Genomic DNA, 57,671 nt, shown 5'->3' on the forward strand with positions numbered 1-57,671 from the left:
ACTGGGACCCCGTCCGAGCGGCGAAGGTCCTGGGCGATCTCGGCCTGACGGCGGCGGTCGCGCTGGTCATGGGTGACGGCCGCGAGCTGGTCGCGACCGGCGCGGACACCGTCGCCGCCACCCGTGACTACCTGCGCCACGTCGTCGACGTCGCCGCGACGGTGGGAGCGCCGGCCATCGCCGGGCCGGCGTACGCGTCGGTCGGGCGGACCTGGCGGATGACGCCGTCGGAGCGGGCCGATCGCTACGCCGAGCTGCGCGACGGCCTGGGCCCCGTCGTCGAGCACGCCCGCGCCGCAGGCGTCACCGTCGCCGTCGAGCCGCTGAATCGTTACGAGACGAGCCTGATCAACACCGTCGACCAGGCGCTCGAGGCGATCGAGGGGCTCCCGGCCGACGGCATCGGCTTGGCGCTGGACGTCTACCACATGAACATCGAGGAGCAGTCCGTCACCGGGGCGATCGCGCGGGCGGCCGGCCGCATCGCGCACGTGCAGGTCTGCGCCAACGACCGCGGCGCACCGGGCGCGGACCACCTCGACTGGCCGGCGATCCTCGCCGCGCTGGATGCCGCGGGCTACACCGGCCCACTCGTCATCGAGTCCTTCACCGCCGACAACGCCACGATCGCCACGGCGGCCTCCATCTGGCGGCCGCTCGCCGCGAGCCAGGACGCGATCGCCGTCGACGGCCTGTCCTTCCTGAGAGGAGTGGTACCGCAGCCTGCCTGATCAGCAGTGTCCGACCGGACATTCCGGTCTCACCTGAGAAGCGAAGTTCGACCGTCGGCGCCGGCACGCCGCGGGGTTTCGAGAAGCAACGTCGCTCATTCCCTGGAGGAACCCCTCATGCTCGTGGCTCTACGCCAGCGATGGTCCCGGCTCATGGCCGTGGCGCTCGCCGCCGTGTTAGCGATACCACTCCTCACCGCACTCCCGTCGTCGGCCCATGAGGGCGAGCACGGCGACGAGGCACACGTCCTGATCTTCACCAAGACCACCCAGTTCCGGCACACCGAGGCGATCACGCAGGGCGTGCCGGTGCTGCAGGCGGCGTTCGAGGCGGCCGGCATCACCTCGGAGCACACCGAGGACTCGTCGATCTTCAACGACGAGGACCTCGCGCACTTCGACGCGCTGGTCATGTTCCAGGCGTCCGGCGACCCGTGGACGGCGGCCGAGAAGGCCGCCATGGAGCGTTACCAGCAGGCCGGCGGCGGCATCGTCGCCATCCACAACGCCGCCGACATGCGCGGCAACTACGCCTGGTGGGACACCCTCATCGGCTCGCTGATGCCGGGCCACGCGGCCACCGGCACCAGCCCGGGCCTGCCCGGCACCGTCCGCATCGAGGACGGCACCCACCCGTCGACGACGCACCTGCCGCAGCGCTGGGAGCGCGCCGACGAGTGGTACAACTTCTCGACCAACGTCCGCGGCACCGCGCACGTGCTGGCGACGATGGACGAGACGACCTACAACCCGGGCTCGAACGCCATGGGTTACGACCACCCGATCTCGTGGTGCAAGCCGTACGACGGCGGCCGAGCCTGGGTGACGGCCATGGGCCACTTCGGCGCGCACTACACGCAGGAGCCGGACTTCGTCCAGCACATCGTCGGCGGCGTGCAGTACGCCGCGGGCGTGGCCGAGGGCGACTGCGGCGGCACCGTGTGGGACCAGTTCGAGCGGGTGCCGCTGGACCAGAACACCAGCGCGCCGTACGCGATGGACGTCGCGCCCGACGGCCGCGTCTTCTTCACCGAGCTGGTCCGCGGGCAGATCCGCGTCTACGACCCTGCCACCCAGACGACGTCCACGGCCCTCACGATCCCGGTGTACTCCGGCGGTGAGGACGGCCTGCTGGGCATCGCGCTGCACCCGGACTTCGAGACCAACGGCCACCTGTTCGTCTACCACTCCAAGGCCAGCGCGAACGACTCCGACCCGGCGAACTTCATCAGCACGCTGTCGCGGTTCACCGTCGGACCGAACTCGCAGATCGACCCGGCGTCGGAGGTCGTCGTCCTCGAGGTGCCGGCCCGCCGGCTCCCCGACGAGCCCGGCCACACCGGCGGCGGACTGGAGTTCGACGCCCAGGGCAACCTGTACCTCGGCGTCGGCGACGACGTGAACCCGCACTCCGAGCCGTCGGGCGGCTACGCGCCGCTGTCCGAGCGCGAGGGCACCTTCCACGACGCCCGTGCGACGTCGGCGAACACGAACGACCTGCGCGGCAAGGTGCTGCGCATCCACCCGGAGCCGGACGGCAGCTACACGATCCCCGAGGGCAACCTGTTCCCGCCGGGAACGGAGCAGACGCGCCCGGAGATCTACGCGATGGGCTTCCGCAACCCGTTCCGGTTCTCCATCGACCCGGAGACCGGCGCGCTGGGCGTCGCCGACTACGGCCCGGACAACAGCCAGCCCAACGCGAACCGCGGCCCGGCCGGCATGGTCGAGTGGAACCTCATCAAGGAGCCCGGCTTCTACGGCTGGCCGCTGTGCATCGGCCCCAACGAGCCGTACCGCGACGTCGACTACACGACCAACCCGGTCACGGTCGGCGACTATTTCGACTGCGACAGCCCGGTCAACGACTCCGTCCGCAACACCGGCCTGACCGAGCTGCCCCCGGCGCAGGAGCCGGCGATGTGGTACGGCTACCAGACCTCGTCGGTCCCGGCGGTCATCCCGGCCGGCGGTGGGCTGGCGCCCATGGGCGGGCCGTTCTACGACTTCGACCCGGAGCTCGAGTCCGACACGAAGTTCCCGGAGTACTACGACGGCAAGCCGTTCTTCTACGAGTGGGCCAAGAACAAGATGTACTCGATCGACCTCAACGAGGAGTCGGGTGCGCTGGAGAAGATCAACCCGTTCCTGCCCGGTGAGCAGTGGATGGCGCCGATCGACTCGAAGTTCGGGCCCGAGGGTTCGATGTACGTGCTCGACTGGGGCGGCGGCTTCGGCCGCGACAACCCGAACTCGGGTCTGTACCGCGTCGATTACGTGTCCGGCTCGCGCTCGCCGGTGGCGCACGCGACCGCGACGCCCGACTCCGGCCACGCGCCGCTGACCGTTCAGCTGGACGGCTCCGGCAGCACCGACCCGGAGAACGAGGCGCTCACCTACGCCTGGGACTTCACCGACGACGGCACCGTCGACTCCACCGATGCGCAGGCGTCGTTCACCTACACCGCGAACGGCGTCTACAACGCCCGCCTGACGGTGACCGACCCGCACGGCAAGACCGGCACGACCACCGTGCCGATCACGGTCGGGAACACCCGCCCGGAGGTGGAGTTCGACCTGCCGCCGGACGGCGCGTTCTTCGACTTCGGCGACACCGTCGAATGGAACGTCGAGGTCACCGACGTCGAGGACACCGAGATCGCCGACGAGGACGTCATCATCCAGCCGGCACTGGGCCACGACGACCACCCGCACCCCGCCGACCCGCTCAGCGGGCGGACCGGCTCGGTGCAGACGGCGCTCGGCGGCGGCCACAGCGAGGACATGAACGTCTTCTACATCCTCAACGCCCGCTACACCGACAGCGGCGGCGCCGGCGGCATCCCGGCACTGGCGGGCGAGGACACGTCGCTGCTGTTCCCGCGGCAGCGCGAGGCGGAGTTCCACGATGACGCCGAGGGCGCCACCACGGGCCCGTCGCGCGACGTCGAGGGGCACGGCACCGCGGTCGCCGGCCAGAACGGTGCGTGGGTGTCGTTCGACCCGGTCAACCTGCTGAACGTCGACGCGCTCGTGCTGCGGGCGTCGTCGGTGACCGGCGGCCCGATCGAGCTGCGCCGCGACGCACCCGACGGCCCGCTGCTCGGCACCGGCCAGGTGCCTGCGACGGGGTCGTCCGCGTACGCCGACGTCAGCGTCGACGTCGACGACCCGGGTGAGAGCTTCACGCTCTACACGGTGTTCCCGGGTGCCGGCGAGCGGCGGCTGAACTTCATCGAGGCCGACGGCAAGGGCGCGGCAACCACGACGAAGCCGAAGGTGGCCATCACCGCTCCGACGCCGGCCGACGAGCTGGAGCCGGGCGAGATCCAGGTGACGGCCGACGCCACCGACGCCGAGAACACGATCACCCGGGTCGAGTTCTTCGCCGGCGGCGAGTCCATCGGCGTCGACACGGAGGCGCCGTACGAGGCCACCTGGACGGTGACGGAGGAGCAGCGCTACCAGCTGACCGCCGTCGCCACCAACGACCTCGGCGTCAGCACGACGTCGCGGATCGTCCAGGTCGAGGTCGGCGACCTGTTCGGCGACTGGCTGACGTTCTCGCACGCCAACGCGGGCGGCACCTTCGACCGTCCGGACACGAACACCTGGGTGATCGAGACCGGCGGCGGCAACATGTGGCAGGGCGTCGACGAGTACAGCGCCGTGTACCTGCCGGGTGCGGCCGGGGCGACCGGCGACCAGTGGACGGCGACTGCCAAGGTGGTCAGCCAGACCAACTCGAACAACTCCGCCAAGGCGGGGCTGATCGTCCGCAACGACGTCACGCAGCCGGGCGTCTCGCCGGGCTACGCGGCGATGACGATGCGCGCGGGCAACAGCTTCGAGTGGCTGCGCGACAGCGACGGCAACGGACAGCTCGACGCGAGCACCGGTGCCGGCACGCACGGGTACCCGGCGTGGGTGCGGATCGTCCGCGACGGCGACCAGTACACGTCGTACTGGAGCCGCGACGGCGAGACGTTCACCCAGGTGGGCGACCCCGTGACGCTGTCGGGCGCGGCCGACGTCCAGGACATCGGCCTGGCCGTCACCGCGCACAGCGGCACCGCCCGCACGACGGCGGTGTTCACCGACTTCGTGCTCGAGGACGGGCTGCCCGGCCCGGACCCCGAGCCGGAGGAGCCGCCGGTCTGCCTCGTCACCGGGACCGACGGGTTCGACGGCTCCGCGCTGGACGAGCAGCGGTGGACGACGGTGCGCAGCGCCGACGGCCTGCCGGTCTCCGTGGCCGACGGCGGCCTCGTCCTGCCCGTCGTCAACGGCGACATCAACGAGGACGTCGAGGGCCCGATCAGCTACGTCGGCCAGCCCGCCCGCGACGGGGCGTGGACCGTCGAGACCGAGGTCTCGCTGGCCCACACCCGCGAGTGGCAGCACGCCGGCCTGCTGATCCACGGCACCGACGACGACTACGTCAAGCTCGCGTTCACCCGCACCAACTCCGGCAGCCGCATCCTCGAGTTCCAGACCGAGGCCGGTGGCACCCGCACCTGGCACGCCAACGTGACGCTGCCGGCGGACTTCCCGTCGACGGCGCACCTGCGGCTGATCAGTGACGGGGAGCAGGTGACGGCGGCGTACTCGGCCGACGGGTCGTCGTGGACGGCCCTGGCCGGCGCAGCGCAGGTGATCGAGGGCTCGACGATCGGCCTGATGGCGGCCGGCGACACCGCGGCCCACGCCGTGAACGCGGTGTTCGACCACTTCACCATCACGCCGGACGTCGAGGACGACGGCCAGCGTGAACCGAGCGACGAGTTCGACGGCGCCGCGATCGACGGCTGCCGGTGGAACGCCGTGGTCCGCTACGACTCGTCGAAGGTGACGGTGGCCGACGGCCAGCTGCGCATCCAGACCCAGCCGGGCGACATCAACGGCGCCGCCAACGAGGGTCCGCGCAACTTCATCCTCCAGGACGTGCCGGAGGGTGACTGGACGATCGAGACGCGGCTGACGCCGACGATGCTGCACCAGTGGCAGCTGGCCGGCCTGATCGTCTACGGCGGCGATGACGACTACGTGAAGTTCGACGTCGTCGCGCAGAACGCTCCGGGCGCGGCGAAGGACCTGCACGCCGAGCTCGTCTCGGAGAAGGGCGGTCAGTTCGGCAACGGCGGCAACCGCAACATCGACATCCCGGAGACCAGCGAGAGCGGCTGGTTCTACCTCCGGATGACGAAGAGCGGCGACACCTACGCGGCCGAGATCAGCGACGGCGGGGTCAACTGGACCTCGCTGGGCGACCCGGTGACCAACGATGCCGAGCTCACCTCGTTCGGTCTCATGGCCATCGGCCCGCAGCAGACCCAGCCGGTCACCGTCGGGTTCGACTACTTCCGTGTCACCACGGACCAGCCGGACGCCACGCCGCCGGTCATCACGGTCGACGGGGTCGCCGACGGCGGCAGCTACGACCTGGCGACGGCGCTGGAGCTGACCGCCACGGCCACGGACGACGTGTCCGGCGAGGTGGCGGTGTCGCTGACACTGGACGGCGAAGCGGTGGAGAACCCGGCCACCGTCACGCCGGAGCTGGGCGCCCACACGCTGGTGGCCACGGCCACCGACGATGCGGGCAACGCCGCGGAGACGACCATCGCGTTCGAGGTCGTCGCCACGTTCGACGGCGCCCGGGCCTTGGTGCAGCGCTACCGCACCGAGGGCGCCGTCGGCCGGTCGCAGGCCATCCAGATGGACACCCACCTGGCCAACGCCGGGCGGCTGGCCGGGCAGGGCACGTCGGGCGCGGCCACGTCTCTGGACCGGTACCAGGCGATCGCCGAGGGGGTGACGGACGAGACCGCGCGCGGCTGGCTGCTGGCATACGCCGACGCGCTGCGGGCTCAGCTGTGACACCTCGCTGAAGACGTGCCGGGCGGCGGTGGTCATCGTCACCGCCGCCCGGCACCCAGCACCCACACTCGCGGCCGAGGCGAGTCACGAGGGAGCAAAGGGCGCACGTTCGTCGTTCGAGGAGGCACCGTTGCCACGCCATACGAGAAGCCCACGACCCCTGCTCAGATCCGCGGCCGTCGCCGCGGCGGGAGCACTGCTCCTGCCGCTCGGCGCGACCGCGACCGCAGCGGCACCGCAAGCCGGACCCGTCGCCGCCCAGGAGTTCGAGATCCTGCACGAGGGCGCGCACGTCCTCGTGTTCAGCAAGACCGCCGGGTTCCGGCACGACTCCATCCCCACCGGCATCGCGACCATCCAGGAGCTCGGCACGGAGAACGGCTGGGAGGTCACCGCGACCGAGGACGCGACCGCGTTCACCACGGAGAACCTCGCCCAGTACGACGTCGTCGTCTGGCTGTCGACCACCGGTGACGTCCTCAACGACGAGCAGCAGGCCGCGTTCGAGGCCTACATCGCCGACGGCGGCGGCTACGCCGGCGTGCACGCGGCCGCCGACACCGAGTACGACTGGGAGTGGTACGGCGGGCTGGTCGGGGCGTACTTCCAGTCGCACCCGCAGATCCAGCCGGCCACGGTCGTCGTCGAGGACCGCGTCCACCCGTCGACGCAAGGGCTGCCGGACCGGTGGGAACGCACCGACGAGTGGTACGACTACCAGGCCAGCCCGCGCGGCGACGTGCACGTGCTGGCCTCGCTCGACGCCGACAGCTACACCGGCGACGTCATGGGCGCCGACCACCCGATCGCCTGGTGCCACGACTACGCCGGCGGCCGGTCGTGGTACACCGGCGGCGGGCACACCCAGGAGTCTTACGCCGAGCCCGAGTTCCGCGCGCATCTGGCCGGCGGCATCGAGACCGCGGCGGGCGTCGCCGACGCCGACTGCGGCGCCACCGTCGCCGAGAACTTCGACCAGATCACGCTGGCTCGCGGGCCCGAGGAGATGGGCGAGCCGATGGGCGTCGCCGTCCTGCCCGACGGCAGCGCGCTGCACACGTCGCGCGACGGCCGCGTCTTCTACACGGCGGCGGCCGGCCAGACGACGGTGGCGGCGGACGTGCCCGTGTACGACTTCCGCGAGGACGGCATGCAGGGCATCGCCGTCGACCCGGACTTCGCCACCAACGGCTGGGTGTACCTCTACTACTCGCCGCCGCTGAACACGCCCCCGGGCGAGGTCGCGCACTCCAGCCTGGACCCGTCGGTCTGGGAGGCCTACGAGGGCCACAACAACCTGTCCCGCTTCACGTTCGCCGACGGCGAGCTGGACCTGGCGTCGGAGCAGGTGATCCTGCAGGTCCCGCAGGACCGCGGCAACTGCTGCCACCACGGCGGCGAGATCGACTTCGACGCCGACGGCAATCTCTACCTGTCCACCGGCGACGACACCGACCCGTTCGAGTCGAACGGCTACGCCCCGATCGACGACCGGCCGACCCGGGCGCCGCAGTTCGACGCCCGCCGCACGTCGGGCAACACCAACGACCTGCGCGGCAAGATCCTGCGCATCAAGGTCGAGGAGGACGGGTCGTACACCATCCCGGAGGGGAACCTCTTCCCGCCCGCGACGTCGGACCCGGAGCGCACCCGGCCGGAGATCTACGCGATGGGCTTCCGCAACCCGTTCCGCATCAGCGTCGACCAGGAGACCGGCGACGTGTGGGTGGGCGACTACGGCCCGGACTCCGGCGGCCCGAACCAGTACGGCCCCGGCGGCCAGGTCGAGTTCAACCGGGTCACCGAGCCGGGCAACTTCGGCTGGCCCTACTGCACCGGCCGGAACACGCCGGCCGAGACCTACGCCGACCGCGACTTCACCTCGTACTACGGCATCGACCCGAACACCGGTCAGCCGGACCCGAACGACGGTACCGCTGACCCCGTGGGCGCCAAGTTCGACTGCGCCGGCGGACCCGCCAACGACTCGCGGCTGAACACCGGGTTGCCGACGGTGCCGCCCGCCGTGGCCGCGTGGCTGCCGTACGACGGCGGGTCGGTGCCCGAGCTCGGCAGCGGCAGCGAGTCGCCGATGGCCGGCCCGGTGTACCGGTACGACCCGGCGCTGGAGTCGGAGACGAAGTTCCCCGAGTACTACGACGGGCAGTTCTTCGCCTACGAGTTCGGCCGCCGCTGGATCAAGAACATGTCGGTCGACTCCGAGACCGGCGGGCCGCTGCACATCGGCCCGTTCTCGGACTTCATGCAGAACACGCAGCTGATGGACCTGGAGTTCGGCCCCGAGGGGTCGCTCTACGTGCTCGACTACGGCACCGGGTTCTTCAACGGCGACGAGAACTCCGCGCTCTACCGCATCGACTACGTGGCCGGCACCCGGTCGCCGTCGGCCGTCGCCACCGCCACCCCGACGTCCGGGCTGGCGCCGCTGACCGTCGCGTTCTCCTCGGAGGGCTCCGCGGACCCGGACCCGGGCGACGTCCTGACCTACGCGTGGGACTTCCAGTCCGACGGAACCGTCGACTCCACGGAGCCGGCGGCGTCGTTCACGTACACCGTCAACGGTGAGTACACCGCGACGCTCACCGTCACCGACTCCGCCGGCAACGTCGGGGTCGCGACCGCGCACGTCGTCGTCGGCAACACCGCGCCGGTCATCGAGTTCGTGTCGCCCCCGAACGGCGGGCTGTTCACGTTCGGCGAGGAGATCGCGTTCGAGGTCAGCGTCACCGACCCCGACGGCCAGCCGGTCGACTGCGAGGACGTCGAGGTGACGTTCGCGCTCGGCCACGACCAGCACACGCACGGCGGCGAGAGCGTGACCGGGTGCTCCGGCACGATCGGCACCGGCACCGACGGCTCGCACGGCACCGACGACAACATCTTCGGGCTGCTGCTGGCCGAGTACACCGACACGCCGCCGTCGCCGGACACCGTCCCGGTCACGGGGACCGCCGAGCTCGTGCTGCAGCCGCGGCACCGCCAGGCCGAGCACTTCTCCGCGCAGAACGGCGTCCAGGTGGTCAGCCATGGCGGGGCCGAGGGTGGCGCCCGGGTCGGCTACATCGACCCCGGCGACTGGATCTCGTTCTCGCCGTACGATCTCGCGGGCACGCGGTCGGTGCAGATGCGAGTCTCGGCCGGCGGTCCCGGCGGTACCGTCGAGCTGCGGATGGGCGCCCCCGACGGCCCTCTCGCAGGCGTGGTGGAGGTGCCGCACACAGGCAGCCCGGACAACTACGTCGACCTCGACCCGGTCCCGTTGACAGACCCGGGCACGGGCACCGGCGAGCTGTTCCTGGTGTTCCAGGGCAACGGCGGCGGGCTGATGGACATCGACGCGTTCACGTTCAGCGCCGACGCTGCCGCGTGCGAGGACCCGGGCGCGGAGGTCGACCCGAACGACGAGTTCGACGGCACGTCGCTGGACCGGTGCCGGTGGACGACGATCCTGCGGCCGAACCCGGCCGAGCTCGCCGTCGCCGACGGCAAGCTGCGGATCGACGCCATCGAGGGCGACATGTTCGGCGGCAACACGTCCGCGGCCAACGTCGTCCTGCAGCCGATCGCCGACCCCGCCGCCGGCTTCGAGACGTCGACCCAGCTGGCACTGCCGGCCGGCGGCGACTACGAGCAGGCGGGTCTGCTGGTGCACGCCGGCGACCAGAACTTCGCCAAGGCCGTCCTCATCAACATCCCCGGTGAGGGCTGGCGGTTCGAGTTCGGTCTCAACCAGGGCGGGCAGGCGGAGTTCGACGCTGCGCTGGACCGGTCCGGGCCGCTGCCCGCGGGCATCAACGAGAACGCGCACGTGAAGATCGTCAGCAATGGCGCCACGCTGACGGCGTTCTGGTCGGCCGACGGCGAGGAGTGGACCGCGTTCGGGCGGCCGCGCCCGGCGTCGGGGCTGCCGTCACCGAAGGTGGGGCTGGCCGCGTACAACGGCATCGGCCAGCCGGCGACGTTCGAGCACTTCACGTTCGGCGAGGCACCCACCGTCCAGTGCGACCCGACCGACCCGGGGGCGGGCTACCAGAGCCTGTTCGACGGGACGGCGGACAGCCTGGCGCCGTGGCGCATGGCCGGTCCGGGCGGGTTCCTGCACGCCGACTGCGAGCTGGTCTCGTACGGCGGGCTGGGCCTGTACTGGTACGACCAGGCGTTCGGGGACTACTCGCTGAAGCTGGACTGGATGATGCCGGGCGACGACAACTCCGGCGTGTTCGTCGGGTTCCCGAACCCCGGCACCGACCCGTGGCTCGCCGTGAACCAGGGCCACGAGATCCAGATCGACGCCACGGACGCGCCGGACCGCACGACCGGTGCGGTGTACGCGTTCCAGAGCGCCGATGTCGCGGCCCGCGACGCCGCCCTGAACCCGCCGGGTGAGTGGAACGAGTACGAGATCGTGGTGCAGGGCGACCGGATCCGGGTGTACTTGAACGGTGAGTTGATCAACGACTACACCGACACCGACCCGAACCGGATGAACCAGCCCAGCTTCGTCGGCATCCAGAACCACGGCAACGGCGACGACGTGTACTTCCGGAACATCCGCATCCAGGAGTTCACGTTCGAGTCGGCGGCGGGGCTGGTCGCGGACCACTACGCGGCCGGCGCGCTGAACCGGCAGCAGGAACGGCTGCTGCGGCAACACCTCTCCATGGCCGCGCGGCTGGCCGAGGACGGCCAGACGGCGCAGGCCGAACGGTCCCTGGACCGCTATGGTGCCGTCGCGTCCGATGTCGAGGACGCAGCGGTTCGCACCGAGTTGCTCCGCATGGGCGACGCCCTGCGCGCGCAGCTGTAACCACCAGAGAAGGAGACGTCACCGTGCAAGCTCAACGTCCTGGGAACGTGGCGAACCGACGCGACGAGTCACGGAGACCGAGTGCGCGCGGCGGACGGGGGACCGGTGCCGGCCGGTCCTCGTCCCCGGCGCCGGGGCAGCAGCACCCGCCCCGGCGCCGGGGGTTCTGGATCGCGGTCGCGGCCGTCCTCGCCGCCGTCAACATCGTGCTGGCCACTCTGGTCCTCACCGGCGGCGACGATTCCGGAGGCGATCCGGTGGCCGAGCGGGTGGCCGAGCTGGAGGCCCAGGAGGAGGATCGCCACGTCGAACTGGTCGCCGAGCTGACCCAGCAGACCACCGCCGCGCACAGCGGACTGCTCCCGGTCATCGAGGGCCTGCACGCCGTGGTGCCCTCCGGCGGGACGGCGGCGGTGTCCGCCTCGGCCACCCCGGCGGCCTGGCACAGCGCCGTCGGCGCCGCGATCGGCACCTTCGGCGAGCCGCCCTCGGGATCGACGGAGTTCAACACCGCCCGCAACGGCCTGCTGCTGGCGATCGACCTGCTGGGCTCGGCGGCGACGGCCTACGAGGCCGCCGTCGCCGCCCCGGCCGGGCCGCAACAGGAGGAACTGCTCGAGCTGGCCGGGCGGCTGCGCGACCAGGCCGTGGCCGCCTGGTCCGTGGCCGCCACCCAACTCGACGTCCTCAACATCGACGCCGGCTACGGCCACGTCCACATCACCCTGCCGTCCCGCCCCGGCGAAGAGGTCGATCCCCACGGCGGCGTCGGCTTCGAACCGCAACCGGAGGACCACACAGACCACGACTGAGCGTGGGTCGTGGGGTGGGGTGGTGTTCCCCCGTCCCCCTGCTGCCCATCCTCTTAGCCCCGGACGGTCGCCTCAAGCGGACCCTGGTGGCGCTTCGCGCCGTGGGGTCCGCTTGACCCGCCCGTCCGGGGCCTAAAAACGGGCAGCTATCAGGGGGACGGGGGAGTCTGGCGACGGGTGCGGGGTCCTGGCGGCCTGTTGGTGTCCACGTGGTGGGATTTGGCGGTGTTCGCGGGGCCATCACGAGGTTCTCTGCCGCTTCACGAGGCCTGCATGCCTGGTGAAGCGGCAGAACGCCTGGTGATGTAGCGGATCGCCGATGATCACCGCGGTGCTCATCCCGGCGAACCGGGACGAAACGGGCACGCGGACCGGCGAGGCGTGCCCAGGGTCTCCCCGTCCCCCTGATAACTGCCCGTTCTTAGGCCGCGGGTGCACGGGTCAAGCGGACCTCAAGGGCGCGCAGCGCCCGCCGGTCCGCTTGAGGCGTGTGCGCGCGGCTAAGAGAATGGGCAGCAGGGGGACGGGGAGCCCACCTCAACACCCCGGCGAAACCCCATCACCCCGACAACCAGCCGAACGGCGAGACGACCGCGTTCGACATGGGAGACACTTTCGCGGTAGGGCGGCGAAAGTGTGGCACGATTGCGCCATGGCGCACACGCTCGCCGGCAGGCCGGAAACGGCGACGCAGGCGAAAGTCCTGAAGCTGCTGCGCGACGAGGGCCCGTTGTCGCGGGTCGAGCTCGCCGACCGGCTCGGAGTCTCGCGTACCACCATGGCCAGCGAGGTCAGCCGGCTCACGGAGCTCGGGCTGGCCGAGGGCGCCGGCCCCGCGGCTAGCAGAGGTGGACGCCGATCGACCCTCGTCGACCTCTCCTCTGACGTGCGCTTCGTCGGGGTGGCCATCGGGGCGACGACGGTGTCGGTGGCGCTGACCGACGGGCGGCTGACGGTGCTCGGGCAGCGGTCGGTCGACATGGACGTGCGCCTGGGCCCGGAGCCGGTGCTGGCCCGCGCCCTCGAGCTGACCCACAAGGTGCTCGCCGAGCACGGCGTCACCCGCCCGGCCGGCGTCGGCGTGGGGGTGCCCGGGCCGGTCGACTTCCACGGCGGCATGCCGGTCTCGCCGCCCATCATGCCGGGCTGGGACGGCTACCCGGTCCGCGATGCCCTGGCGCGCGAGCTGGGCTGCCCGGTGCTGCTCGACAACGACGTCAACGTCATGGCGCTGGGCGAACAGCACTCCGGCGTCGCGAAGGCGGCCCGCGACTTCCTGTTCGTCAAGATCGGGACGGGCATCGGCTGCGGCATCGTCGTCGACGGGCAGCTGTACCGGGGCGTCGACGGGTGCGCGGGCGACATCGGGCACATCCGGGTCGAGGAGTTCGGCCCCACGTGCGCGTGCGGCAACACCGGCTGCCTCGAGGCGTTCTTCGGCGGCGCCGCGCTGGCCCGCGACGCCCTGGCGGCGGCCCGCGGGGGCCGGTCGCCCGCGCTGGCGTCGCTGCTGGCCGAGAAGGGCGAGCTCACCGGCGCCGACGTCGCCGCGGCGGTCACCATGGGCGACCCCTACACCGTCCAGATGATCCGCGACGGCGGCCACCGCGTCGGCTGGGTGCTGGCTAGCCTGGTGTCGTTCTTCAACCCCGGCCTCATCGTCATCGGCGGGCGCGTCGCCCGGCTCGGGCACCCGCTGCTGGCCGAGATCCGTGGCGTGGTCTACCGCCGCTCGCTGCCGCTCGCCACCGGCAACCTCCCCGTCGTCCTCAGCGAGATGGGCGACGACGCCGGCGTGGTCGGCGCGGCGGCGCTCATCAGCGACGCGATTTTCGCCGCGCCCTGATCGGGCCGCTGTCGATTCCGTCGCGGCAGGTCACGCCGCATTCGATGAGAACCGTGTTACTTCGCTCGTGAACTTGCGAAAGTACATCGGAACCTCTTGACCGCGGTTTCCCGTGACGTCTAGTTTGCCTGATCAACGGCGGTTCGCGCCGTTGTCTGCGCGTTCGTCAGGGCCGGCGTCGGGGAGGAGGGGGGCATGCCGCGCCTGCGCGCCCATCCCGTCACAGATCCCCGCCCATCCGCGGGTCGATCGGCTCAACGAGGAGTACGAGATGGCACGTCCCGAACTCAACCGCCGCCAGTTCCTGGGCGCCGTCGCCGGCACCACGATGGCGGTCACCGCGGCCCAACTGGCCGCTCCGTCCGCCGCCGGTGCCGCCAAAGGCATGCTGGTGCCGCCCGGCAAGATCGGCATCCAGCTGTTCACGATCCGCAACCTGGTCTCCTCGCTCGGCTTCCGAGTGGTCTTCGAGGAGCTCGCCCGCATCGGCTACAAGAACGTCGAGTTCGCCGGCTACAGCTCCCCGGCCGAGCCGGGCATCACCGTCCAGCAGATCCGGCAGCTGCTCGACGACAACGGGCTCGTCGGCATCGGCAGCCACGTCAGCCTGAACAACTTCCGGAACAATCTCCAGCTCGAGCTGGACCGGGCCGAGATCCTGGGCCTGCCGTTCATCGGCACCGCGAACGAGCCGGTCACGGCGGCCAACCGCACGGTCGCCGGCTACCAGGCCGCCGCCGCGGAGTTCAACGCGTTCGGCGAGGCGGCAATGGCCCGCGGTCTGCGCTGGTACCAGCACAACCACCAGAACGAGTTCCGCATGGCCGCGGACGACCCGTCCGTGCGCCTCTACGACGTGCTGCTGGCCGAGACCGACCCGAAGCTCGTCTACCTCGAGATGGACATCTACTGGGCCTACGTCGGGCAGCACATCGCGCCCGGGTTCGACCCCATCGACTACGTCGTCGGCAACCGGCTGCGCTACCCGCTGTTCCACGCCAAGGACGGCCGCCGGTCCACGTCGGCGAACGGCTACGACATCGTCGAGTTCGGCGCCGGCGACATCGACTTCCAGCGGTTCTACAGCTCCATCGGCTCTCGCGGCCGGCACTGGTCCCTGTGGGAGCAGGACAACGCGCCGAACACGCCACCGGCCGCCGGCGGCGCGATCGGCGCGGCCGAACGCAGCTACGACGCCATCTACGAGCTGCGCGGCTGACCGCCGCCGTCGCCGTCGACGAGAGGACACCACGAGACCATGCGCCGCATCCGCAGCACGCTGATGTCACTGCTCGCCGCCGCCCTGCTGCCCGTCGCCGTCCTCGCGGCCACGGGCAGCAGCGCCGTCGCGCACGAGGGCCACGACCACGAGGCCGACGATCCCGCGCTCCACTGGGACAACTACGAGAAGATCCTGCTCAGCAAGGAGACCGGCGAGCCGATCGACCTCGCCGTCCTGCCGGACTCGCGGATCCTGCACACCGCCCGCAACGGCGCCGTGCGGCTGACCGACCCGGCCACCGGCATCACCCGCATCGTCAACACCATCGACGTCTACACGAACTCCGAGGACGGTCTGCAGACCATCGCGATCGACCCGGACTTCGAGACGAACCAGTGGGTGTACCTGCTCTACGCGCCGCGCGTCATGGAGGCGCCGTACCCGGAGACGACGCCGTCGGGCAGCGCCCCGACCTCGCTGCCGGCCGGCGAGACCGAGAGCTACTGGGACCGCTGGAAGGGCTACAACGTGCTGTCCCGGTTCAAGTGGGACGAGGCCACCGACTCCCTCGATCTGTCCACCGAGCAGCAGATCATCAAGGTCGAGGCGCAGCGCGGCCAGTGCTGCCACGTCGCCGGTGACATGACCTGGGACGCCGACGGCAACCTCTACCTGTCCACGGGCGACAACACCCCGGCGAACACACCGGGCGCCAACGGGATGGCGCCGAACAACGACGCACCCGGCATGAACCCTGGCCTCGACGCCCGTCGCGGGGCCGGCAACACCAACGACCTTCGCGGCAAGATCCTGCGTATCACCGTCCAGGAGGACGGCTCGTACACGATCCCGGAGGGCAACCTCTTCGCGCCCGACACCGAGGGCACGCGGCCGGAGATCTACGTCATGGGCGTGCGCAACCCGTTCCGCATCGACTACGACCTCGAGACCGGCGCGCTGGTCTGGGGCGACTACGGTCCCGACGCCGGCGCCCCGAACCCCGACCGTGGCCCCATGGGCTACGTCGAGTGGCAGACCACGCGCCAGCCGATCAACGGCGGCTGGCCCTACTGCCACGGCCCGAACGCCAACTACAACGAGTGGAACTTCGCCACCGCCACGCCTGGACCGTGGTTCGACTGCGAGGCGGGGGCCGAGAACAACTCGCGCTGGAACACCGGCCTCGACGTCGTCCCGCCGGCCACCGCGCCGCACCTGTACTACGGCGACAACGCAAGTCACCAGCCGTGGCCGGAGCTGACCGACCTCGGTGGCGGCGGCCAGGGCCCCATGGGCGGGCCGGTGTACCGCTTCGACCCGGACAACCCGTCGCCGGCGAAGTTCCCGCAGTTCTGGGACGGCCACCCGTTCTTCGCCGAGTTCTCCCAGGACTACGTCGCGGTGTTCGACCTCGACCTGGCCACCAGCGGCCCGGTCACGGACATCATCGACTTCCTGCCGAACGCGCACCTGAGCCACGTCGGTCAGCCGATCTGGGACAACGTCATGGACATGGAGTTCGGTCCGGACGGCTCGCTGTACGTGCTCGAGTACGGTGACGGCTTCTTCCGGCAGAACCCCGACGCCGGGCTGTACCGCGTCGACTACGCGGAGGGCAACAAGTCGCCGCAGGCGCGGTTCACCGCCGACCCGATCTCCAGCAGCGAGGCGCCGCTGACGGTGTCGTTCGACGCCTCGGCCTCGGCCGACCCCGAGGGCGCCGCGCTGACCTACGAGTGGGACTTCGACGGCGACGGCACCTTCGACGCCACCGGCGTCACCGCGTCGCACACCTACACCGAGCTCGGGCAGTACTACGCCGCGCTGCGCGTCACCGATCCGTCGGGCAAGTTCGGCGCGCGGGCCACTCAGGTCACCGTCGGCAACGTGGCGCCGACCGTGTCGCTGGACACGCCGGACGGCGGGTTCTTCGACTGGGGCCAGGCGGTCGCCGTCGCGGTCTCCGTCGACGACCCCGAGGACGGCACCACGCCGACCTGCTCGCGGGTGACCTGGGCGTTCGGGCTGGGGCACGACCTGCACGCCCACCCGCTCAGCCAGGGCACCGGCTGCACGTTCGGCGTCCCGACGCCGGCCGACGCACAGGAGCACGGCGAGACCGAGAACATCTACGGCGCGCTGGTGGTCGGCTACACCGACAACGGCCACCTGGGCGTCCCGCCGGCCCGCGGCGAGGCGTCGCTGCTGCTGAACCCGAAGACGCAGCAGGGCGAGTGGTTCGACGCCAGCCAGGGTGTCGAGATCACCGACGACGCGGCGGCGCGCGGCCTGCGCAAGGTGACGTCGTTCGACGCCGGCGACTGGATCGCCTTCGACCCGGTGAACCTGGCGAACATCGACAGCATCGTCGCGCGCGCCTGGGGACGGGGCACGCTGCACCTGCGCTGGAACGACCCGAAGGCGCCGCCGTTCGCGCAACTGTCGTTCCGCAACCGCACCGGCTGGTTCGAGGTCGAGCAGGCCCTGTCGAACGCGCCGGCGGGGTCGGGGCGGCTCTACCTCACCTCGACCAGCGGCTTCGACCTCGACGAGGTCCGCTTCGTCGGCGACGGCGTCGCCGACGTCACACCGCCGACGGTGTCGCACTCGCTCAACCCGGCAACGCCGACGGGCAGCAACGGCTGGTACACCGGCGACGTCGCGCTGACCGTGAACGCGACGGACAACGGCACCGTCGCCAGCCGGCAGCGCTCGCTGGACGGCGGGGTCACCTGGTCGAACGCGAACAACCCCTTGACGATCACCGCCGAGGGTGCCACCACCGTGCTCTACCGGGCGACCGACAGCGGCGGCAACGTGTCCGCCGTCGGCTCGGTGACCGTGCGGATCGACAAGACCCCACCGGTCGCGTCGATCGGCGGGGTGGCCGACGGGTCCAGCCACGCGGCCGGCGGCACCCTCACGCCGTCGTTCAGCGGGTCGGACGCGGTCTCCGGTCTGGCCTCGGTGACGGGGACGCTCGACGGGGTCGCGCTGGCGTCCGGTTCCGTGGTGCACCTGTGGACGCTGCCGGTCGGGTCGCGCACACTGGTGGCGACGGCGACCGACGTGGCCGGGCGGCAGGCGACGGCGACGGTGTCGTTCACGGTCACGACCTCGCTGGCCGATCTCGCGGCGATCGTCGACCACTACGACGGCGCGGGCGTCCTGACGACCGCGGGGGAGAGCCGGCTGCGGCTGCACCTCGACGCCGCCATCCGCCACGCCGACGCCGGCCGCGACGACAGTGCGGTTCGGTCGCTGGACCAGTTCCTGGCGGCCGCCCGCAGTTCGATCTTCGTCACCGACGCCGGCGCACGAGCCGTCCTCACCCACCACGGGGAGGTCTTGGTCGCCCAGCTGAACAGCTGAGCAGGGAGAAGGGCAGCCGGTGGGCCGGCGCGGACCGGCCCACCGGCGCTTCTCCATGATCATCGACGATCGACCCCGCCATGGTGTGGTCGATCACCGATGATCATGGTGCGTTGACCGGTGCCGGAGCGGTTGTTCCGTGGCGACGGCGTCAGGACGGTCGAGAGGTGGGCCGGCCCTCAGCCCTGGCGTGTCTCGGCTCGGTGTGGCCGCTGTCCACGACGCCCGTGATCGTCGGCGATTGCTGGCGTCAGGACACCGGGCGATCGCCGATGATCAAGGGGAGGGCGCGGCGCTCCCGTCACTTTCGTCGGCTTGACGCGGAGATTGCACGCTTTGTGACGAAACACTTTCAAACGTCTTGACATGGTGGAAACATGACGTTTATCTGAGGCCTTCCGAACCGTGATCGGAGGGCAGCATGCGCAAAGCCGTAGTGATGGCGGCGGGGACGCTCGTCGCGTCCACGCTCGTCGCGGCACCGGGGTTGGCGGCGAACGGAGCACCCGCCGTCCCAGAGGCGGCACCGCCGGATTCGGCGTTCGACAAGGTCACTCTGAACGACACGCCCGGTGAGCCGATGGACCTGGTGGTCCTGCCGGACGGCCGGGTACTGCACACCACCCGCGCCGGCGAGGTGTGGCTGCACGACCCCGAGACGCGGCTGAACACGCTGGCCGCTGACATCCCGGTCTATGAGCACGACGAGGAGGGGCTGCAGAGCATCGCGATCGACCCGGGGTTCGGGAAGACCAACGACTGGATCTATCTCTACTACTCCCCGGTGCTGGACACTCCGCTCGACGACCCGGACACGCCGACCGTCAACGAGGGTGACGCGCCGTTCGACGGCACGCCGGCGGACTGGGAGCCGTTCGAGGGGCACATCACGCTGGCGCGGTTCGAGCTGGTCGGCGATCAGATCGACCTGTCGACCGAGCAGCACATCATGGACGTGCCGGTCGACCGCGGCATCTGCTGCCACGTCGGCGGCGACATCGCGTTCGACGCCGCCGGCCACCTCTACCTCGGCACCGGCGACGACACCAACCCGTTCGAGTCCGACGGGTTCGCGCCCATCGACGAGCGGCCGACCCGCAACCCGGCCTTCGACGCGCAGCGCACGTCGGCCAACACCAACGACCTGCGCGGCAAGGTGCTGCGGATCGTCGTCGGCGAGGACGGCGGCTACTCGATCCCCGAGGGCAACCTGTTCGAGCCCGGCACCGAGGGCACCCGGCCCGAGATCTACGCGATGGGCCTGCGCAACCCGTTCCGCCTCGACGTGCAGCCCGAGACCGGCGCCGTCTACGTCGGCGACTACTCGCCCGACGCGGGTGAGCCCGACCCGGCGCGCGGCCCGGCCGGCCAGGGCAAGTGGACGGTCATCAGCGAGCCGGCCAACTACGGCTGGCCGTACTGCGCGACGGCGGAGCTGCCCTACGTCGACTACGACTTCGCCACCGGCACGTCCGGCGAGCCGTTCGACTGCGCGGCCCCGGTCAACGAGTCGCCGCACAACACCGGCCTCAGGGAGCTGCCCCCGGTCACGCAGCCGGACATCTGGTACGGCTACGACGAGTCCGCCGAGTTCCCCGAGCTCGGCACCGGCGGCATCGGTCCCATGGGCGGCCCGGCGTACGACTTCGACCCGCGCGACACCCGCGGCCGCACGCCGATCGCCTGGCCGGAGTACTACGACGGCGTCCCGCTGGCATACGAGTGGACCCGCGACTGGATCAAGGGCATCCACCTGGACGAGAACGGCGACGTCGTCTCCATCGAGGACTTCATCCCGTCGATCGTCACCGACAACCCCATGGACCTCGAGTGGGGCCCCGACGGCGCCCTCTACGTCCTCGAGTACGGCGACGGCTACTTCGCCGAGAACCCCGACGCGCAGTTGTCGCGCATCGACTACATCGGCGTCGGCGGCAACCACTCGCCGGTGCCGAAGGTGGCGGCCGACGTCACCGAGGGGCACGCGCCCATGGCGGTGCAGTTCTCCAGCGCCGGCACGGCCGACCCCGACGGCGACCGGCTGCGGTACGAATGGGACTTCGACGGCGACGGTAGCGTCGACTCGCGGCTGCGGAACCCGTCGTTCACCTACGAGGAGAACGGCCTGTACCACGCGACGCTGAAGGTCACCGACCTCGGCGGCAAGCACCGTGGCAAGACGGCGTCGGCCGAAATCGACATCATCGTCGGCAACCTCACGCCGCAGGTCGAGTTCGTCACGCCTCAGACCGGCGACACGTTCGCCTTCGGCGACCAGGTTCCGTTCGAGGTGCAGGTCACCGATGACGCGCCGGTCGACTGCTCGCGCGTACGCGTGACCTACATCCTCGGTCACGACGAGCACGGCCACCCGCAGACGACAGCCGTCGGCTGCAGCGGCACGCTCCTGACGACGCTGCCGGGGGGCCACGACCCGGGCGACGGCCTGACCGGCGTCTTCAACGTGACGTACACCGACGATCCGGGTGAGGGCGTTCCCGCCCTGAGCGACAGCGCGGAGGTGGTGCTCACCCCGGAGGGCTGACGTCCTGATCGTCCGGACGCGCACGCCGGCCGGGTTCCCGTCCACGGGGCGGGAACCCGGCCGGTCCGTTTCCACCCGGCCGTGCTGTTGAAACGGTCAACTTTGTCCAATGAAAGTCGGAAGTCCAACGCGAGGATGCGCCAAACATCGGTTTGCTGCTGACCCTTCTGTCGTCCGGTCGCCGGATGTTGCCGAACCGTGACCTCACGGATGTGAGCGCTCACGGACGCGCCGGAGTTTGTTGGCCGACCTGGTCAAACTGCAGCTCAGGGATTATTTGGCCTGGTATGGACCGGATCGCCGAACCGCTCTGCACCGCCCACGGCTCGGGGCCGGCGCCGTCATGTCATCGGCTGGTCACCCGAAGAAACTCGTTCGTAACCCTTGACCTTGAGTGGCCGCGCTTCCTAGTTTGTTGTCCCATCCGACGAACACTCGTGACGCAGGTCACGCAGCGAGAGGGGGCGCGCATGAGTGACAGCTCCGCGCCCGCCGATCAGGTGTTCCTGCGCCGCCACAACCTCGCGATGGTCCTGCGCGACCTGCGCGACGCGGGCCCGCGCTCTCGGGCGCGCATCGCGGCCGACACCGGGCTCAACAAGGCCACCGTCTCCAGCCTGATCGCCGAGCTGGCCGAGCTGGGCCTCGTGCGCGACGGCGTCGTCGAGCGCGGCGGCGGGGTCGGCCGGCCCGGGCAGACCGTCGAGATCGACGGGCGCATCTGCGGCCTGGGCGCCGAGGTCAACGTCGACTACGTCGCGGTCCTCGTGCTCGACCTGCGCGGCGAGGAGGTCAGCTACGTCCGCACCCCGCTCGACGTCCCGCGCCTGGGCGTGGACAGCACGCTGGACGAGCTCGCGGCCGTCATCGCGGCCGCCGTCGACGACGCCGCGGCCCGGGGGCACGACGTCGCCGGCATCACGGTCGGCATCCCGGGCATGGTCGAGACCGCGCCCGGGGTGCTGCGGCACGCCCCCAACGTCGGCTGGCGCGAGGTGCGCATCGCCGACGAGCTCGCCGCCCGCCTCGCCGGCCCGGCCGCGATCATCCGGGTCGACAACGACGCCAACCTCAGCGCGCTGGCCGAGTACACCATGGGCACGTCGGCCGGCACGCTCGACCTCGTCTACGTCACCGGCGAGACCGGCGTCGGCGGCGGCGTCATCTCCGACGGCGTGCTGCTGCGCGGCACCGAGGGCTACGGCGGCGAGATCGGGCACATGCCCATCGGCGACCCCGCCCACCGCTGCGGCTGCGGCAAGCTCGGCTGCTGGGAGACGTCGGTCGGGCTGGCGGCGCTGCTGCGCGAGGTCGCCGACCCCGACGACCCCGTCACCGACCCGTCCGTCGACCTCGAGGTGCGGCTGGCCGAGATCCGCCGCCGCGCCGCCCTGGGCGACGGCCGCACGCTGCGCGGCATCGAGGCGGTCGGCACCGGTCTCGGGCTGGGCGCTGCCATCCTGGTCAACCTGTTCAACCCGCGGGTCATCGTGCTCGGCGGCTACTTCGCCGAGCTGGGTGAGTTCTTCCTGCCGGTCATGGAGACCGAGCTCGACAAGCGCGTCGTCGCCCCGGCCCGCGGAGGCTGCCGCATCGAGCTGTCCTCGCTGGGGTTCACGGCTGCCTGCCGCGGCGGCGCGCACGTCGCACTCGACGCCGTGTTCACCGACCCCGCCGCGGTGGGAACGGCGGCTGCCGACCCCGTCCCCACCCCAATCCCCGGAGGTATGGCGTGAGCGACCCGTTGCTCCAGATGAGCGGCATCGTCAAGGCGTTCCCCGGCGTGCGGGCGCTCGACGGCGTCGACCTCGAGGTCCGCGCCGGCGAGGTGCACTGCCTGCTCGGCCAGAACGGCGCCGGCAAGTCGACCCTGATCAAGGTGCTGTCCGGCGCCCACCAGCCCGACGAGGGCGAGATCCGCTGGCAGGGCGAGGAGATCAGGCTCACTACGCCACTCTCGGCCATGAAACACGGCATCGCGACCATCTACCAGGAGCTCGACCTCGTCGACGGCCTCACCGTCGCCGAGAACATCTACCTGGGCCACGAGTTGTCCTCGGCCGGGTTCGCCCACCGCGGCGAGACGCAGAAGCAGGCCGCCGCGCTGCTGGCCCGGCTCGGCCACTCCGAGATCTCGCCGCGCCGCGAGCTGGGCACGCTGTCGGCGGCCGGCAAGCAGGTCGTCAGCATGGCCCGGGCGCTCTCGCACGACGTCAAGCTGATCATCATGGACGAGCCGTCGGCGGTCCTTGATCAGGAAGAGGTCGCCCGGCTGTTCAAGGTCATCCGCGACCTGCAGTCCGAGGGCGTCGCCGTCGTCTACATCTCGCACCGGCTCGAGGAGATCCGCCAGGTCGGCGACCGCGTCACCGTCCTCAAGGACGGCCGCACCGTCGCCACCGGCCTGCCGGCCCGCGACACCCCGACCCGTGAGCTCACCCGGCTGATGACCGGCCGCGACATCGAGTACGTCTTCCCGCCCCGCGTCTCGCGCGACGGCGACGGCACGGTCGTGCTCTCGGTCGAGAATCTGGCGTCGGGCCGCGCGTTCAGCGGCGTCGACTTCGAGGTCCGGGCCGGCGAGATCGTGGGGCTGGCGGGCCTCGTCGGCTCCGGCCGGTCGGAGATCCTCGAGACCATCTACGGCGCCCGCAGGGCCACCGCCGGCACCGTCACCGTCGACGGCAAGCAGCTGCGCAACGGGCGTGTGCGGGCTGCCGTCGGAGCCGGCGTCGGGCTGTGCCCCGAGGAGCGCAAGAGCCAGGGGCTGCTGCTCGACGAGGCCGTCTACCGCAACGTCAGCCTGGCGACCATGGGGCGCTTCTCCCGCGGCGGCTTCATCAACCGCGGCAGCGAGAAGCGCGCCGCCAGCGAGCACGTGAAGTCGCTCGACGTGCGCCCGACGGGCGTCGAGCGGGCCGTCCGCACTCTGTCGGGCGGCAACCAGCAGAAGGTGGTTCTCGCCAGGTGGCTGCTCCGGGAGTGCCGGGTGCTGCTGCTCGACGAGCCGACGCGAGGGGTCGACGTGGGGGCGCGCAGTGAGATCTACGCGCTCGTCCGCCGGCTCGCGGACGAGGGCGTCGCCGTCGTCCTGGTGAGCAGCGAGGTTCCCGAGGTGCTCGGCCTGGCCGACCGGGTGCTGGTCCTGCGGGAAGGCGTCGTCGTGCACACCGGGCCGGCCGACGACATCGATGAGCACCGGGTCCTCGACCTGGTGATGGAAGGGAGCGCAGCGTGAGCGACCAGACGCCGGCGTCGCCGCCGGCAGGCGCGACGGCCACCACACCACCCGCCGACGAGCATCGCCGCATCGAGGCTGCCGCGGCGGAGGAGGGCGAGACCCGATCCGGCTTCGTCCGGTTCATGAGCAGCCCCTTCGGCCGGAACCTCGGCCTGATCCTGGCGCTGCTCGTGCTGTGCGCCGTGGGCGCCTTCACCGCCGGCGATCGTTTCGTCGACACCGACAACATGGTGACGATCTTGCGGTTCGCCTCCATCATCGGCGTGGTCAGCATCGGCATGACGTTCGTGATCATCGGCGGCGGCATCGACCTCTCTGTCGGCGCCATCGTCGCGCTCTCGTCGGTCTGGGCCACCACCCTGGCCACCCAGACGATGGCCGAAGATACCCACTGGCTGCTCATGGTGTTCGTGGCCTGCGCCGTCGGCGTCGGCTGCGGGCTGGTCAACGGGATCCTCATCGCCTACGGGGGGATGGCGCCGTTCATCGCCACGCTGGCGATGTTCGCCGCCGCCCGCGGCCTGGCCGAGATCATCTCCGAGAAGCGCACGCAGCTCGTGGACGTCCGCGGGCTGGTCGACACCATCAACGGCGAGTTCCTCGGCATCCCGGTGCTCGTCTGGATCTTCGCCGCGGTCAGCACCATCGGCTGGGTGCTGCTCAACCGCACCACGTTCGGCCGGCGCACCATCGCCGTCGGCGGCAACGCGACGGCGGCCCGGCTCGCCGGCATCGCGGTCAAGCGCCACACCGTCCTGCTGTACGTGGTGCTGGGCCTGGCCTGCGGCATCGCCGGGATCATGCTGACCGCCCGCACCGGCACCGGCAGCGGGACCCACGGCCAGCTGTACGAGCTCGATGCGATCGCCGCCGTCGTCATCGGCGGGACGCTGCTCACCGGCGGCCGTGGCACCATCGTCGGCACCATCATCGGGGTCCTGATCTTCACCACGCTGACGAACGTGTTCACGCTGAACAACCTCGACAGCTCCACCCAAGCCGTCGCCAAGGGCGCGATCATCGTGATCGCCGTCCTCCTGCAGCAGCGGGTCTCCGTCCGGAGCGCAGACTCGAGCTGACGTGCGGGGCCGCCGGACCGCGCGGCCCCGTCATCCCCCACTCACCCCCAAGAGCGCACCCACCGGACGGGCTGTCCGGGAACCGAACCGATGACGAGGAGATACCCATGTCCGTACGCACGAATCGGCCGCGACGCCGGTTGCTGACCTCGATGGCCGCCGTGTTCGCGGCCGGGGCCTTCGTAGTGGGCTGCACCAGCAACGAGCCGGAGGAAGAGGACCAGCCGGCCGCCGCCGAGACCGGCGGCGGGGACGACGGCGACGGCGGCAGCGGCAACGACGAGCCGGGCGAGACCGTCGTCATCGGCTTCTCCGGCCCCGAGGCCGACCACGGCTGGCTGGCCGCCGTCAACGACTCCGCCATCGCCGAGGCCGAGAGTTACGAGGACGTCGAGCTGCGCACCGCCGAGGGCACCAACGACGCCAACCTGCAGATCAGCCAGATCGAGACGTTCATCAACGAGGGCGTCGACGCGATCGTGCTGCTGCCGACAGACGGCGCCCAGCTCACCGAGGTGGCCATCCGTGCCATGGAGGCCGGGATCCCGGTCGTCAACGTCGACCGCGAGTTCTCCAGCCCGTTCGCCGCCCGCGCCACCATCCTCGGCGACAACCACGGCATGGGCATCTCGGCCGGCACCTACGCCTGCCAGTTGATCGAGGAGAACGGCATCGCCGACCCGGTGATCGCCGAGATCGCCGGCATCGACTCGCTGCCGCTGACCCAGGACCGGTCCCGTGGCTTCGCCGAGGCACTCGAGGCCTGCGGCCAGGAGGTCGACAACCGCGTCGCCGCCGAGTTCACCGTCGAGTCCGGCGAGGAGCAGGCCGCGAACCTGCTGCAGGCCGCGCCGCAGATCGACATCATCTGGAACCACGACGACGACCAGGGCGTCGGCGTGAAGCAGGCGTTCGACAACGCCGGCCGCGACGAGTTCTTCTTCATCGGCGGCGCCGGTTCCGCGAACGCGATGCAGTGGATCCAGGACGGCGAGATGGAGGCGACCATTCTCTACCCGCCGACCCAGGCCGCCGACGGCATCCGCCTCGCCCGGCTGATCGCGCAGAACAAGGGGATGTCGGACCTGGTCCAGGTCGAGGTGCCGCGCCGCATCGTGCTCAACGCGCCGGTCGTGAACGCCGACAACGTCGAGGACTACCTGCACCTGGGCTTCGAGTCCTGACAGGTCTGGAATCCAGGACGGGTAGAAGAGGAGTGGCGGGGTCGGCGCCGATCCCGCCACACCTCCTCGCCCGTCACCAACGGGGGCACACAACGGAAGGCAACGCACATGACGGTTGACGACACGCCGGCTCTCGGCATCGGCATGGTGGGCTACGCGTTCATGGGGGCGGCCCACTCCCAGGCCTGGCGCAACGCTCCGAGCTTCTTCGACGTGCCGATCGTCCCGCGCCTCGTCGCGCTGGGCGGCCGGAACGCCGAAGCGGCCGGCGACGTCGCCAGACGGTTCGGCTGGGAGAGTGTCGAGACCGACTGGCGGCAGCTCGTCGCGCGCGACGACGTCGGGCTCGTCGACGTCTGCACACCCGGCGACACCCACGCCGAGATCGCGATCGCGGCACTCGAGGCCGGCAAGCACGTCCTCTGCGAGAAGCCACTGGCCAACACCGTCGCCGAGGCCGAGGCCATGGTGGCGGCCGCGGAGAAGGCGGCGGAGTCGGGCGTGCGCAGCCTGGTCGGCTTCACCTACCGGCGGGTCCCCGCCATCGCGCTGGCCCGGCAGCTGGTGGCCGAGGGCCGCGTCGGCCGGATCCACCACGTGCGCGCCCAGTACCTGCAGGACTGGATCGCCGACCCCGATGTGCCGTTGTCGTGGCGGCTGCAGAAGGAGAAGGCCGGCTCCGGCGCGCTAGGCGACATCGGGGCGCACATCATCGACCTGACGCAGTACATCACCGGTGAGCGCATCACCGGGGTCAGCGCGATCCTCGAGACGTTCGTCAGGGAGCGTCCGGTGCCCGAGTCGTTCACCGGTCTCGCCGGCAGCGCGCCGGTCGCGGCCAAGCTGGGCGAGGTCACCGTCGACGACACCGCGGTCTTCCTGGCCCGGTTCACCGGGGGAGCGGTGGCGACGTACGAGGCGACCCGGTTCGCGTCCGGGCGCAAGAACGCCATCCGCATCGAGATCAACGGGTCCAACGGCAGCCTGGCGTTCGACTTCGAGGACATGAACGTCCTCAACGTCTACGACAGCACCGAGGACGCCCGCGTCGCCGGCTTCAAGCGCGTTCTGGTCACCGAGCCCAGCCACCCGTACGTGAGCGCGTGGTGGCCGGCTGGGCACGGGCTCGGCTACGAGCACGCCTTCACGCACCAGGCCGTCGACCTGCTGACGGCGATCGCCGAAGGTCGCGACCCGGCGCCGTCGTTCGCCGACGGGCTCAACATCCAGCGGATCCTGGCCGCCGTCGAGGACAGCGCGGCCGCGGGCAGCGCATGGACGGAGGTGCCCGCACCCGCCTGAGAAACGAGCGGACCGGCACCGGCCGGCACGACACCGAAACACCCGCAGCACTTGCGAGGGCCGAAGTACCACGGGGGGCCGATCCCCGGCACGGAGCGCACGTCCCGTTCCCGACAGTCAGAGGAGACTGTGGTGAGTCATCCCACGCAGCGCACCCGGAGATGGGCGCGTCGATTATTGGCTGCAGGTGTCGCCGTCGTGACGGCGGTGCCGCTGGCGGTCGCCGCCATGGCGCCTCAGGCTGCGGCCCATCCGGGCCACGGCGGCTACTCGATCCTGGTGTTCTCGAAGACGGCGGGCTTCCGGCACGACTCGATCCCCGCGGGCATCGCGGCGATCCAGCAGCTGGGCGTCCAGCACGAGTTCGACGTCACCGCGACCGAGGACGCCGCGGCGTTCACCGACGCCAACCTCGCCCAGTACGACGCCGTCGTCTGGCTGTCCACCACCGGTGACGTCCTCAACGCCGACCAGCAGGCCGCGTTCGAGCGCTACATCCAGGCCGGCGGCGGCTACGCGGGCATCCACTCCGCGTCCGACACCGAGTACAGCTGGCCCTGGTACGGCGAGCTGGTCGGCGCCTACTTCGCCAGCCACCCGCAGAACCAGACCGCGACGGTCAAGGTGGAGGACCCGGCGCACCCGTCGACCCAGCACCTCGATCCGCTCTGGTCGCGCTTCGACGAGTGGTACAACTACCAGTCGAACCCGCGCAGCGACGTGCACGTGCTGACGTCGCTGGACGAGAAGTCCTACTCGCCGGGCGGCGGCGCCATGGGGGCGGACCACCCCATCACCTGGTGCCACGACTACGACGGCGGCCGCTCCTGGTACACCGGCCTCGGCCACACCATCGAGTCCTACTCCGAGCCGGATTTCCTGCAGATGCTGCTCGGCGGCATCGAGACCGCCGCGGGCGTCACCCCGGCCGACTGTGCGGCCAGCCAGCCGGGCAGCCTCGAGAAGGTGACGCTCGACGACACCACCAGCAACCCGATGGAGCTGGCGGTCGCCGACGACGGGCGGGTCTTCTACATCGACCGCAACGGCGCGGTCCGGCTCATCCGGCCGGACGGCTCGGCCACCACCGTCGGCACACTGAGCGTGTACACGGGCCAGGAGTTCGGCCTCATGGGCATCGCCCTGGACCCGGACTTCACGACGAACGGCTGGATCTACCTCACCTATGCCCCGACGGGGAGCGCGGCGATCGACCGGGTGTCGAGGTTCACCCTCACCGGCGAGACGCTGGACCTGGCGAGCGAGACCGTCATCATCGAGTACCCGACCAACCGGGTCGAGTGCTGCCACGCCGGCGGTGCCCTCGAGTTCGACACCGAGGGCAACCTGTACCTCACCACCGGGGACAACACCAACCCGTTCGCGTCCGACGGTTACGCCCCGATCGACGAGAGGCCCGGCCGCGCGCTCTGGGACGCCCAGCGCACCTCGGCGAACACCAACAGCCTCAGCGGCAAGGTGCTGCGGATCACCCCGTCCGACGGCGGCGGCTACACCGTCCCGGCGGGCAACCTGTTCCCGCCCGGCACGGCACAGACCCGTCCGGAGATCTTCGCGATGGGCTTCCGCAACCCGTTCCGCATCGGCCTGGACCCGGCGACGAACAAGCTCCTGGTTGCCGACTACGGTCCCGACAACAGCGCGGCCAGCCCCACCCGTGGGCCCGACGGCCGGGTCGAGTGGAACATCGTCGATCAGCCCGGCTTCTACGGCTGGCCGTACTGCGTCGGCAACAACACCCCGTACATCGACTACGACTTCGCAACCGGCCAGTCCGGCGCGGCGTTCGACTGCGGCGCGCCGGTGAACGACTCGCCGAACAACACCGGCCTGACCCAGCTGCCGGCCGCCATCGAGGCGGAGGTCTGGTACGGCTACTCCACCAACCCGCTGTACCCCGAGATCGGCGGCGGCGGCGCCCCGATGGCCGGCGGCGTCTACCGCTACGACCCCGACCTGGTGTCGGACCGCAAGTGGCCGGCGTACTGGGACGGCAAGGCCATCTTCGCCGAATGGAACCAGGGCAACCTGTACTCGTTCCAGCTCGACGAGACCGGCTCCGACGTCACGGACATCAACGCGGTCTTCCCGGACTGGCCGTTCGCCCGGCCGCACGCGCTGCAGTGGGGCCCCGACGGCGCGCTGTACGTCATCGAGTGGGGCAGCGGCTTCGGCGGCAACAACGCCGACTCCGGCGTCTACCGCATCGACTACGTCCAGGGCACGCGCGCCCCGGTGGCCCGCATCGACGCCAGCGCGACCTCCGGCCCGCTGCCGCTCGAGGTGGCCTTCGACGGCACCGCGTCGATCGACCCCGAGGGCGGGCCGATCACCTACGCCTGGGACTTCGACGGCGACGGCACCACCGACTCCACCGAGGCGGAGGCGTCGTACACGTACACCACAGCCGGCGACTACACCGTCGCGCTCACCGTCACCGACGGCGACGGTCTGCAGGACGTCGCGAACGTCGAGATCGCGGCCGGCAACACCGCCCCCGAGGTCGACGTCGCGTGGCCGCCGAACGGCGGGTTCTTCGAGTTCGGCGACACCATTCGCTACGAGGTGAGCGCCACCGATGCCGAGGACGGCCAGGGCGAGTGCCCGCGGATCGTCACCCAGCCGGCGCTCGGGCACGACGAGCACTCCCACGAGTACGCCGAGTACTTCGGCTGCGAAGGGGTGTTCCCGCTGCCCGGCGACTCCGGCCACGTCGGAGCGAACATCTTCGGCACCGTCACCGTCACCTACACCGACAACGGCGCTCCGAATGTCAGCCCGCTGACCAGCCAGGAGGTCCTGATCCTGCAGCCGAAGCGGCGCGAGGCCGAGCACTTCGACCTCACCGGCCGGCTGCCGGGCTCCACGTCGGGCGGCGACCCGGGCGTGCAGCGCGAGACCACCGGCGACGTCCTGGGCGGCACCCAGAACATCGGCTTCATCGAGCCCGGCGACTGGTGGGCCTGGGAGCCGATGAACCTCACCAACATCGACAGCATCACGCTGCGGGCGGCGACGCCCACCGGCGCGTCGACGGTCGAGGTGCGCACCGGCTCGCCGACCGGCTCGACGGTGGCCACCATCGTCGTCGAGCCCACGGGCGCCTGGCAGACCTACGACTACTTCACGGGCGAGGTCAGCGGCGAGACCGCCGACGACAGCGGCCCGCTGTACTTCGTCAACGTCTCCGGCGGCCTGAACGTCAACTGGATCGACTTCGACGGCAAGGGCGTCACCGACAATCAGCGGCCCGACCTCGAGCTCACCGCGACCCCGACCAGCGGGACCGTCCCGCTCGAGGTCGCCTTCGAGGCCAGCGCCACCGACCCCGAGGGCGACGACCCGCTCACGTACGCGTGGGTCTTCGGCGACGGCGGCACGGCCACCGGCCCGACGGCGTCGCACATCTACACCGAGGCGGGCACCTACGACGCCTCCGTGACGGTGACCGACGCGCGCGGCGCCGCGGCGACCGAGCACGTCAGCATCGAGGTCGAGCCGGACGTCTCGGAGCCGCCGGTCTGCCTGGACGGGCGCTCCGACGGGTTCGACGGCACCTCGCTGAACCGCGACCGCTGGACCACGGTGATCCGTGAGAACCAGGATCTCGTGATCGAGGACGGCCACCTCGTGCTGCCGACGACGAGCACCGACATCTACGGCACCAACAACACGAACACGCCGAACATCGTCCTGCAGGACCTGCCGGACGGGCCGTTCACGGCGACCGCGAAGCTGACCATGCAGGCCTACCGGGCCTACCAGCAGGCCGGCCTGATCATCTACGGCGACGACGACAACTACGCCAAGATGGTGCTCGAGGGCCGCGACACCGGCACCACCAACCCGGCCGCGCGCATCTTCCAGTTCATCCGCGAGGAGAACGGGGCGCCCAACGAGGTCGGCGAGAGCAACACCGCCAACCTGGGTGCGGCCTACCCCGACACCGTCTGGGTGCGCTACATCAGCGACGGCAGCAACCTGCGCGCCGCGTACAGCTCCGACGGCGTGAACTTCACCGAGATGCCGCAGACGAAGAGCCTGGCCGGCATCAACGACCCGAAGATCGGCCTGGTCGCGCTGGCCGGCACCGGTCAGCCGGTCACCGAGGTGCAGTTCGACTCGTTCCACATCACGCCCGACGACACCGCCACGGCGCCGGAGCCGAACGACGAGTTCGCCGGATCGACGCTCGACGGCTGCCGCTGGACCGTGCTGCGGCCGGACGAGACGGCCTACCGGGTCGCCGGCGGCAAGCTGGAGATCGACACCCCGAACGGCGACATCTACACCGGCAACACCGACCCGCTGCCGGGGAACTTCATGCTCCAGCCGGCGCCCGAGGGCGACGAGTGGACCATCGAGACGCAGGTCGACGCGTCCGCGCTGGTCGAGCAGTACCAGCAGGGCGGCCTGATCGTCCACGGCGACGACGACAACTACGTCAAGTTCGACTTCGTGGTCGACAACCCGGCCGGCCAGCCGGTGGCGCGCCGCATCGAGCTGCGCAGCGAGGTCGGCGCCGTCATCCAGAACCCGCAGCCCCAGGTCACCGCGCTCACCCAGGGCGTGTGGCACCTGCGGCTGTCCCGGTCCGGCGACAGCTACACCGGCGCCTACAGCGCCGACGGCCAGACCTGGACCCAGCTGGGCGAGGCGGTCACCAACACCGCGCTGTCGTCCGGCGACGTGCGGGTCGGCCTGTTCGCCATCGGCACCTCGCAGTCGGAGCCGCAGACGGTGACGTACGAGTACTTCCGCGTCACCGGCGGCCAGGAGGTGTGCGAGCCGACGGCGCCCGAGGAGGGCTACACGAGCCTCTTCGACGGCACCGAGGCCAGCCTCGAAGGCTGGGAGATGGCCGGTCCCGGCGGGTTCGCGCTGACCGAGGACTGCACCCTGCTGTCCGAGGGCGGCATGGGCCTGTACTGGTACGCGGCCGACTCCTACGAGGACTACAGCCTCAAGCTGGACTGGATGATGCCGGGCGACGACAACTCCGGTGTCTTCGTCGGGTTCCCGGACCCGGGCGACGACCCGTGGGTCGCCGTCAACCAGGGCCACGAGATCCAGATCGACGCCACGGACGCCGCCGACCGCACCACCGGTGCGATCTACGCGTTCCAAGGCGCCGACCAGGCCGCTCGCGACGCCGCCCTGAACCCGCCGGGGGAGTGGAACGAGTACGAGATCGTGGTCCAGGGCGACCGGATCCGGGTCTACCTCAACGGTGAGCTGATCAACGACTACACCGACACCGACCCGAACCGGATGAACCAGCCCAGCTTCATCGGCATCCAGAACCACGGTGCGGCGGACCAGAACTACTTCCGCAACATCCGCATCCAGGAGCTCGTCGACGAGACGGCGCCGGCGGTCGAGGTCACCCTCGACCCGGCCGAGCCGACCGGCCAGAACGGCTGGTGGACCGGCCCGGTCACCGTCACGGCGGTCGGGTCCGACGACGGTGGCGGCGAGGTCGCCCTCGACTACCGCATCGGCGGCGGCGACTGGACGCCGTACACCGGCGGGGTCGTGGTCGACGCCGACGGCGAGCACGCGCTGGAGTTCCGCGGCACCGACGCGGCCGGCAACGTGTCCGAGCCGGTGGCGGCCACCGTCCGCAAGGACGCCACTCCGCCGGTCACCACCGCCACGCTCGGCGACGGCGCCGGCAGCTCCGTCGACGTCACGCTCGCGGCCACCGACGCCACCTCCGGCGTCGAGGTCACCGAGTGGGCGCTCGACGGCGGCGACTGGACCGCGTACGACGGCCCGGTGAACGTGAGCGGCGACGGCGAGCACGAGCTGCTGTACCGCTCCACCGACGCCGCCGGCAACGTCGAGGACACCAAGGCGGTCACCGTCACCGTCGACGGGTCGGCGCCGGTCCTCTCGGTCAGCGGCATCGCGCACGGCCAGCTCTACGGCGACAGCCAGAACCTGACCGTCACCTGGACGGCGACCGACAACGGACCGGTGACCGTCACCGGGACGCTCGACGGCGCGGCCATCCAGTCCGGCGCCGTCATCCGGCTGCACGCCATCCCGCTGGGCCTGCACGAGCTGGTCGTCGAGGCGACCGACTCGGCCGGCAACAGCACCGTCCAGGAAGTGGTGTTCTTCTCCACCACGTCGTTCGCCGACATGGAGAGCCTGATCACCCAGTTCCAGACGGCCGGCACGATCACGTCGCAGGTGGCCAAGGACCTGCAGAAGTCGCTGGCCACCGCCCGCCGTCAGGAGGGCATGGGCCGCGAGGACCGGGCCGTGATCGCGCTGGAGGCGTTCAAGAGCACCGTCAACGCCAAGGTCACCGACGCGGGGGCGAAGAACACCCTGCTGCGGGACGCCGACGCGATGATCATCCGGCTCGGCGGCACCCCCCGGCAGGCGGCCGCGGGCGTCCGGGCCAATGGCGGTGAAGATCTGGCCGGAACGGGACGTCTCGACGGCGACCCCGTCCGTACAGAGGGCAGGGAGTTGCCCGCCACCGAGTAACCGTCCTCCACCCCCCTGAAGAGGAGACGTCACCATGAGAGTTCACCTGCCGCCCGGCGCACCGCGCCGGAACGGAACCCGCGACCAGGGCACCTCGGCCCTGCCCCGGATCGACGGGCCGGGCTCTCGTGGTCGACGGGGAGCCGGCACTAGCCGGTTCCCGGCCCCGGTGCCGGAGCGACGCGCTCCGCGCCGGCACCGGGGCGCCACCTTCGTGACCGGTTCGATCACGGTCGAGGGGGCGGGCGCATGAGCGGCGTCGGCATCTGGTTCGTCGGGGCCCGTGGCTCCGTGGCCACCACGACCACCGTAGGGCTGCTGGCCATCCGGTCCCGGCTCGCCGGGCACACCGGCATGGTGTCGGAGCTGCCGGAGGTCGCGGCGGCCGGGCTCGCGCCGCTCGACGGCGTCGTCATCGGCGGCCACGAGGTCGCCGAGGGAACGCTGGGCAAGCGGGCCGAGGAACTGAGCGCGGGCGGGGTCTTCCCGCCCGCGCTGGCCACCGTCCTGGCCGGCGACCTGGCCGCCGCCGACGAGCGGATCCGGCCGGGCGTCATCGCCGGCCAGGGGACGCAGCGCTCGGCGGCGGACCGGGTCGAGGCCGAGCTGCGGGCGTTCCGCGACGACCACGGCCTCGACCGCGTGGTCGTCGTCGACGTCTCCAGCACCGAGCCGCCGGTCGACGGCGACGAGCCGGCCCTGGCGTCGATCGACGCGCTCGAGGCGGCGCTGGACGCGGGCCGGTCGCCGCTGCCCGGCAGCTCGCTCTACGCCTACGCGGCGTTCAAGGCCGGTTGCCCGTACGTCGCGTTCACCCCCAGCCCGGGGCCGCGGGTGCCGGCGCTGCTGGCGCTGGCTCTCGAGCGGGGCGTGCCGTGGGCCGGGTCCGACGCCAAGACCGGCGAGACCCTGGTCAAGACCGTGCTCGGGCCGATGTTCGCGATGCGCGCGCTGAAGGTGCGCTCCTGGTCGTCGGTCAACCTGCTGGGCGGCGGCGACGGGCAGACGCTCGCCGACCCGACCAACGCGGCCAGCAAGATCGCCACCAAGGCGAACGGCCTCGAGGCGATCCTCGGGCACCCGGTCGACGGGCCGCTGCACATCGACTACGTGCCCGACCTCGGCGACTGGAAGACCGCCTGGGACCTGGTGTCGTTCGAGGGCTTCCTGGGCACCCGTATGACCATGCAGTTCACCTGGTCCGGCTGCGACTCCTCGCTGGCCGCGCCGCTGGTCCTGGACCTCGTCCGGCTGGTCGCGCGAGCGCACGAGCTGGGCGCCGCCGGACCGGTCCAGGAGTTCGGGTTCTTCTTCAAGGACCCCGCCGGCAGCGACGTGCACGCGCTCAGCACGCAGTGGGCGGCGCTGGCGGACTGGTGTGCGCGGGCGGGCCAGGGCGCCCTATGAGGTTCCGCGACGTCGTCGAACTGGTGCGGGCGCCCGCGGCGCTCACGGTGCCGGGCGACTCGCTGGCCGGCGCGGCCGCGGCCGGGTTCCCGTACGGGGCCCGGACCGCGGTCACGCCGCTCGCCTCGGCCTGCCTCTACTGGGCCGGCATGGCCCTCAACGACTACGCCGACCGCGACCTGGACAGGCTGGAGCGGCCGGAACGCCCGATCCCGTCCGGCCGGGTCACGCCGTCGCAGGCCCTGGGACTGGCGGCCGGGCTGACGGCGGCCGGCCTCGGCTTGGCGGCGGCCGCCGGCGGACGGCCGGCGCTGCGGGTCGCGGTCCCGCTGGCGGCGACGGTGTGGGCGTACGACCTGCTGGTCAAGCCGACACCAGCCGGCCCCGTCGCCATGGCGGCGGCCCGGGGGCTCGACGTGCTGCTCGGCGCGGGCGGGCGGGAACGCGCCGCTGCGCTGCCCGCGCTGGCGGTCGCGGTGCACACCGCCGGCGTGACGGTGCTCAGCCGCGGCGAGGTCCACGGCGCGTCGCCGTCGTCGGGCCGGTTCGCGGTCGGTGCGACGGCGGCGGCGTCGCTCGCCGCCGCGCTGCCGGCCCTCCGCCGGGCCGCGGTGCCATCAGGCGCCGCCTCTGTCCGGTCCGTCGGCCCGGCTCTGTCCGCGGTCCACCCGGCTCTGTCCGCCGTCCACCCGGCTCTGTCCGCCGTCGCCCCGGACCGTTCGTCGCGCTGGAGCTCTGCCGTCGGTTCCGACCGCAGACCTCTCACGCGCGTGAGCGCTTTGCCGTCGGACACGACCGCAGACCTCCAGCGGGGCAACAGGCGGTTCCTACCTGCGGGTTCGGCCCGCGGGCTGGCGGCCGCCGGATTCGCCGGGGTGTACGCGGCGACCGTGGGCCGGGCGCAGCTGGGCGCGGCCAGGCAGCCCGACGCCGCCACCGTCCGCTCCGCCACCGGGGCCGGGGTGCGCGGCGTCATCCCGCTGCAGTCGGCGTTGCTGGCCCGGGCCGGGGCGGTCGTGCTGGCCGGCGCCGTCGTCGGGATCGGGCCGGCCGTCCGGGCGCTCTCGAAGGTGGTGTCGCCGACATGAGCGGGTCTCTCAGATTCGGCTACGGGACCAACGGGTTCGGTAGCCATCGGCTGGACGACGCGCTCGCCGTCATCGCCGGTCTCGGCTACGAGGGCGTCGCCCTCACCGTCGACCACCCGCACCTGGACCCGTACGCGCCGAACCTGTCCGCCCGCACCATCGCCGTCGGGCAGCGGCTGGCGGAGCTGGACCTCGCCGTCGTCATCGAGACCGGCGCCCGGTACGTGCTCGACCCGTGGCGCAAGCACGAGCCGAACCTGGTCTCCGACGCCGGGCGGGAGCGCCGGGTCGACCTGCTGTGCCGGGCGGTCCGCATCGGCGCCGAGCTGGGCGCCGAGGCCGTGTCGTTCTGGTCCGGCACCCTGCCCGGCGGTGTCAGTACCGACGAGGGCTGGCGGCGGGTGACGTCCGGCGTCGCGGCGGTGCTCGAGGAGGCGGACCGGCGCGGCATGGTCTGCGCGTTCGAGCCGGAGCCGGGGATGTTCGTCGACACCGTCGCCGGGGTGCTCGAGCTGCGCAAGCGCCTCGGCGACCCCGAGGGCCTGCGGGTCACGCTCGACATCGGACACGTCGTCGCGAACGAGACGGGCACCGTCGCCGACTGCGTCCACCAGGCCGGGGACCTGCTGGCGAACGTGCAGCTCGACGACATGGTCGAGGGCGTGCACGAGCATCTGGAGTTCGGCGAGGGCGAGGTCGACCTGCCGGCGGCGCTGGGCGCGCTCATCGACGTCGGGTACGGAGGGCTCGCCGCCGTCGAGCTGCCGCGGCACGGGCACGCCGCGCCCGCCGTCGCTCGGAGATCGCTGGACGTCCTGCGCGCCGCCGAGGCGCAGGCACTCGCCACACGTACGGGACACGGGGGAGAGGAGGCAACATCATGAGCGCGACGATCGAACGCACGGCTCCGCACCTCGACGACGCCGCCCGGGGGCGGCTGGCCGCGCTGGTCGCGGAGGTCGAGGCGGACCCGGCACGGATCTCGGTGCTGTTCCCCGCGGTCGCCCGCACGGTGGCCCGCGGACCTTCCAACCCGGCCGACCCGGACGGGCTGCGCAGCCCGCGCCTGGAGGACGAGGCCCGGACGGCGCTGCTGGTGGCCGCCGCGGACGCCTGGAGCGAGGAGCCGGGCAGGCTCGTCGACGAGGTCGGCCAGCTGTACCGGTTCGGCGACGCCGACGAGAAACGGGCCGTGCTGCGGGCGCTGCCCGTCCTGGACATCGCCGACGCCGGGCTGCCGCTGGTGGCCGACGCACTGCGCACCAACGACGTCCGGCTGGTCGCCGCGGCGCTCGGCCCGTACGCCGCCCGGCACCTCGACGCCGCGTCCTGGCGGCAGGGCGTGCTGAAGTGCCTGTTCGTCGGCGTGCCGCTGGACGCCGTCGCCGACCTCGACGCCCGCACCGACGAGGAGCTGGCCCGCATGGTCGCCGACTACGGCAACGAGCGGGCGGCCGCGGGTCGGTCCGTCCCCACCGACGCCTGGCGCATCCTCGGCCGTCATCCCGAAGCCGTGGCCGGCCGGTTCCCCGTCCCCTCCGAGGAGGACTGACGATGCGCATCTTCGACCCCCACATCCACATGACGTCGCGCACCACCGACGACTATCAGCGCATGTACGCCGCCGGCGTGCGGGCCGTCACCGAGCCGGCGTTCTGGCTGGGCCAGCCGCGCACCTCCGTCGGCTCGTTCGTCGACTATTTCGACGCGCTGCTCGGCTGGGAGCGGTTCCGGGCCGCGCAGTTCGGCATCCGGCACCACTGCACGCTCGCGCTGAACCCGAAGGAGGCCAACGACCCGCGCTGCCACGGCGTGCTCGAGGTGCTGCCGCGCTACCTCGCGAAGGACGGCGTCGTGGCGGTCGGGGAGCTCGGCTTCGACTCGATGACCGACGACGAGGAGAAGGTGTTCGTCCGCCAGCTGGAGCTGGCCGGCGAGCACGACCTGCCCGTCCTGGTGCACACGCCGCACCGCGACAAGGCCGCCGGGACCCGGCGCACGCTGGAGCTGGTGGCGGCGAGCGGGCTGCCGCCGGAGCGGGTGCTGGTCGACCACCTCAACGAGACCACCGTCGGCATGGTCGCCGACTCCGGCTGCTGGATGGGGTTCTCGATCTACCCGGACACCAAGATGGACGAGCACCGGATGGTCCGCATCCTGGCCGACCGCGGGCTGGACCGGATGATCGTCAACTCCGCCGCCGACTGGGGGCACAGCGACCCGCTGAAGACGGTCAAGACCGGCCGGGCCATGCTCGCCGAGGAGTTCAGCGCCGACGACGTCGACAAGGTGCTATGGCAGAACCCGGTCGCGTTCTACGGGCAGAGCGGCCGGCTCCTGCTCGACGAGGTCGACCTCGCCGGGACCGAGCGGACGGCGACGTTCCAGGGCAATTCCGTCTTGCGCGGACAGCGACCGGACGCCGTGGAGGCCTGAGCATGCGGTTCCGCCATGCCGACGGCACCGTCGTCCACCTCGCGTACTGCACGAACGTCCACCCGACGCAGGACGTCGAGGCGCTGCTCGACCAGGTCGCGCGGTACGGTGCCGGTACCCGTTCGCGGCTGGGTGTGTCCCGGCTGGGCCTCGGCCTGTGGCTGCCGGCGCCGGTGGTCGCGCGGCTGGCGTCGGAGTCCGGCCGCGCCGACCTCGACCGGCTGCGCACGGCGCTGGCCGCCGGGGGGCTCGAGGTCGTCACGCTCAACGCCTTCCCGTACCAGGGCTTCCACGACCCGCGGGTCAAGCTGGCCGTCTACCACCCGGACTGGCTGACGGCGGAGCGGCTCGCGTACACGCTCGACTGCGCCCGGGTGCTGGCGATGCTGCTGCCCGACGACGCCGTCCGCGGCAGTGTGTCGAGCCTGCCGCTGGCCTGGCGCACACCGTGGGACGACGCCCGGCGCGGCCTCGCGGCGGACCGGCTGGCCCGGCTGGCCGAAGGGCTGGCCAAGCTCGAGGCCGAGACCGGGCGGACGGTCCGGGTCGCGCTGGAGCCGGAGCCGGGCTGCGTCATCGAGACCATCGACGGCGCGGCGGCCCAGCTGAGCGCCGTCGACACCGAGCGGATCGGCGTCTGCCTCGACGCCTGCCACCTGGCGACCCAGTTCGAGGAGCCGGAGCGGGCGCTGGGCACGCTCGCGGCCGCCGGGCTCCCGGTCGTCAAAACCCAGGCGTCGGCCGCGCTCGAGGTCGCCGACCCGGCCGACCCCGCGGCCCGGCGGGCGCTCGCGGCGTACGCCGAGGACCGGTTCCTGCACCAGACTCGGGCGCTCACCCGTGGCGGGCAGGTCGTCAGCGCCGACGACCTGCCGGCCGCGCTGTCGTCGGCCGCGTTCCCCGGCGACGGGCCGTGGCGGGTGCACTTCCACGTCCCCGTGCACGAGCAGCCCGAGCCGCCGCTGACATCCACCCAGGACCACCTGGCGGCGACCCTGCGCGGGCTCTTCGGCGGCGAGCGGGCGCTGACCGACCACGTCGAGGTCGAGACGTACACGTGGTCGGTGCTCCCCGAGGGGCGCCGGCCGGACGGCCCGGACGGACTGGTGGCCGGGCTGGCGGCGGAGCTGCGCTGGGTCGCCGACCGGATGGCGGAGATCGGTATGGAGGAGATCGCGTGACCAACAAGCTGCTCGTGCTCGACGTCGTCGGCCTGACGCCGCGGCTGCTGGAGCACACCCCGAACCTGCGGGCGATCGCCGGGGAGGGCTGGCAGGCGTCGCTGGGCACCGTCCTGCCGGCCGTGACCTGCTCGGTGCAGTCGACGTTCCTCACCGGCGCGATGCCGCGTGACCACGGCATCGTCGGGAACGGCTGGTACTTCCGCGACCTCGGCGAGGTGTACCTGTGGCGGCAGCACAACCGGCTGGTGCAGGGCGAGAAGGTCTGGGACACCGCCCGCAAGGCGCAGCCCGGGTACTCGGTCGCGAACGTCTGCTGGTGGTACGCCATGGGCGCCGACACCGACTGGACGGTCACCCCGCGGCCGATCTACCACGCCGACGGGCGCAAGTCGCCGGACTGCTACACCCGGCCGCCGGCACTGCACGACGAGCTGACCGGCGTGCTGGGCGACTTCCCGTTGTTCCAGTACTGGGGTCCGACGGCGTCGATCAAGTCCAGCGAGTGGATCGTCCAGGCGACCCGCCGGCTGATGCCGCAGGCCGACCTCACGCTGGCCTACGTCCCGCACCTCGACTACGACCTGCAGCGCTTCGGCCCGCACAGCCCGCAGGCCGTCGCCGCCGCCCGCGACGTCGACCGTGTGCTGGGACCCCTGCTCGACGACGCACGGAACCAAGGTGTCACCGTCGTCGCCCTCAGTGAGTACGGCATCGGCCCGGCCAGCCGGCCCGTGCACGTGAACCGGGCGCTGCGCCAGGCCGGGCTGCTCGAGGTCTACACGCAGGCCGGCATGGAGTACCTCGACCCGTGGGCGTCGCGCGCGTTCGCCGTCGCCGACCACCAGGTGGCGCACGTCTACGTCCGCGACCCGGCCGACCTCGACGCCGTCCGGGAGCGGTGCGAGGCGCTGCCGGGGGTCGACCTCGTCCTGGACAAGGAGGCGCAGCGCGAGTACGGCCTCGACCACGAGCGCTCCGGCGAGCTGGTGCTCGTGGCCGACCTCGGCGCCTGGTTCACCTACTACTACTGGCTGCACGATGACCGCGCCCCCGACTTCGCCCGCGGCGTCGAGATCCACCGCAAGCCCGGATACGACCCCGCCGAGCTGTTCCTCGACCCCGCCGACCCGCGGGTCAAGCTGCGCGCGGGCGGCAACCTCGCGAAGAAGAAGCTGGGCCTGCGCTATGCGATGAACGTCGTGCCGCTGGACGGGCAGTGGGTCCGCGGCACGCACGGCCGGCTGCCCGACGACGCCGCCGACGGGCCGGTGCTGCTGTGCAGCGACCCGGCGGCGGCCCGCGACCAGCTGGCCGCCACCGACGTCCGCGACCTGATGCTCGACCTGGCCGGCATCGGCACCCCTGCCCGGAACCGCTAGCAGAGCGCGCAACCGTACCGACGCACGAAGGAGACGACACGATGGCACGACCGATCACCCTCTTCACCGGGCAGTGGGCCGACCTGCCGTTCGAAGAGGTCGCCCGGCTGGCCGGCGAATGGGGCTACGACGGCCTCGAGATCGCCTGCTGGGGCGATCACCTCGACGTCTGGAAGGCCGCCGAGGACGACGCATACGTGAAGTCGCGGCTGGACATCCTCGAGAAGAACGGCCTGAAGGTCTGGACGATCTCCAACCACCTCAAGGGGCAGGCCGTCTGCGACGACCCCATCGACGAGCGGCACCGGGGGATCCTGCCGGACCGCATCTGGGGCGACGGCGAGCCGGAGGGCGTGCGCCAGCGTGCCGCAGAGGAGATGAAGGTGACGGCGCGCGCGGCCGCCCGGCTGGGCGTGAACACCGTCGTCGGCTTCACCGGCTCGGCCATCTGGAAGTACGTCGCGATGTTCCCGCCGGCGTCGGACGACATGATCGAGGCCGGATACCGCGACTTCGCCGACCGCTGGAACCCGATCCTCGACGTGTACGACGAGGTCGGCGTGCGGTTCGCGCACGAGGTGCACCCGTCGGAGATCGCCTACGACTACTGGACGACGGTGAAGACGCTCGAGGCCATCGGGCACCGCGAGGCGTTCGGCCTCAACTGGGACCCCAGCCACATGGTCTGGCAGGACCTCGACCCCGTCGCCTTCCTGTGGGACTTCCGCGACCGCATCTACCACGTCGACTGCAAGGACACGAAGAAGCAGCTCGGCAACGGCCGCAACGGCCGGCTGAGCTCGCACCTGCCGTGGGCCGACCCGCGGCGGGGCTGGGACTTCGTGTCCACCGGCCACGGCGACGTGCCGTGGGAGCAGTCGTTCCGCATGCTCAACGCCATCGGCTACGACGGCCCCATCTCCGTCGAGTGGGAGGACGCCGGCATGGACCGGCTGCGCGGCGCCCCCGAGGCCCTGGAGTTCGTGAAGTCGCGCCTGTTCGACGCCCCCGACGCGGCGTTCGACGCGGCGTTCAGCTCCAGCGAATAAGACCTCCGCAGCACCACCTGTACCACCCCCCGGAAAGGAGCACGACGATGTGTTACGGATACGACGGCGACCGGGCCCTGGACGAGTCGCTGGCCCGCCGCGGTCTGGGCCGGCGCCGCTTCCTCCTCGGTGCCGCCGCGGCCGCCGGCGGTGTGCTGGCCGGCGGTCTCGCCGGCACGGTGCCCGCCTCGGCCGACGCCAGGCCCACGGGCCGCAAGATCGTGCCGCGCGGCGCCATCAGCATCCAGTTGTGGACGGTGCGTGACGCGCTGGCCCCCGGGGCGCTCTTCGACTCGACGCTGCGCTCCATCGCCGACTACGGCTACACGAAGGTCGAACAGGCCCTCGGCTACTTCGGCCGCACCGCCGAGCAGCTGCGCGACTTCTACGACGAGATCGGCATCTCGTGCACGTCGAGCCACGACGGCATCAGCCCCGACCGCGCGTCGCTGGAGGCGAAGCTCGAGAACGCCGCCACGCTGGGGCAGCGGTTCATCGTCGTTCCCTACCTGGCGTCGGAGAGCCTGTCCGACTGGCAGCTGTGGGCCGAGCAGATGAACGAGGAGGCGGCGCTGGCGCGGCGGTACGGGCTGCGCTACGGCTACCACAACCACGCGCACGAGTTCACGACCGACCTCGGCGGCGGCGTGACCCCGTGGGAGGTGCTGACGTCGGAGCTGGACCCGAAGCTGGTCCATCTCGAGGTCGACCTCTACTGGGCGGTGACGGGCGGCATCAACAGCGGCGTCCCCGTCGCGCAGTCGGAGCAGTTCGCCATCGACGTCATCGACGAGGCGCGGCAGCGCACGCTGCAGTACCACGTCAAGGACCGCCACCTGAACGGCGGCGACATGGCCGACCTCGGCACCGGGCACATCGACTTCGCGAAGATCTTCCGCGCGCACCGCGTGCTGGAGTACATCGTCGAGAACGACACCCCGGACGTCACCCCGTTGCAGACGGCGGAGGTCGGCTACCGGTACCTCAGCGAGTTGCGCATGCGCTGAGCCGATTCAACGGGGAGTGGCGATCCGACCCGGGATCGTCGCTCCCCGTTGATCATTCGTCTCGCCGAAAGGGTAGCTCCGCGCCGTGTCGGCAGGGCACACTTGGGGGACCGAGGTGGTGCCGGTGGTCCGATCGAGGGTGGAGGGTCGCGCACTGCCGTCCCAGCGTGGGCGGCCTGACGGCGATCTTCCTGAGGCCAGCAGACCGGGCGACGCTGCGCCCGCAGCCGTCGTCGACGACGACGAGCCGGCGATCGTCCAGGTGCCGCGGACCCCGTTCGACGACGGTGGTGGCGGCACCGATCTCACTCGCCGCTACCTGCGCGAGATCGGCCGCATCCCGCTGCTCAGCGCCACCGACGAGGTGCGGCTGGCGCGGGCCATCGAGGCCGGGCTGCTGGCCGAGGACCGGCTCGCCAACGGCCCCGACCCCGGACCCGACCGCGACGCGCTCGTCGAGCTGGTCCGGCTCGGACGGTTGGCCAAGGCCGCGCTCATCGAGGCCAACCTGCGTCTCGTCGTCTCGATCGCGCGCCGCTACACCCGCCGCGGCCTGCCCCTTCTCGACCTGGTCCAAGAGGGCAACGTCGGCCTCATCCGCGCCGTCGAGCGGTTCGACCACGCCCGCGGCTTCAAGTTCTCCACGTACGCCACCTGGTGGATCCGGCAGGCCATCAGCCGGGCGCTGGCCGAGCAGGGCCGCACCATCCGGCTCCCCGTCCACGTCGTCGACGAGCTCAACCGCGTCCTGCGGGTGCTGCGCACGATGTCGCAGTCGCAGGCCCGCGACCCCTCCGTCCACGAGCTGGCCGCCGCCGTCTCCCTGCCCGTCGACCGCGTGGTCGAGCTGCTCTCGTACGCCGAGGAGCCGGTCAGCCTGCAGCTGCCGGTCGGCGAGTCGGCCGAGAACGTGTTCGGCGACTTCGTCGAGGACACCGACGAGCTCAGCCCCGAGGAGCTGGTCGCCCAGCTGCTCCTGCGCGACCAGGTCGAGCAGGTCCTCGACGGCCTCAGCGAACGCGAGAAGATGGTCGTGCGGCTCCGCTACGGCCTGCACGACGGCCGCGCCCGCACGCTCGAGGAGGTCGGCCGCGAGTTCGGCGTCACCCGCGAGCGGGTCCGGCAGATCGAGCACCGCACCCTCACCAAGCTGCGGCGCAACGAGTGGGCCAGCGAGCTGCGCGACTATCTCGGCTGACTAGGCTGGGGGCGTGAAGCTGCGGCGGCGTGGGCCTGGTCGGATCGACGGCCTCGAGAAGGGCGAGCGCGTCCTCGCGGCGGCCGCCGGCCCCGACGGCGAGGTCGTGGCGACGACGCACCGCCTGCGGCTGCGCGACACCTCGGTCGAGTGGAGCCGCATCGAGACCGCCTCCTGGGACGGCGACGCCGAGCTGCTCGTCGTCACCGAGGTCCCCGACTCGCGCGGCCACCGCACCCGGCACCGGGTGGCGCTCGAGTCGCCGCAACGCCTCGTCGACGTGGTGCGCGAGCAGGTCACCCAGAGCGTCATCATCAGCCGCCACATCCCGGTCGACGGCCGCCGCGGGGTCCGGGTCACGGGCCGGCGCACGGCCGCGGACGAGATCGTCTGGACCGCGGCCCTCGACTCCGGCATCGATCTGCGCGACCCCGGCACCAGAGCCCGCGTCGACGCCGCGGTCGCGCTCGTCCGCAACGAGGTCGAGTGACCACGGTGCTGTCGCCTGATCATCGGCGATCCACCCCGCCATGACGGGGTCGATCGCCGATGATCAAGCCGCCGCGGGTCAGTCCAGGGCGTAGGCGCGGATCGTCGTCTGCTTCAGCGCGGCGCCGTCGGCGTCGGTCACCTCGGCCCGCAGCGACACCCAGCCGCTGGTCCGGTCGGCCGCGGGATGCACCAGGATCGCCGTGTAGTGGTCGCCGCGGCGGGGGAGGAGCGGCACCCGCCGCCAGGTGGCGCCGTCGTCGTAGGAGACCGAGACGCGGACGTCCTCGATCGGGCCCGCGGGCAGGTCGCGCACGTGCCTGGCCGTCAGCTCCACCGTGAACCGCGTGCCTGCGGGCGCCACGTTCTGCGCATCGGTCGGCACCGTCCAGTTGACGTCGAGCAGCGCGATGCCGGCCGGCGGCCATTCGCCCGCAGGCTCGTGGGCGGAGCGGAAGGTCCAGTCGGACTCGCTGTACGCGGAGCTGGTCCACGTCGGGCCGGTGCGGCTGACGGTGTGCACGAGCCGATAGGTGGCCGGTGACGGCGCCAGCCCGCCGACGGTCAGGCTGCCGCGCGGCTCGTCGGCGAGCAGGACACCGTCGGCGTAGAGGCGGCTGCGGACCGACGCGAGCTCGTCCTCGTTGAGGTACGAGTCGCCCCAGTGGTCGGCCTCGCCGTCCTGGTAGTCGCGCAGCAGCACGTTGAGCTCGTCGCCGCTGCGGTAGGCGTCGGTGATGGAGAAGACCGAGTCGGTGCCGGCCGAGTACGGCGCACCCCACCAGCGGGTGTCCTGGCGGGTACCGGGCTCGTAGCTGCGGTGGTTGTCGAACATGACGGGCACCTCGAGGCCGCCGTCGTGGGGCAGCGTGACCATCGACTGCCAGGCGGTCCCGTTGGCGGACACGTAGTCGGTGCGCGGCCCGGCCGCGTGGACGGTGGAGATGCCTTTGACCCGGCTGGTGGCCAGCGCCGAGAACCCCTCGCGGACCTCGTACGACGTCCGGCCGGCGGCGCCGGCGCCGACGAAGGTCGAGTCGATCCGCGCCAGGTCGTCAGTGCCGACCGGGTACGTCCCCGACACCGGCAGCCGGTCCTGAGTCGGCAGCAGCAGGTCGTAGAGGTACGGCGTGCGCCCGGCCGGCGCGCCCGGGGCGATCAGCCGCCCTCCGGCCACGAACTCGAACCGGCCCTCGCGCACCGGCTCGCTCGGCGCGATCGCGAGCTGCGGCACGCCGTCGTTGTAGTGCGCCCAGCCGTCCATGCTCGCCCCGCTCTCGTACCAACGCGTCCAGCCCAGCTGCACCTGCTGGGGCGTCGACGGGCGCGGCGTGTCGAAGACGAGCGGGTCGCCGTCACGGGCGTCGAACGTCAGCGTGGTGTCAGCGGTCAGCGACAGCTCGGGATCGCCGCCGACGGTCTCCGCGAGGACGCGGTAGTCGCCGTCGTACACCGTCGAGGCGCCGATGACCATGTAGTCGTCGCGCGGGAGACGCACCTGCTCCGGGCCGGTCCCGTCGAGCGAGACGCCGTAGTAGTAGAAGCCCATCGCCTCGCTCCACACCATGGCCCAGCCGGCCGACGGCTCGCCGTCGCTGCCGGTGGCATCGAGGGTGAGCGTGTAGTGCTCGCTCTCCTCGCCGAACGACCACGGGGTGCGGACGGTGTCGCCGTCGCCCGTGGTGGCAAGGAGAAGGCCGCCGAGGTCGCCCGCCCCGATCAGCTCCGGCGCGACGGTGACGACGGCGGACGCGGTGCCGCCGGGCGCGACGGTGAGCGTGGCCGGCTCGACGGTGACCGCTCCGGCCGGGAGCGTGCTGCCGCCGTCGACGGCGAGGTCGAGCGTCGCCGGCGCGGCGCCGTCGTTGCGGTAGGTGACGGTGCGCGCGATCGGCTCCGCGCCCTGGTTCGGCCACGGCAGGAACCCGAAGGTCAGCGTGCTCGGCTCGGCGACGACGGTGGCCGTCAGCGCGGCCGCGACGTCGAGCCGCCCGGCGCCGCGGTCGAACACCGTCGCGTGGTCGAGCGGATGGGCGTGGCCGACGAGTGCCGCCTTGAGCTGGGCGGCAGTCCAGTCCGGGTGCCGCTGGGCCAGGACGGCGGCCGCCCCGGCGACGTGCGGGGTGGCCATCGAGGTCCCGGTGGCCGAGGTGTAGTGCTCGTCGACGGGCAGGCCCATCGCGGTGCCGGCCGCCCGGGCCGCGACGATGTCGGTGCCGGGTGCGGCCAGCTCCGGCTTGACCGCGTGGTCGCCGAGGCGCGGGCCACGGCTGGAGCTCTCGTTCACGTGGTCGCCGAGGTCGGTGTTCCCGACGGTGAGCGCGGCGTCGGCGGCGCCGGGCGTGTCGACGGTGCCGGCCGACGGGCCGGAGTTGCCGGCCGCGATGACGAACAGCGTGCCGGTCTCGGCGGTGAGGTCGTTCACGGCCTGGCTGAGCGGGTCGGTGCCGTCGCTGGGGCCGCCGCCGAGGCTCATGTTGACGACGTCGGCGCCGCTGCGCGCGGCCCACTCCATGCCGGCCAGCAGCCACGACTCCTGGCCCTGGCCGGAGTCGTCGAGCACCTTGCCGATCAGCAGCCGGGCGCCGGGAGCGACCCCGCGGCGGGCGCCGTCCGAGGCCACGCCGCTGCCCGCGACGGTCGCCGCCACGTGGGTGCCGTGCCCGTGCCCGTCGACGGCCGATCCGGTGCCGTCGAAGCTGCGCGCCTCGGTGACCAGCCCGGCGAGGTCGGGGTGCTCGGGGTCGTAGCCGGTGTCGAGCACGGCGACCGTGACGCCGTCGCCGTCGTACCCCTGGGCCCACGCCTCGGGCGCGCCCACCAGCGGGACGCTGCGGTCGAGCTGCGCCCGCACCGGCCCGTCGAGCCAGACCTTGCCGCCCGCGCCCAGCGTGGCCGGGCCCTCGACCGTCGTCCGCCAGAACGCGGCGGCGTCGTCCTTGCCGACGGTGAGGGCGGTGACGCCGGCGGCGTCGAAGGCGCGGACGGCGTAGACGCCGGCGGCGGACCGCGCGGCTCGGGCGGTGGCCGGGTCCGCGCCGCTCACCAGCAGCGGGATCCCGTCGCGATCGGCGTCGGCATAGCCGTCGGCGACCAGGTCCGTGACGTTGAAGAGCCGGCCGTCCAGCCGGTCCGCGTGCAGCAGCGGCAGCGCCTCGCGGGGGATGACGTGCAGGTCGCCGTCGTCGGTGAACGACAGCACGTTGCCGTCCGCGCCTTCGGGGACGCTCAGCACCGTCGCCGACTGCCGGCCGTCCGGTGCGCGGCCGACCCGGATCACGTGGCCGGTGAGCAGTGTGACGTCGGCGCTCGCCGTGCGCGCGGCGGGGGCGCTCGCGGCCGGGCCGGCCGGCGGCAGGTCAGCGACGGGCGCGGCGCCCGCCGGGGACAGCACCAGCAGTCCAGGCAGTGCGACGGCGAGGAGAGCGGCGGTCGGCGGACGGCGGCGCATCACGGACTCCCAGGGGTGCTCGCGGTGTCGGGTGGTCCGGATCAGTGTCGGGTCCGGTCCTCCCGCCGGTCACCCTCCGGCAGGTGGCGCAAACCGGACGTGACGGGAATACGTCACGACCGCCCGTGCGGCTGCGTCCGTGCGGTGGCGTGCTCGGCCAGGCCGTCGACGCATCGCTGGATGAAGCTCGTCAGCGACCGGCGGTAGAGGCCGCCGAAGCCCGGGACCTTGGCCCGGAACGACGAGTGCCAGCGGATCGTCGTGCCGCCGGGACCCTCGGTGAGGTCGATGTCGGCGCGGTAGCCCTTGATGGCCAGGCCGGACAGCAGCGCGTAGCTGAACCGCCGGTCCGGGACCACCTCGACGATCCGTTCACGGTTGGTCACCCGGCCGGTGCGGAAGATGCGGACGGCACCGACCGACTCGCCGCCGTCCGGCCCGGGCGACTCGAGCTCGAACGAGCCGAGGGGGGACCACGTCGGCCAGCTGGCGCCATCGCGCAGCAGGGCGTGGACGGTGGCGGCCGGAGCCGTCGTGGTGGCGGAGACGTCGATGTGTTGGACTCCCATGTACCAAATGGTACAGCTAGGATCGGAGCATGGCCGAGGCGGGTGGCGGGAAGGAACGACTGCTGCGGGCGGCGGTCGACTACGTGGCGGCGAACGGTATCGGCGAGCGGAGCCTCCGCGAGATCGCCGCGGCGCTGGGCACCAGCCACCGCATGCTGATCTACCACTTCGGCTCGAAGGAAGGACTGTTCGTCGAGGTCGTGCGCACCATGGAGCGGCAGCAGCGCGACCTGCTGGCCGAGCTGTCGGCTGCCGAGGACGACCCGGTCGAGGCGGCCCGGCGGTTCTGGGCCCGGCTCGCCGACCCCGGGCTCTGGCCGCACGAGCGGCTGTTCTTCGAGCTCTACGGCCGCGCGCTGCAGGGCGACCCGGCGGCGCTGCCGCTGCTCGACGGCATCGTCGACACGTGGGTGACGGCGCTCGCCGGGCCCCTGGAACGGGCCGGCCACGACGCGGCCACGGCCCGGGCGCAGGCCCGGCTCGGCCTCGCCGTCGCCCGCGGGCTGCTGCTCGACCTGCTCGCCACCGGCGACCGCGCCGGGGTGGACGCCGCGATGGAGCAGTTCACGGCGATGTACTCGGCGACGCTGCCTCGTCGGTGACGACGGTGAGCGCGGCCGGCATCGCGCGGCCGACGGTGATCACGGCCGGCCCCGCCTCGGCGTCGGCGGGGATCGTCACGTCGAGCTCGACGGCGCCGGTGGGGTCGGAGTCGACGACGGTGAGCTCGACCTTCGCGCCGCCCTGCATGAACGTCACGACTTGGTCGGTGAGCGGCGTGGGCTCGGGTTCCGGATAATGGGCCCTGCCGTCCTCGTCGACATAGCCGTGGTCGCGGCAGCCGGACCACAGGCCGTCGGCCTGGACGTGGACGGTCTGGCCCGGAGCGACGGCCGGCTCGGCGAGGAACGTCAAGGGAGCGGCGCACGCGGCATCGCCGCTAGTGCTCGCTCCGGGGCCGTCAGAGCCGCAGCCGGCGACCAGCGCCACCGGGACGAGCAGGAGGCCGAGCACCACGCGTCGCACGCCTCGCACCCCCGCGGCTGGATTGTCCCAATCGTAGGGCAGTCGAACGCCGGGCGCGACGGTGCGCGCCCCGCGCTCGATCAGGCCGGCTCGGCGAAGACCACCACGTTGTCGCGGTAGCGGCCGAGCCCGCGGTCGTACTCGCCCCCGCAGGTGATCAGGCGCAGCAGCGGACGATCGTCGGGTCCGCCGTACACCGCCTCCGTCGGGAAGTCGTCCTGCGAGTACTGACCGACGTCGACCACCCGGAACGCCGAACTGCCGCCGTCGGCCCGGGTCACGACGATCTCGTCGCCCGGCGCGATCTCGGCTAGCCGGTAGAACACGTCCGGCCCGTCGCGGCTGTCGAGGTGACCGGCGATGACCGCGGCGCCGAGCTCGCCCGGCTCCGGGCCCTCCTGCCACCAGCCGGCGTCGCCGTACGGCGGCGGGACGAGCACGTTGTCCGCGTCGACGGCGATCGGCACGATGTTCGTGTCGATGCCGACGGCCGGGACCGCGACGGCGACCGGGTCTGCCAGCTCCGGCGCGGAGGCCGGAGCAGCCGTCGGAGTCGGGGCGGGCGCGGGCGTCGGGCTGGTGGCGCCGGCCGGGGTCGACGGCGACGGCTCGGCCGCGGGGGTGGTCGAGCCGGCGATGGGCTGGTCGTCACCGCCGCACCCGGCCGTCAGCAGGCCCGTCGCCGCCAGAAGGGCGAGGGCCGTGGTGACCGCCGGCCGCCCGAGCCGGCGGTCACCACGGGTGCGGCGAGCGGGAAGGCGCCCGCTCAGCTCTCGGTCCGGAAGCGCCGCCACACGAGGCCGGCGCCGCCGATCGTGGCGAGACCCACCAGCGCGCCCGGCGCCAGCCAGCCGAGGTCGTCGCCGGACGTGCTGCCGGCCCCGGTGTTCACGCCGCCGCTCGGCGCCTGGCCGCCGTCATCGTCGCCGCCGTCATCGTCACCGCCGTCATCGTCGCCACCGTCGTCGCTGGTGCTGACACCGGTGTTCACGCCGCCGCTGGGCGCCCGGCCGTCGTCGCCGTCGTCGTCACCGTGACCGTCGTCGTCACCGCCACCACCGCCGGCTCCGTTGCCGTCGTCGTCACCGGACCCGCCGGAGCCGCCGTCGTCGTCGTCACCGTCGTCGCCGCCGTCGTCGTCGTCGCCACCGGCTCCGTTGCCGTCGTCGTCACCGGACCCGCCGGAGCCGCCGTCGTCGCCGTCGTCGCCGCCGTCGTCGTCGGCCGAGACGACCACGGAGTCGACCGCCGCCGTCGCGGGCGCGGCGAGCGCCACCCCGGCGCCGGACAGGCCGGCGGCCGCGGCGAGGGCCGCGGCGAGACTGATCTTGCTGGGACGCATGGCTGAACTCCCTCGTGTCGGGTGGACCTGCCGCCGGTCCCGTCCGACCGGCTCAGCATCAATCTCCCCTGGCCAGCGGCCGATCTCCAGCGTGAGAGGGGTTGTTGAGAGCCTTCTCATCGAGACCTCATCGGCGGGCTGGGACCCTCTCATCAACGCGGCGGTTCGGACCCGGAAACGCACCGTCCCCGCCACCCGGCACGAGGCCGGATGACGGGGACGGAAGAGGCGGTGGAGCGCCCTACGAGATGGCCGTCAGAGCATCACTGCGCGGCCAGCTGGTCGAGCACCGCGAACGGGTTGGACGCGCCGCCGTTGGCGATCGCGACCACGCGGCGGTCGAGCGTGTAGCTCTCCCCGGCCGGGATCTCGACCTGGAACCGGCTCATGACCCAGTTCCCGTTGCCGTAGGCGGAGAACTCGTCGTCACCCTCGTAGATGACCCCGTACGTCTGCGGGTCGGTGCCGGTGGCGCCGATCCAGCGCCCGGCCGGAGCGTACTCCGCGGGGCTCTCGTACGGCGTCGTGATGACCCCGTGGCCGGGGACGCCGATGCGCTGGCCGGCGCCGTCCCAGTCCATGGCGTCGCCGACCCAGACGGTCAGGTCCGAGGTGCCGTTGTTGGTGAACACCGACGACGCCTGCACCCACTCCTGGCCGGGGCGGATCGTGTAGGTCGTCTCGATGTTCACGCCGGGGTGCTCCGAGGACGTGCCGGTGGTGCGCACGACCGCCGCGTCGCCCGTGGCCTGGACGATCTCGACGTTCGTGTTCCGGACGGTCGTCTTCTGCCAGGCCTCGGTGCCGGTCGGCTCGTCGTTGACGATGTACGGCAGGTTCAGCCAGTCCAGCTGGTCGGCCCGGCCACGGACGGCGAGGTCGATCGGCTTGCCGACGGTGGAGTTCGGCAGCTGGCCGTCGTTGAACACCTTGGAGATGGTGACGGCGAGCTTGCCGTTCTCCATGACGATGTCCTGCGGACCGCCTTCGACGGTGCCGCCGGAGATCTGCCGGCCGGTGCTGGCGAGCACGCTCACCGGCGCCAGCGCGATGTTCGCCGTCGCCGTGCTGCCCTCGACGACCTCGGCGGGGATCGACGCCGTCGCGTAGCCCAGCGTCGCCACCCGCAGCGTGTACGTGCCCGGATCCAGCGCCATCAGGTAGCTGCCGTTCGCCGCCGTCCGTGCCGAGCCCACGACGGTGCCGCCGGCGTTCAACGCCTCCACCAGCACGCCCGCGGCCGGATTGCCGGTGTCGGACTGGGTCACCGTGCCGGCCACGCGGGAGCGGTCGGCCACCTCGTCGTCGAGCAGGTCGAGCTGGTCGGCCCAGGCGGCGATGTTCGAGGAGAAGTGCCCGGCGCCCGGGTAGTCGGTGATGTGGTACCAGCTGATCTCCTTCGTGTCGCCGGCACCGACGCTCGCGTCGAACCAGGTGCCCGTGACGTAGCCGAAGCCGCTGATCGCGTACGGCTCGTCCTCCAGCCAGGCCAGGCCGTGCGCGGGGACCTGCCGCACCGTGGTGGAGCCGACGTAGGCGAAGTTGTCGGTCCAGCCGGAGGTGCGGTAGCCGGGGTCGTTCCCGATGCCCGGGACGTACGCGACGTCCTGCGCGCTGTCCGGGTCCAGCAGGTACTGGAAGTACCCGGTGAAGTCCGTGGTCCCGGTGTTCTCGACCTCGAGCGTGATCTTGACGACCGGCGCGTCGCCGAGGGCGCGGTAGCGCAGCGTCGTCTCGAGGTTGCTGTCGATCTTCGCCGACCCGGAGGCGACGACGGCGGCACCGTCGGTCCCGATGTCGGTGATGTTCAGCCAGTCGTTCGGACGGTTCCAATCCGGAGTGCCCGGGCCGCCGGCCGTCCGCGACAGCATGAGCTCGCTCCAGTCCAGCGTCTCCTGCGCGGTGCCGTCGAGCAGGAAGATGTCGCCGAGGCTGCCCTTGGCGAGCGTGCCGGGCTGGTTGTTGGCGGAGGTCTGCGAGGAGATCGTGGCCTGGATCCGCGTGTTCATCGTGAAGTGGTACGGCTGGCCGGCGACCGCGTCGGTGCGCGGGCTGCCCGAGCCGTAGTCCGGCACGACGGTGGAGGTGCCCGCTGTCGGCCCGGTCACCTCGACGAGCTCGAGGTTCGCGGTCTGCGTGCCGGTGGCGCCGACGGTGATCGGCGTGGTCGAGCCGTCGGTGGGCAGGAACGCCCGCTTCGCCGTCGACAGCGTGTACGACCCCGGTGCCAGGCCCATGACGTAGTGGCCCTGCGAGTCGGTGGTCGTCGACAGCGAGGTGCTGCCGCTGGTGGCGATGACGCGGGCGTCGGCGATCGGCGCGCCGGTCTCGGCGTTGGTGATCGTGCCGTTGACGCGGGCCCAGCGCGCGGCCGCCTCGCCGCCCGGTGTGAAGGCGTAGAGATTGCCGTCCCAGGCGCCGGCGACGACGGTGTTGCCGCTGACCGCCGGGCCGGAGCCGACCCAGGTGCCGATCTCGTACTGCCACAGCGGCTGCCCCGTCACGCTGTCCAGCGCGTAGAAGAAGCCGTTGTTGGCGCCGACGAAGACCGTCTCGCCGCTGACGACCGGCGAGGAGAGCACGCCGCCGGTGTAGGTGCCGCCCGGCAGCAGCCGGTCCCACAGCACCGCGCCGGTGCGGGCGTTGAGCGCCGTCACCGCGCCACTCGGGAAGCCCATGTAGACGACCTCGCCGGCGACGGCGGGGGCCGACGGCGTCGCGCCGCTCGACACCCGCGACGCGTGCGGGCTTCGGTAGCTCCAGAGGTCGCGGCCGGTCGCGGCGTCGCGGGCGATGATGCCGTTGTTCGAGCCGATGAAGACCCGGCCGTCGCCGGCCGCGGGGATGCCGTCCTGCCAGCCGCCGAGCACGGCCGACGACTGCCACTGGCGCACGCCGGTCTCGGCGTCGTGGGCGAGCACCTGGTCGGCGGTCTGGCTGCCGACGAAGACCTTGCCGTCGGCGATCGCCGGCGTGCCGTCGCTCATGGTCGCGCCGGCCATCGGGGAGCCCCAGATCTGACTGCCGTCGTCCGGGTCGAGGGCGACCAGCAGGCCCTGGCTCGCCGCGCCGTAGCGCGTCTGGTAGGCCCAGTACACCTTGCCGTCGGCCACGGCGGGGGAGTAGTAGCCGTAGGCGCGCTGGTTGAACTCGCCCTGGCCGGGCTCGGTGTCGCGCTGCCAGACCAGCTCGCCGGTGGCGCGGTCCACGGCGAACAGCTGCGCTCGCAGCGTGCCGACGAAGACCTTGTCACCCAGGACCGCCGGGGTGCCGACGACCGACGACGGGACCTCGTACTCCCACAGCTGCTCGCCGGTGGCGAGGTCGACGGCGTGCAGCGCCGCGTTGCCGTCACCGTTCTCGTCGCGGGTGCCGGCGTAGACGACGCCGTCGACGATGGTCGGCGAGCCGGTGAGGAACGTTCCCGGCGTGCGGTAGCTCCAGGCCAGCTCCAGGCCGGCGTCCACGACGTCGGTGGCCACACCGGAGTGCGCCGAGTCGCCGTGGTGCTGGTTCCAGTCGGCGCCGGCAACCGGGGCCACCAGCGGCTCGTTCGTCATGGTGAACTGCGCCGACTCGGTCCAGCGCTCGCCGGAGTCGCTGAGCGCCTCGACCTCGATGGTGTGCTCGCCGAGCGCCGGCGCGCGGCCGATGAACTCCGAGTGCCAGGTCAGCTGGCCCGACGGCTTCAGCGGGCGCCAGGTGCCGTTGTCGATGCGGTACCGGACGCGGGTGAGCTCGTCGGCGGTGTCGTAGGCGTTCACCTGGATGTCCGGGAAGCCGGTGCGGCTGCCGTCGGCACTGACCTCGCTGCCCGGGGCCGGGCTGGTGATCGTCAGGGCCTTGTCCACGCCGAACATGCGGAACGGGTTCTCGAACGTCGCGCCGCGCATGTGGATGAAGCGGAAGCCGCGCGGCGCGTTGTCGATCGTGTACGACATCGACACCGTCTGGATGTGCTTCGCCGTCGACGCGAAGTCGCTGTTCGGCTCGACGTCGTTGGAGTGCTCGTGGCCGACGAGCATCAGCTCGGCGTCGTACTGCTCGAACAGGTCGCCGTACTGGTCGTAGGTCGACGGCGAGCCGAACGGCACGTTCATCGGCTGGTGCGCCAGGACGACGAGCTGCTTGTCGCCGACGTTGGCCTCGAGGTCGCGGCGGATCCAGCTGAGCTGCTCGTCGAACGGCGCCTGGCCGTTGTTCTCGAGCACGACGAAGTGCCGGTTGCCGTAGTCGAAGGAGTACCACTCCGGGCCGACGTGCCGGCGGTAGTTGTCGATGCGGGCCGCGTAGGTGGTGCCGCCGCCGGAGAAGTACTCGTGGTTGCCGACCGCGGGCCAGACCGGGACCTCGGAGCCGGCCGTGGCGTTCTTGTAGGTGGTGAACTCCGCGTCAGTGGCGTTGTTCGTGAGGTCACCGCTGACGGCGATGAACGGGATGTCGTTCGAGGTGGAGTTGATCTCCTGGATCTGCTCCGCCAGCTGCGGGTTGACGTGCGGGTCCGCGACGTTGGCGAACGTGAACGTCGAGCCCTCGCTGCCCGGCTCGCGGGTCAGCGCGAAGTTCGCGGTCCGCGACTCGCCGGCCGGGACCTGGCCGAAGCTCTGGTAGAACTTCGGCGTCATGAACTGGTCGGTCCCCACCACGTAGCCGGCCGGCTGGGTGATGAACACCATGTCGGTGAGGCGGCGGTCGACGTCCATCTCCAGCTCGTACCGGCCCTGGGCGTCGGTCTCGAGCAGCGCGACGCCGTCGGACACGGTGACGCCGGCGACGCCGGGCTCACCGGCGTCCTGGGTGCCGTTGCCGTTCGTGTCCTCGAACACGACGCCGCTGACCTGCGCGGCGTTCGCGGCGATCGTCTCGGCGACCACGGTCGCGACCGGGCCGACGACCGCCACGCCCACGAGCAGCGCGACGGACGCCGCTACCGGACGCCGGTAGCGGCCGAGCGCCTCGGGGGAGAGGCGTTCGCTGAACGTTCTCACTTCTTCTCCATTCGATGGACGGACTGCACCTGCGGTCAGAGAAGCCGTTGGAGGAACCACGCCAGCCCGGTGACGGCGACGGCGGCGGCCGCGACCACGTGGGCCAGCGAGAACCACGCGTACCGCCGCGCGACGGCGGCCAGCGGGAACAGCACGGCGGCCAGGACGGCCACGCCGAGCTCGATGCCGAGGTTGAAGCCGGCGTACGACGTCACCAGGTCCCAGCTCAGGCCCTGCTCGAACCGGAGCTCACCGGCGAAGGCGACGCCGTGCAGCAGGCCGAACGCGCCGACCACGGGCAGCCGCCAGCGCGACTCCGGCCCGACCACGTTGGTGGCGGCGACGTACACGATGGACAGCGCCACGAGCGGCCCGACGACCTGCGCCGGCAGGCTCACCCAGCCGGCGACGGCGGCGAGCAGCGCGACGCTGTGGGTGACGGCGAAGACGGCCAGCGAGCGGACCAGCTGCCCGAGGCCGGCGGCCCCGACCGC

33 protein-coding genes (2 of these 33 cut by a window edge) are annotated in these 57,671 nt (G+C 71.9%); 26 read left to right on the forward strand and 7 right to left on the reverse strand.

Annotated elements, in window-relative coordinates:
- From E1212_RS05830 to E1212_RS05950, 25 genes are all read left to right on the forward strand, one after another.
- Positions 1 to 731, forward strand: the 3' portion of a protein-coding gene (locus E1212_RS05830; protein WP_131980269.1) for a sugar phosphate isomerase/epimerase family protein. It extends 133 nt beyond the left edge of the window; 731 of the gene's 864 nt are visible here — the last part of the coding sequence; its start codon lies beyond the left edge, outside the window; it ends in the stop codon at positions 729 to 731.
- Between the two features lie 117 nt (positions 732 to 848).
- Positions 849 to 6,611 carry a ThuA domain-containing protein gene (locus tag E1212_RS05835; protein WP_131980271.1) on the forward strand — a complete coding sequence of 1,921 codons (5,763 nt, stop codon included), beginning with the start codon at positions 849 to 851 and terminating at the stop codon, positions 6,609 to 6,611.
- A 130-nt stretch (positions 6,612 to 6,741) separates the two neighbouring features.
- Complete coding sequence (locus E1212_RS05840; RefSeq protein WP_203416460.1) at positions 6,742 to 11,439, forward strand: ThuA domain-containing protein; 4,698 nt, start codon at positions 6,742 to 6,744, stop codon at positions 11,437 to 11,439.
- A gap of 47 nt (positions 11,440 to 11,486) precedes the next feature.
- Positions 11,487 to 12,251 (forward strand): hypothetical protein, encoded by a 765-nt coding sequence (locus E1212_RS05845; RefSeq protein ID WP_131980273.1) that lies wholly within the window; start codon positions 11,487 to 11,489, stop codon positions 12,249 to 12,251.
- A gap of 652 nt (positions 12,252 to 12,903) precedes the next feature.
- On the forward strand, positions 12,904 to 14,097 hold the full coding sequence (locus tag E1212_RS05850) for an ROK family transcriptional regulator (protein ID WP_131980275.1): 1,194 nt from the start codon (positions 12,904 to 12,906) through the stop codon (positions 14,095 to 14,097).
- Positions 14,098 to 14,368: 271 nt separating this feature from the next.
- A complete protein-coding gene (locus tag E1212_RS05855; RefSeq protein ID WP_131980277.1) occupies positions 14,369 to 15,316 on the forward strand; it encodes a sugar phosphate isomerase/epimerase family protein in 948 nt (315 codons plus the stop codon).
- Positions 15,317 to 15,355: 39 nt separating this feature from the next.
- On the forward strand, positions 15,356 to 18,691 hold the full coding sequence (locus E1212_RS05860; RefSeq protein WP_131980279.1) for a PQQ-dependent sugar dehydrogenase: 3,336 nt from the start codon (positions 15,356 to 15,358) through the stop codon (positions 18,689 to 18,691).
- Between the two features lie 421 nt (positions 18,692 to 19,112).
- Entirely contained in the window at positions 19,113 to 21,236 is a 2,124-nt protein-coding gene (locus tag E1212_RS05865) for a PQQ-dependent sugar dehydrogenase (RefSeq protein WP_203416462.1), read from the forward strand.
- A gap of 470 nt (positions 21,237 to 21,706) precedes the next feature.
- Positions 21,707 to 22,972, forward strand: coding sequence for an ROK family transcriptional regulator (locus tag E1212_RS05870; protein WP_131980281.1), 1,266 nt, complete (start codon positions 21,707 to 21,709; stop codon positions 22,970 to 22,972).
- Between the two features lie 17 nt (positions 22,973 to 22,989).
- On the forward strand, positions 22,990 to 24,474 hold the full coding sequence (locus E1212_RS05875; RefSeq protein WP_131980343.1) for a sugar ABC transporter ATP-binding protein: 1,485 nt from the start codon (positions 22,990 to 22,992) through the stop codon (positions 24,472 to 24,474).
- Positions 24,471 to 25,556: an ABC transporter permease gene (locus tag E1212_RS05880; protein WP_238992258.1), complete on the forward strand. Its 1,086-nt coding sequence runs from the start codon at positions 24,471 to 24,473 to the stop codon at positions 25,554 to 25,556. The genes E1212_RS05875 and E1212_RS05880 overlap by 4 nt, the downstream gene beginning before the upstream one ends.
- Positions 25,557 to 25,663: 107 nt before the next feature.
- Complete coding sequence (locus tag E1212_RS05885) at positions 25,664 to 26,740, forward strand: substrate-binding domain-containing protein (protein WP_131980283.1); 1,077 nt, start codon at positions 25,664 to 25,666, stop codon at positions 26,738 to 26,740.
- A gap of 108 nt (positions 26,741 to 26,848) precedes the next feature.
- On the forward strand, positions 26,849 to 28,042 hold the full coding sequence (locus E1212_RS05890) for a Gfo/Idh/MocA family protein (protein WP_203416464.1): 1,194 nt from the start codon (positions 26,849 to 26,851) through the stop codon (positions 28,040 to 28,042).
- Between the two features lie 228 nt (positions 28,043 to 28,270).
- Positions 28,271 to 34,564, forward strand: a complete 6,294-nt coding sequence (locus E1212_RS30705; protein WP_420814359.1) for a ThuA domain-containing protein — start codon at positions 28,271 to 28,273, stop codon at positions 34,562 to 34,564.
- Between the two features lie 249 nt (positions 34,565 to 34,813).
- A complete protein-coding gene (locus E1212_RS05900) occupies positions 34,814 to 35,971 on the forward strand; it encodes an inositol-3-phosphate synthase (RefSeq protein ID WP_131980285.1) in 1,158 nt (385 codons plus the stop codon).
- Positions 35,968 to 37,059, forward strand: coding sequence for an SCO3242 family prenyltransferase (locus E1212_RS05905; RefSeq protein WP_131980287.1), 1,092 nt, complete (start codon positions 35,968 to 35,970; stop codon positions 37,057 to 37,059). The genes E1212_RS05900 and E1212_RS05905 overlap by 4 nt, the downstream gene beginning before the upstream one ends.
- Positions 37,056 to 37,943, forward strand: a complete 888-nt coding sequence (locus E1212_RS05910) for a sugar phosphate isomerase/epimerase family protein (RefSeq protein ID WP_131980289.1) — start codon at positions 37,056 to 37,058, stop codon at positions 37,941 to 37,943. The genes E1212_RS05905 and E1212_RS05910 overlap by 4 nt, the downstream gene beginning before the upstream one ends.
- Positions 37,940 to 38,611 (forward strand): EboA domain-containing protein, encoded by a 672-nt coding sequence (locus E1212_RS05915; RefSeq protein ID WP_131980291.1) that lies wholly within the window; start codon positions 37,940 to 37,942, stop codon positions 38,609 to 38,611. Before E1212_RS05910 ends, E1212_RS05915 begins: the two co-directional genes overlap by 4 nt.
- A 2-nt stretch (positions 38,612 to 38,613) precedes the next feature.
- A complete protein-coding gene (locus E1212_RS05920) occupies positions 38,614 to 39,495 on the forward strand; it encodes a TatD family hydrolase (RefSeq protein ID WP_131980293.1) in 882 nt (293 codons plus the stop codon).
- Positions 39,496 to 39,497: 2 nt separating this feature from the next.
- On the forward strand, positions 39,498 to 40,676 hold the full coding sequence (eboE, locus tag E1212_RS05925) for a metabolite traffic protein EboE (protein WP_131980295.1): 1,179 nt from the start codon (positions 39,498 to 39,500) through the stop codon (positions 40,674 to 40,676).
- Positions 40,673 to 42,058, forward strand: coding sequence for an alkaline phosphatase family protein (locus E1212_RS05930; RefSeq protein WP_131980297.1), 1,386 nt, complete (start codon positions 40,673 to 40,675; stop codon positions 42,056 to 42,058). Before eboE ends, E1212_RS05930 begins: the two co-directional genes overlap by 4 nt.
- Positions 42,059 to 42,099: 41 nt before the next feature.
- Positions 42,100 to 43,107, forward strand: a complete 1,008-nt coding sequence (locus E1212_RS05935; protein WP_131980299.1) for a sugar phosphate isomerase/epimerase family protein — start codon at positions 42,100 to 42,102, stop codon at positions 43,105 to 43,107.
- A gap of 47 nt (positions 43,108 to 43,154) precedes the next feature.
- Positions 43,155 to 44,114 (forward strand): sugar phosphate isomerase/epimerase family protein, encoded by a 960-nt coding sequence (locus E1212_RS05940; RefSeq protein ID WP_131980301.1) that lies wholly within the window; start codon positions 43,155 to 43,157, stop codon positions 44,112 to 44,114.
- A 124-nt stretch (positions 44,115 to 44,238) separates the two neighbouring features.
- Entirely contained in the window at positions 44,239 to 45,312 is a 1,074-nt protein-coding gene (locus E1212_RS05945) for a sigma-70 family RNA polymerase sigma factor (RefSeq protein ID WP_238992259.1), read from the forward strand.
- Positions 45,313 to 45,325: 13 nt separating this feature from the next.
- On the forward strand, positions 45,326 to 45,802 hold the full coding sequence (locus E1212_RS05950) for a hypothetical protein (RefSeq protein ID WP_131980305.1): 477 nt from the start codon (positions 45,326 to 45,328) through the stop codon (positions 45,800 to 45,802).
- A 78-nt stretch (positions 45,803 to 45,880) separates the two neighbouring features.
- On the opposite strand, the gene E1212_RS05955 is transcribed toward E1212_RS05950, so the two are convergent.
- Positions 45,881 to 49,252: a S8 family peptidase gene (locus tag E1212_RS05955; RefSeq protein WP_131980307.1), complete on the reverse strand. Its 3,372-nt coding sequence runs from the start codon at positions 49,250 to 49,252 to the stop codon at positions 45,881 to 45,883.
- Positions 49,253 to 49,365: 113 nt separating this feature from the next.
- Entirely contained in the window at positions 49,366 to 49,821 is a 456-nt protein-coding gene (locus E1212_RS05960) for an SRPBCC family protein (RefSeq protein WP_131980309.1), read from the reverse strand.
- A gap of 29 nt (positions 49,822 to 49,850) precedes the next feature.
- Here E1212_RS05960 and E1212_RS05965 point away from each other — a divergent pair, with 29 nt between their 5' ends.
- Positions 49,851 to 50,423 (forward strand): TetR/AcrR family transcriptional regulator, encoded by a 573-nt coding sequence (locus E1212_RS05965; RefSeq protein ID WP_131980311.1) that lies wholly within the window; start codon positions 49,851 to 49,853, stop codon positions 50,421 to 50,423.
- On the opposite strand, the gene E1212_RS05970 is transcribed toward E1212_RS05965, so the two are convergent.
- The 5 genes from E1212_RS05970 to E1212_RS05990 form a co-directional block, all read right to left on the reverse strand.
- Positions 50,386 to 50,847, reverse strand: coding sequence for a hypothetical protein (locus tag E1212_RS05970; RefSeq protein WP_131980313.1), 462 nt, complete (start codon positions 50,845 to 50,847; stop codon positions 50,386 to 50,388). The two genes, E1212_RS05965 and E1212_RS05970, sit on opposite strands and share 38 nt — an antisense overlap.
- Before the next feature lie 80 nt (positions 50,848 to 50,927).
- On the reverse strand, positions 50,928 to 51,641 hold the full coding sequence (locus tag E1212_RS05975) for a class F sortase (RefSeq protein ID WP_203416468.1): 714 nt from the start codon (positions 51,639 to 51,641) through the stop codon (positions 50,928 to 50,930).
- Entirely contained in the window at positions 51,614 to 52,189 is a 576-nt protein-coding gene (locus E1212_RS05980; RefSeq protein ID WP_131980315.1) for a hypothetical protein, read from the reverse strand. The genes E1212_RS05975 and E1212_RS05980 overlap by 28 nt, the downstream gene beginning before the upstream one ends.
- Positions 52,190 to 52,452: 263 nt before the next feature.
- Positions 52,453 to 57,177, reverse strand: a complete 4,725-nt coding sequence (locus E1212_RS05985) for an outer membrane protein assembly factor BamB family protein (RefSeq protein WP_131980317.1) — start codon at positions 57,175 to 57,177, stop codon at positions 52,453 to 52,455.
- 35 nt (positions 57,178 to 57,212) lie between these two features.
- Positions 57,213 to 57,671 carry the final stretch of a HupE/UreJ family protein gene (locus tag E1212_RS05990; RefSeq protein ID WP_131980319.1) on the reverse strand. The gene runs 696 nt beyond the window's last position, so the window shows 459 of its 1,155 coding nt (coding positions 697–1,155); the start codon falls outside the window, past its right edge; it ends in the stop codon at positions 57,213 to 57,215.

Source organism: Jiangella ureilytica (assembly GCF_004348545.1).
Taxonomy (GTDB): domain Bacteria; phylum Actinomycetota; class Actinomycetes; order Jiangellales; family Jiangellaceae; genus Jiangella; species Jiangella ureilytica.

What these genes read in the sequence shown, in the direction of transcription:
- E1212_RS05900 (WP_131980285.1), top strand. Translation starts at nt 34,814, where the DNA reads ATGAGCGGCGTCGGCATCTGGTTCGTCGGGGCCCGTGGCTCCGTGGCC.
- E1212_RS05870 (WP_131980281.1), top strand. Translation starts at nt 21,707, where the DNA reads ATGAGTGACAGCTCCGCGCCCGCCGATCAGGTGTTCCTGCGCCGCCAC.
- E1212_RS05850 (WP_131980275.1), top strand. Translation starts at nt 12,904, where the DNA reads ATGGCGCACACGCTCGCCGGCAGGCCGGAAACGGCGACGCAGGCGAAA.
- eboE (WP_131980295.1), top strand. Translation starts at nt 39,498, where the DNA reads ATGCGGTTCCGCCATGCCGACGGCACCGTCGTCCACCTCGCGTACTGC.
- E1212_RS05860 (WP_131980279.1), top strand. Translation starts at nt 15,356, where the DNA reads ATGCGCCGCATCCGCAGCACGCTGATGTCACTGCTCGCCGCCGCCCTG.
- E1212_RS05935 (WP_131980299.1), top strand. Translation starts at nt 42,100, where the DNA reads ATGGCACGACCGATCACCCTCTTCACCGGGCAGTGGGCCGACCTGCCG.
- E1212_RS05885 (WP_131980283.1), top strand. Translation starts at nt 25,664, where the DNA reads ATGTCCGTACGCACGAATCGGCCGCGACGCCGGTTGCTGACCTCGATG.
- E1212_RS05955 (WP_131980307.1), bottom strand. Translation starts at nt 49,252, where the DNA reads ATGCGCCGCCGTCCGCCGACCGCCGCTCTCCTCGCCGTCGCACTGCCT.
- E1212_RS05940 (WP_131980301.1), top strand. Translation starts at nt 43,155, where the DNA reads ATGTGTTACGGATACGACGGCGACCGGGCCCTGGACGAGTCGCTGGCC.
- E1212_RS05865 (WP_203416462.1), top strand. Translation starts at nt 19,113, where the DNA reads ATGCGCAAAGCCGTAGTGATGGCGGCGGGGACGCTCGTCGCGTCCACG.
- E1212_RS05915 (WP_131980291.1), top strand. Translation starts at nt 37,940, where the DNA reads ATGAGCGCGACGATCGAACGCACGGCTCCGCACCTCGACGACGCCGCC.
- E1212_RS05855 (WP_131980277.1), top strand. Translation starts at nt 14,369, where the DNA reads ATGGCACGTCCCGAACTCAACCGCCGCCAGTTCCTGGGCGCCGTCGCC.
- E1212_RS05960 (WP_131980309.1), bottom strand. Translation starts at nt 49,821, where the DNA reads ATGGGAGTCCAACACATCGACGTCTCCGCCACCACGACGGCTCCGGCC.
- E1212_RS05875 (WP_131980343.1), top strand. Translation starts at nt 22,990, where the DNA reads ATGAGCGGCATCGTCAAGGCGTTCCCCGGCGTGCGGGCGCTCGACGGC.
- E1212_RS05920 (WP_131980293.1), top strand. Translation starts at nt 38,614, where the DNA reads ATGCGCATCTTCGACCCCCACATCCACATGACGTCGCGCACCACCGAC.
- E1212_RS30705 (WP_420814359.1), top strand. Translation starts at nt 28,271, where the DNA reads ATGGCGCCTCAGGCTGCGGCCCATCCGGGCCACGGCGGCTACTCGATC.
- E1212_RS05980 (WP_131980315.1), bottom strand. Translation starts at nt 52,189, where the DNA reads ATGCGTCCCAGCAAGATCAGTCTCGCCGCGGCCCTCGCCGCGGCCGCC.
- E1212_RS05905 (WP_131980287.1), top strand. Translation starts at nt 35,968, where the DNA reads ATGAGGTTCCGCGACGTCGTCGAACTGGTGCGGGCGCCCGCGGCGCTC.
- E1212_RS05965 (WP_131980311.1), top strand. Translation starts at nt 49,851, where the DNA reads ATGGCCGAGGCGGGTGGCGGGAAGGAACGACTGCTGCGGGCGGCGGTC.
- E1212_RS05910 (WP_131980289.1), top strand. Translation starts at nt 37,056, where the DNA reads ATGAGCGGGTCTCTCAGATTCGGCTACGGGACCAACGGGTTCGGTAGC.
- E1212_RS05890 (WP_203416464.1), top strand. Translation starts at nt 26,849, where the DNA reads ATGACGGTTGACGACACGCCGGCTCTCGGCATCGGCATGGTGGGCTAC.
- E1212_RS05835 (WP_131980271.1), top strand. Translation starts at nt 849, where the DNA reads ATGCTCGTGGCTCTACGCCAGCGATGGTCCCGGCTCATGGCCGTGGCG.